The organism is Marivita cryptomonadis, assembly GCF_002115725.1.
Lineage (GTDB): Bacteria > Pseudomonadota > Alphaproteobacteria > Rhodobacterales > Rhodobacteraceae > Marivita > Marivita cryptomonadis.
Map to the genome: position 1 here is coordinate 53191 of NZ_JFKD01000015.1, position 55664 is coordinate 108854.

Sequence of the window (55664 nt, forward strand, 5' to 3'; positions counted from 1 at the left end):
GCAATTCCCGCCTATGCGGCTGCATTCAGACCGTGGCAAACCAATCGCTGTCTGGGTCGGATCAGCGCAAGGCATCGCAGTTCTTTTCCGATCCCCAGCGCGCGCATGACACCTGGATGTCGCAATCGCGTGCGGATGACGCGTTTTGGGAACGTTACAAAGCGTTTGCCGCGCGGTCCGAACAATCCTGCCGCGGCTACTGATCCCGGTCCAGAAACGCCCGCACCGACGCTTCGAACTCGCGCGGTTTTTCGGCGTGCAGCCAGTGACCTGCGCCGGGAATTTTGGCGAACTGGGCCATTGGGAACAGCTGTTTTATCACCGGGCGCGCGTCTCGTGTCACGTAATCCGACAATGCGCCGGATAGGAACAGCGTTGGTTTCTCGAATGCGCCGTCTACCTTTGGAAAGCCAAGGATGTTCGGCATCTCGGCAGCCAGCGCATCAAGGTTAAGCTTCCATCGCTTGGCCTTTACATCCAGCGACTGAGTAAAGAACGCCTGAAGTGTTGGATCGTCCACATGGGCGGCCAGCTGTTCGGACGCATCCGACCGCTTTTCCACCTTTGACAGATCGACCGCCCGCATCGCCTTGATGAACTGCATCTGGGAATGACCATAGGCAACCGGAGCAATATCGGCCACGATCAGCCGTTCCACCAGATCGGGCCGCGTCAGCGCCAGCACCATCGCCGCCTTGCCGCCCATCGAATGGCCGACCACATCCACAGGGCGACCTTGGGCCGCGATCACCTCGGCCAGATCGGCAGCCATATCATGATAGGAATGGCTGTCTGACCAGAAACTGTCCCCGTGATTGCGTTGGTCCACGGCGATCACTGGCCCCCGATCTGACAGGCGTTTTGCGACCACGCCCCAGTTGCGCCCCGACCCGTAAAGCCCGTGAACGATAAGAACCGGACGCGCGATACCGGTCGATTCTGTAAACAGTGTGTTCAGCATTTGGGCTGCATACTGTGCCGTATCTGTATTGAGCAAGAGGGCGCGGAGGCTTATGTTAATTCAATGGAACACTCAGAGATGATCAAATCCAACGCAGATGCGCTGCGGACCCTGATGGCCAAACGGCTTGGTCTGAAACGCGGGTCGCTGTCGCGACGGGTTGCCAAAGCGGGGCGACAACTGCCCTCGGGCGTACGCAATGATATCGCCATCGTCGCCGAGGCAGAGCAGATGGCGCGTAATCCTAAGCTGGCGATGCGCCTTGATCCGAATGCGACCAAAAGCGCGTATGACCGCGCTGCAACGCATCTCAAGGCGATCGACGTTGTCGACCGGCGCAAGGGGATCGCGCTATCGGTGCTGGGCAGCATGGCGTTCAACTTTCTCGCGGCCATTACGCTTTTCATTGTTGTCCTTCGTTGGCGCGGGTTGATCTGACGCCGTTGACCGTCTGATCCGTCACCCTAGCTGGGCGGTTCATGGAAACAGCACTTATCATCGGATCAAGCGGCGGCATCGGTACGGCGCTTTCAAACACACTGACCGCCCGCGGCGTTGCCGTGACAGGCTTGTCGCGCAGCCGCGATGGCCTCGACGTCACGGACGAAGCCAGCGTTGAGGCGGCGCTCGGCGCGCTGAAGGGCCCATTCGATCTTGTCTTCGTCGCGACCGGGGCACTGGAAATCAACAAGGCCAAGCCGGAAAAGACTCTGCGCCATGTCACGGCCGACGCCATGATTGACCAATTCAAGCTCAACACCGTTGGCCCCTCGCTTGTTCTGAAACACGCAATGCGTTTGCTCCCACGAAAGGGGCGGTCGGTCTTTGCCGCCCTATCGGCGCGCGTCGGCTCCATCGGGGACAACCGGTTGGGCGGTTGGTACAGCTACCGTACATCCAAGGCAGCGCTGAACCAGATGATCCACAGCAGCGCTATCGAACTCGCCCGGACCCACAAAGACCTGATCTGTGTGGCGTTGCATCCCGGTACGGTCGAAACGCCGTTCACTGAAAAATATGTTGGCCACAATCCGTCCGTTCCAGCGTCAGACGCGGCAGCAAACCTGCTTTCCGTTCTCGACGATCTCAACCCGGACGACACCGGCAAATTCTTTGACTGGCAAGGAAAAGAGGTGCCGTGGTGACCCGGCTTGTTCTGGTGCTGGGCGACCAGTTGTCCGAAAGCCTGTCTGCCCTGAAAGAGGCCGACAAATCGGCGGATATTGTGGTGATGGCCGAGGTCGCCGAAGAAGCGACCTATGTTCAGCATCATCCCAAGAAGATCGCCTTTATCTTCGCGGCCATGCGCAAATTCGCCGCCCGCCTGCGCGAGGGCGGCTGGGATGTGAGCTACACGCAACTCGACGACACTGAAAACGCAGGTTCGATCCCCGGCGAATTGCTCCGCCGCGCCGAAGACACCGGCGCGTCTGAGGTCATCGCCACCCAGCCCGGCGAATGGCGCTTGATCCAGACGCTCGAAGACATGCCGCTCAAGCTGACGATGAAACCGGACACCCGGTTCGTCAGCTCGCAGGATGAATTCGACACTTGGGCCGAGGGCCGCAAGGCGCTGAGGATGGAGTATTTCTACCGCGACATGCGCCGCAAGACCGGCCTGTTGATGGATGGCGACGCCCCCGAAGGTGGCAAGTGGAACTACGATTCCGAGAACCGTAAACCTGCCCCCGACGACATCGCGTTTTCTGGCCCTATGCAATTCACTCCGGACGACACGGTCGAAGAAGTGCTCGATCTCGTCGAGTCGCGCTTCGGCAACTCTTTCGGCACGCTGCGCCCCTTCTGGTTCGCCACCGATCAGACACAGGCCCGCCGCGCGCTGACGCATTTCATCACCTACGCCCTGCCGCGCTTTGGCGATTTTCAGGACGCGATGATGAACGACAATCGCTTCCTCTACCACGCGCTGATTTCGCCGTATCTGAATGTCGGGCTGCTTGACCCAATCGAGGTCTGCCAAGCTGCGGAAGACGCGTACAAAGACGGCCATGCGCCGTTGAATGCGGTCGAAGGGTTTATCCGGCAGATCATCGGTTGGCGCGAATATGTGCGCGGCATCTATTTCCGCGAAGGCCCGGACTATCCCCGCCGTAACGCGCTCAACCACCAGCGCAAACTGCCGGACTTCTACTGGACCGGCGACACGGACATGAATTGCATGTCCAAGGCAATTACCCAAACGGCGGACGAGGCCTACGCTCACCACATCCAGCGGCTGATGGTGACCGGCAATTTCGCATTGCTTGCAGGCATCAACCCGCACGAGGTGCATGAGTGGTATCTGCGGGTCTATATCGACGCCTTCGAATGGGTCGAAGCGCCCAACGTTGTGGGGATGAGCCAGTTTGCCGATGGCGGCATCATCGCGTCAAAGCCTTATGTGTCGTCTGGTGCGTATATCAACCGCATGTCGGATTACTGCAAATCCTGCCGTTACAAGGTGAATGACAAGACGGGCAAAGATGCGTGCCCGTTCAATACGCTTTACTGGCATTTCCTTGACCGGCACTCCGAGAACTTCGCCAAGAACCAGCGGATGAGCACGATCTACGCCAATTGGAAACGAATGGATGAGGACCGCAAACAAACGATCCTCTCCGAGGCCGAGGCGTTTCTAGACGGGCTGAGCTAGGGTTTTAGGTCGACCCGTCGCATCTTCATCCGTACTGCGCAACCGGTGTGCCTGCGATCGCTGCCATGTTGAGCAAGCCGCGCGCAGTGATGCCTTGCGTGACCACATGCGCCCGGTTGCCCATGCCCATCAGGATCGGCCCCACTTCAAGCCCACCCGCGCGCATCTTGAGGATGTTACGCACCGCAGACGCCGCATCGGCGTGGCCAAAGATCAACACGTTTGCCACACCCTGCATCCGGTTGCCCGGCAACAGACGCTCCCGCAATTCAGGATCAAGCGCGGCATCAACGTTCATCTCACCCTCGTAGCAGAAATCGCGCGGCTCTGAATCCAGCATCGCAATGGCCTCGCGCAGCCGCTGGCCGGACCCTTCGTCCTGATTGCCGAATTGCGATTGCGAACAGAAGGCGATGTTCGGCGCAAGACCGAACCGCCGCACATGCCGCGCTGCACCAATGGCAGTCTGCGCCAGCTCCGCCGCCGTCGGCAGCGACCGCACATGGGTGTCTGCAATGAACAGCGGCCCGTCTTCGAGGATCATCATGCTCAGCGCGCCATGCGGCGAATGCTTTTCCGATCCCAGAACCTGCGTCACATAATTCAAGTGCCAGCGGAATTCACCGAACGTGCCGCAGATCAGGCTGTCGGCCTCCTCGCGATGCACCATGACCGCGCCGATGGCAGTGGTGTTGGTGCGCATGATTGCCCGCGCCAGATCGGGCGTCACACCGCGCCGCGCCATGATCTTGTGATAGGTTTCCCAATAATCGCGGTAGCGCGGATCGTTCTCTGGGTTCACCAGTGTGAAATCCCGTTCTGGCCGGATCTCCAAACCCAACCGTTCACAGCGCGACGCAATCACATCGGGACGACCGATCAGGATCGGGGTTTCGGTGGTTTCCTCCAGAATCGCCTGCGCCGCCCGCAGCACCCGTTCATCTTCGCCCTCGGCGAACACGATCCGGCGTGCGCCGGTGGCCGCAGCATCGAACACCGGACGCATAAGCAACGCCGATTTGTAGACGCTTGCGTCAAGCTTGGCCTTGTATGCCTTGAGGTCGTCGAGCGGACGCAAGGCCACGCCTGTTTCCATCGCAGCCTGTGCCACGGCGGTCGACACCACGCCAGACAGGCGCGGGTCAAACGGTTTCGGGATCAAATAATCCGCCCCAAAGGTCAGCTGTTCACCACGATAGGCCGCAGCCGCTTCGGCGCTGGTGGTGGCGCGCGCCAGCTTGGCGATCCCTTCGACACACGCGATCTGCATCGCGTCGTTGATCTCGGTCGCGCCGACATCCAGCGCACCCCGGAAAATGAAGGGAAAGCACAAGACGTTATTGACCTGATTGGGAAAGTCGCTGCGCCCTGTTGCCATGATCGCGCCCGGTGCAACCTCGCGCACCTCGTCGGGCAGGATTTCGGGCGTCGGGTTGGCCAGTGCAAAGATGATCGGGCGATCCGCCATTTTAGCCACCATCTCGGGCTTCAAAACTCTCGGACCGCTGAGGCCCAAGAACAAATCCGCCCCGTCGATCACGTCATCCAACGTCCGCAGGTCGCTTTTTTGCGCAAACGCCGCCTTCTGCGGATTCATGTCCTCGGCACGACCTTCGTAGACCAGACCATGAATGTCACACAGCCAGATATTCTCGCGCTTCACACCCAGTTTGACGAGCATGTTCAGGCAGGCGATCCCGGCCGCACCGCCGCCGGTAGACACGATCTTGATGTCCTCGAACGCTTTGCCCGCAACGTGCAGCGCGTTTGTGGCGGCGGCTCCAACGACAATCGCAGTGCCATGCTGGTCGTCATGAAAGACGGGAATATTCATCCGCTCGCGGCAAAGCTTTTCCACAATGAAACAGTCGGGCGCCTTGATGTCTTCAAGGTTGATCGCGCCGAAGGTCGGCTCAAGCGCACAAACAATGTCAGCGAGCTTTTCCGGATCGCTCTCGTTCACCTCGATGTCGAAGCAATCGATATTGGCAAATTTCTTGAACAGAACCGCCTTGCCCTCCATCACCGGCTTGGAGGCCAATGCGCCAATGTTACCAAGACCCAAAACGGCGGTGCCGTTCGACACCACTGCCACAAGATTGCCCTTGGCCGTGTAACGCGCAGCATTCGTGGGATCGGCCTTGATCTCAAGGCAGGCTTCGGCAACGCCAGGGCTGTAGGCCCGCGCCAGGTCGCGCCCATTCGCAAGCGGCTTGGTCGCGCGGATTTCAAGCTTACCGGGCTTGGGGTATTCGTGGTAAAAAAGTGCTGCCTGACGCAGCGTTTCGTTGGTGTTGTCCGACATGACGTGACCCCGCTCAAATTTGGTTTAGGGGTAAACCTTTTGCGAGCGGAGGGAAAGGGCGGTCAGTTACCCCTGCGGCAAGAAGCTCATTCAAGGTATTCCTGAAGATGTGCGATCCGCCGCTCTGCCTGCCTGCGGGTCAGGCTTCCATCGAAAGGTTCATCCGCTTCGCTGGAAAGTTCGCGAAGTTTTATGGCCTGCTGTTCGGTCATCGCTTCTTCAGGATCGGGGCCAAGTCCAAGTGTTGGATCAAGGGCGATGCTGTTCTGGATTGGCATGGGAACCTCCTTCATTTACCACAAAACGCGAACGCTGCGTTCCCGGTTCCCGCGAGCCCTTGCAATCAGGCGCGTGGCCTCGCAATCATGTGAGCCTGACATCGAAGGGCAGGGGACCGATGGAACTGAAAAAGGCAGCGCTGGCTGTTCGGGCGAACGCATACGCGCCCTATTCGAATTTCAAGGTTGGTGCAGCCTTGCTGGCCGACGATGGCCGCGTCTATGTCGGGTGCAATGTCGAGAACGTGGCCTATCCCGAAGGCACCTGTGCCGAAGCTGGTGCAATTGCCGCGATGATCGCCTCCGGGGCGCACAAGATCGTCGAAGCCTTTGTGATTGCGGACAGTCCAGATCCGGTGCCCCCGTGTGGTGGCTGTCGCCAGAAGCTGTCGGAATTCGCCGCACGCGATGTTCCGGTGACGTTGGCCACCACCGAAGGGGCCGAATTCAAGACCACCGTGGGTGACTTGCTGCCGGGTGCGTTCGACGCCGGACATATGGACCGCACCTGATGGATGCGCGCGCGATCATCGCCACCCTGCGCAAAGGGGGTACACCTGACGCAGATGCGCTTGCTTGGTTTGCACAAGGGCTTGCCGATGGGTCTGTCAGCGATGCGCAGGCGGGCGCGTTCGCGATGGGTGTCTGCCTGAACGGTCTGACAGACACTGGCCGTGCCGCCCTGACCGCCGCCATGCGCGACAGTGGCAAGGTGCTGCGCTGGGACCTGGACGCGCCGGTTCTCGACAAACACTCGACTGGCGGGGTGGGGGATTGCGTGAGCCTGATCCTTGCCCCTGCGCTTGCAGCTTGCGGCGTTTATGTCCCGATGATCTCGGGCCGGGGGCTGGGTCACACCGGCGGCACGCTCGACAAGTTGGAATCGATCCCCGGTTTTCGCACGACACTGACCGAAGACCAGTTCCGTCAGGTTGTGTCCAAGGTCGGCTGTGCCATCGTCAGCGCCAGTGCAGATATCGCGCCAGCCGACAAGCGGCTTTACGCGATCCGCGACGTGACCGCGACGGTGGAAAGCCTTGATCTCATCACCGCGTCGATCCTGTCCAAGAAATTGGCGGCAGGGCTTGAGGGCCTCGTGCTCGACGTGAAGTGCGGCTCAGGCGCATTCATGAAATCGCAGGACGACGCCCGCGCTTTGGCTCGTGCTTTGGTCGATACGGCCAACGCAACAGGATGCCCGACGTCTGCGCTGATCACAGATATGTCCCAACCTTTGGCCCCCAGCCTTGGCAATGCGCTAGAAGTCATTGACGTGATGCGGGTTCTTACTGGGACCGCGTCGGGTCGGTTGTCGGAACTGACGGTTGCCTTGGGCGGGGCGCTGCTGGAACAGGCCGGCGTCGATGACGCTCATGCCAAAGTCAAAGCTTCCATCGCCAACGGCACAGCCGCTGAAAAGTTCGGAGCAATGGTCTACGCAATGGGCGGACCCGTGCATTTTGTCGAAGACTGGGTCCGTTTCCTGCCCGAAGCACCGGTGATCCGCGAAGTCACAGCCGCCACATCTGGCACCGTCACCGCCATCGATGGCGAAGCCTTGGGTTTGACCGTTGTGGCGCTGGGCGGCGGGCGTCAGGTGGAATCGGATGTGGTTAATCCGGCTGTTGGGCTCAGCGATGTGGTTTCGGTCGGGGACCGCGTCACCAAAGGCCAACCGCTCGCCCGCGTTCATGCCGCACGGGAAAGCCAGGCGGATGAGGCAGAGCAGGCCTTGCGCGCCGCGATCACCTTGACCGATGGTCCAGCCACTGCACCCCCGTTGGTGCTGGAGCACATCACATGAGCCGCGCGTTCCTCGTCGTGATGGATTCCGTTGGCATCGGCGGTGCGCCAGATGCGGACCGCTTCTTTAATGCCACCGTGCCGGACACTGGGGCAAACACGCTGCTCCACATCGCCCAAGCCTGCGCGGCAGGACAGGCCGAAGAGGGCAGAAGTGGTCCCTTGCACCTGCCCACGCTTGATGCATTGGGCCTTGGCCGCGCGGTCCAACTGGCCAGCGGAAAGGCTCCTCCGAACCTTACAGCCACCCCCACCGGGCGCTGGGCCGCCGCAACCGAGGTTTCACACGGCAAGGATACACCGTCGGGCCATTGGGAACTGGCAGGCCTGCCCGTGCCGTGGGACTGGACCTATCTGCCCGACACGGTGCCCTCTTTCCCTGACGACATCACCCAACGCATCTGCGAACTGGCGGGCACCGACGGTATCCTTGGCAATTGCCACAGCAACGGGGTGCGGGTGATCGAAACTTTTGGAGCAGAGCATCTACGGACGGGCCAACCCATCTGCTACACCTCTGCCGACAGCGTCCTTCAAATCGCCGCGCATGAAGAGGCGTTCGGCCTCGAACGACTGCTCAAGCTGTGCCAAGACCTCGCGCCCATGTGCCACGAACGCTGCATTGGTCGCGTGATCGCGCGGCCCTTCGTCGGGCAGGACGGCAGCTTTGAACGCACCACCAACCGCCGCGACTATGCCATCGCACCGCCCGAACCGGTCCTTACAAACTGGGTGCAGGACGCTGGGCAAGCGGTGATCGGCATTGGCAAAATTGGGGACATCTTCTCGATAGCGGGGATCGACACCGTTCACAAGGGCTCGGATGCGCAGCTGATGGGCCACCTTGCGCATCAGATCGACACAGCGCCCGATGGCGCTCTGATCTTTGCGAATTTTGTGGAATTCGACAGCAAATACGGTCACCGCCGCGATGTGTCGGGTTATGCCCGCGCGCTGGAATGGTTCGACGCTGAACTCTCCAAGCTGTTGCGCAGGCTCAAACCCGATGACCTGTTGCTCATCACGGCGGATCATGGCAACGACCCCACATGGACCGGCACGGACCACACCCGCGAACGCGTCCCGGTTCTGATGGCTGGGGCTGGCACGGGTGAAATCGGGCATGTCGGGTTCGTTGATGTCGCCGCAAGCGTCGCCAAGCATCTTGGCGTCGCGGCAAGAGGATCGGGGCGGAGTTTCCTGTGATGGATGAAGAAGAACGGCGCGACCGACTGAGCCGTCCGATCGACGAAGAAGAGCTTGATCGCATCATGCGTCTGCGCAAGGTCGAATTGCACCTGCACCACGAAGGCGCGGCGCCGCCGTCGTTCATCAAAGGGCTGGCCAAGGAAAAATCCGTCAATCTTAACGGCGTGTTCAAATCGGATGGCAGCTACGCTTTCCGCGATTTCGTACATTTCCTAAGCGTCTATGAGGCCGCCACAAGCGTGCTCAAAACCCCCGAGGATTACGCCCGCCTGACCAAAGCCGTGCTTGAAGAAAGTGCCGCAAATGACGTGATCTATTCCGAAACCTTTCTGTCCCCCGATTTCTGCGGCGGCAGCGACGTGGGCGCATGGCGCGAATACCTGCACGCGATCAAAGATGCCGCTGACGAGGCTGAACGCGATCACGGCATCATCCTGCGCGGCATCGTCACCTGCATCCGCCATTTTGGCCCGGAAAAGGCCAAGGCCTCGGCGCTCTGTGCGGCTGAAACTGCAGGTGACTGGATCGTCGGCTTCGGCATCGCGGGCGACGAAATGGAGGGCAAACCCAAGGACTTTGCCTACAGCTTTGACATGGCACGCGAAGCCGGGCTGCGCCTGACCGCCCATGCGGGCGAATGGGGCGGCGCGCAATCAGTGCGCGATGCGGTGGACGATCTCAAGGTCGAACGCATCGGCCACGGCGTCCACGCGATCAACGATCTCGCCCTTGTGGACAAACTTGTGGAGAACGAGATTACCCTCGAAGTTTGCCCGGGTTCCAATGTGAGCCTCGAAGTTTACCCAAGCCTTGCCGACCATCCCATTGAAAAGCTGCGCCAACGCGGTGTGAAGGTCACGGTGTCCACCGACGACCCGCCGTTCTTTCATACAACGATGCGCGACGAATATATCAACCTTGCCCGCACCTTCCGCTGGGACGAGGATGTGTTTGCCGAACTCAACGACACCGCCGCCCGCGCGGCCTTCTGCGACGAGGACACCCGCACCCGTGTCCTGAAACGACTGGAGCGCACATGACCCAACACCTGACCATCGTTGACCACCCGCTTGTTCAGCACAAATTGAGCCTGATGCGCGAGAAAGACACCTCGACCAAATCATTCCGCCAATTGCTGCGCGAAATCAGCCACTTGCTGGCCTATGAGGTGACGCGCAACCTGCCGCTCACCACCAAGAAAATCGAAACCCCGCTCTGCGAGATGGACGCGCCGGTGATCGACGGCAAGAAGCTTGCCCTGATCTCGATCCTGCGCGCCGGCAACGGGTTGCTCGACGGCATCCTTGAGCTGATCCCGGCGGCACGGGTCGGCTTTGTCGGTCTCTACCGCGACGAAGAAACGCTCAAGCCAGTGCAGTATTACTTCAAGGTCCCCTCGCAACTCGAAGACCGCATTACGATTGTCGTCGATCCCATGCTCGCCACAGGCAACAGCTCTGCCGCGGCCATCGACCTCGTCAAGGACGCGGGTGCCAAGAACATCATCTTCCTCTGCCTGCTCGCCGCGCCCGAAGGCGTTGCCCGCATGAAAGAGGCGCACCCCGACGTGCCCATCGTCACCGCCTCGCTGGATTCGCACCTCAACGAGCTGGGATATATCGTGCCCGGTCTGGGCGATGCCGGGGATCGGATGTTCGGGACGAAATAGCCCTTTACACCCAAACACCTGACAGGCAGTCTTCCCGGACATCTGTGGGGACAGACAAATGACTGTGTATCGTATCAAAGCCGCGGTTGCCTTGGCAGCGCTGCTGGTGTCAACCGTATCTGTGTCAGCTCAAGGCTTGCAGGTCACGCCGCCTTCCGAAGTGCCTCCCGCCAGCTATGACAGTCGGCAATATGTCGACAGCCGGGGCTGCGTCTATGTGCGCGCAGGGGTCGATGGTGCCGTCAACTGGGTGCCCCGCGTTGGTCGCGACCGTCAGCCGGTCTGTGGTCAGGCCCCCAGCCTTGTGCGCTCTGCCGCGCCGATTGTCGTGGCAGAGGCCGCTCCCGTCATCATCACACCGAAGCGCATAGTGCCTTCTGTCCCCAACCGCACGGTTCGGGTGCAGAAGTACAGCCAGCCGCAACCGCGCGTCTACGAAGAGCGGATCGTGCCCAAACATGTCTATGACGCGCAGGGCAACACGCTTCCTGCTGTTCCCAAGGGCTACAAACCGGCTTGGGAAGATGACCGCCTGAACCCGCACCGCGCCCACATGACCCGTCAGGGCCACCGCGCCACCCAGCAAATCTGGAGCAACACGGTGCCACGCGAGCTGCTGACGAAGGATCAGAAGATCAAAGAACCGATCATTGTAGGACGGGGCAAAGGCCTCGGGCACTGATCACTCGCCGCAGATCCCTTGCAAGCGCAACCAGTCCGCATCGCTTAACACAGGACGGACGTCTTTGCCTGTCATGGGATCGGCTTCGATCAGAGGCAGGGTCGATTCCCCGGTGATGTCGACAGAATAAGCGTAGGGCGTGGTGCGCAGTTCCGCCATTTCGAAACCTGCGATGATCACGTCATTGGACAGCTTGGTGGGCGTCCGCGCCAATAGATATTCGCTGTAGCGATCAAGGTCCGTATCGACCATCTCGCCGGTGGTCAGCAGGCGCAGGCTCGACCACAGCCCTGTCTCGATCAGCATTTCCTCAAGCGGGTCCTGCGTCAGCGCGCGCAACCGTTCGGTCAGCACATAGCCCGCAGTCACATCCGGCTCTTCGGGGTCCTCAATCAGCGACCGGTTCAGCAGAATGCGGCCACCCGGTAGATGTGCAGTCTCGGCCACACCACCCGGCAGCACCACCAAGGCACCGCGCTGCGCCGGACCCAGAACCCGTGAGGCCAGCCGTCGCAGCGGTTCGCGGGCATCGCGGGTCATGCAGGCTTGGCCAGAAATCCGCGTGATCCGCGCCAGCAGCGCATCCCCGATCTCGACCCGCTTCACCGCAGGCACCACCTGCACCGTGTGCCGCAGCAGCGCGTCGGGCAGCCAAAAGACGATCCCGCCAATCACCGAAGCCGCAATCAGTCCAGTGATCCAAAAGCGCAGCTTGCCAGGTTTTGGGCGCGTCCTGTCGATGGCCGAGCGAATGCGCTCGATCGCCTCGATCATTTGCGCACTGTCTTCTCCGAATTCGAGGGTTTCCCCCGGATCGCCGTCAGGGTGGTAGATCGCTGGCATCTGCCCTTTGTTCGACCGCGCCACGGCCGCGACCGACCAATGCGCCAGCACGTTTTCCCGCAGATCAAGGATCGTCAGAGAGGCATCGCCCAAAGACACGATCACGTCCTTGCGCTGGTCGGCGGGCGTGGCACGCCAGACACCTTCGGCCTCCAGCCGTTGAAATTCCTTCAGCGCGGTCATGCGGGCTGCTCTGCCTCGTTGATTATAGTCTAGGGTACACCCGCGCGGACATTCGCGCAATGCGGCAAGGGGAGCGGCGTGCTTTTGCACTGGGCATCCTATCATTGACAGGGTGCGCCCCTTGTCGGGGCGCGATTTGGTGGTCAAAGTGGACATCATCCGTCGCCATATTGATGTGCCCGGTCAGAGTTTCGTCTTTCGGGACTCCAGACACGCTTCTATGCTGGTGCTGTGGATAGATGGCATCAATTGGTTCACAGTGATCCAACCTGAACAGAGGTTCCGCCATGAAAAAATTCACCACATTCCTGTTGCTTTCGCTTGTCGCGCCCACCGCTGTTTTGGCTGATCCGGCCACGGAATGCGGCGGCAGCAGTCAGGTCGAGATCGGCAATTGCGTGGCTGATACCCTCTCTCGGGTGGATGCAACCATCGACATCTATCTTGGTTTCGCGAGGTCCGCCGCGGAAGAGCTGGATGGAATAACCGGTCGGCCCGTGACGATCCCCGCGCTCGAGGCCGCACAGGCGGCGTGGTCAGCCTACCGCGATGCGCATTGCGACTATGTCGGGGCAACATTCGGCGGCGGGTCCGGTACGGGTATCGCGATCAATGCTTGCAAGGTCGACCTTGGCCGCGCACGGGCGGCCGAGTTAATGCGTCATCTCCAGTAAAAACAGACGTTCGGTTCAAAGCGCCTTGGCACGCTCGCGCAGCTGGAACTTCTGGATCTTCCCGGTCGACGTTTTTGGCAACTCCTCGAACACCACCTTCTTCGGGGTCTTGAACCCGGCGAGTTTCGTCCGCGCAAAGGCGATCAGCTCTTCCTCGGTGGCGCTGTGGTTGCCCTTGAGCTCGACAAAGGCGCAGGGCACTTCGCCCCATTTGTCGTCGGGCTTGGCCACCACAGCACACAGCAGCACCGCGTCATGCGCCATCAGGCAGCCTTCGACCTCGACGGATGAGATATTTTCGCCGCCCGAGATGATAATGTCCTTGGCGCGGTCCGCGATCTGGCAGTAATTGTCGGGGTGCATCACCGCGATGTCGCCGGAATGGAAATATCCGCCTTCGAAGGACTCCTCCGTCGCTTTGGGGTTCTTGAGATATCCCTTCATCACCGAATTGCCGCGAATGACGATCTCGCCTTGCGTTTTGCCATCGCGCGGCACCGGGGTGCCTGTGTCGTCCAGCACGTCGATTTTTTCCATCATCGGAAAGGCCACACCCTGCCGCGCTTTGATCGCGGATTGCGCGTCTTGCGCCAGCCCGTCCCACGCGTCGCCATTCCAAACGCATTCGGTGACATGGCCATAGGTTTCGGTCAGCCCGTAAACCTGCATTACGTGGAATCCCAGATCGCCGATCTTGGCAAGCGTCGCCGGGGCAGGGGGTGCACCTGCGGTATAGACTTTTACCAAATGGTCAAATTCGCGACGATCCGCAGGGTCCGAATTGACGATCATGTTCAGAACGATGGGCGCACCGCCGAAATGCGTCACACCCTCATCAGCAATCGCATTGTAAATCGCCTTGGCGCTGATGTCGCGGCAGCACACAACTGTGCCGCCAAGCATCGGCATCATCCAAGTGTGGTTCCAGCCGTTGCAATGGAACAGCGGAACGATGGTCAGGTATTTGGGTCGCAGCGCCATTTCCCAACTGATCGCCGTTCCCATCGTCATCAGATATGCGCCACGGTGGTGATAGACGACGCCCTTGGGCCGCCCGGTGGTGCCAGAGGTGTAGTTGAGCGCAAGGCTCTCCCATTCGTCCTCGGGCATCAGCCATTGAAAATCGGGGTCTCCCCCGGCCAACACGTCCTCGTATTCGGGATAGTCGCTCGACGCATTCACACCTTCATGCGGATCGGCCACTTCTATCACCTTGGGGGCTGGGCCCTCCATCTGCTCAATCGCGTCAGCCAGCACGGGCATGAACTGCGGATCGCACAGAACCACCTTCGCCTCGCCGTGGTCGAGGATGTAGGCAATGGTGTCCACATCCAGTCGCGTGTTGATGGTGTTCAGAACCGCACCGCAAGCGGGTACGCCAAAATGCGCCTCGGCCTGTGCGGGGATATTCGGAAGGATCGTCGCCACGACATCGCCCGGCTGCACACCCATATCCACAAGCGCCGAGGCCAAGCGCGTCACGCGCTCGTGGTAGTCGCGATAGGTCTTGCGGTGCGGGCCGTGCACAACGGCTATGGTGTCGGGAAACACCTCTGCCGCGCGTTGCAAGTGTGACAAGGGCGTCAGCGGCACGTAATTCGCTGTACGCTTTTCCAGACCGGCTTCATCCCGCATCCAACCCATATCGTCCCCTCCCTGCGACATTCTGTACAGGGTGACATAGCGCAGGGATCGAAGTCTGGAAAAGCACAAACTTGCGTGGACCTGTCCAAACTGGCACCTCTGGCGCATGATTATCTCGCCCGCCCGCAAATTCATCTTTGTTCACATCCCCAAAACAGGAGGCACGTCGCTTGCGTTGGCGTTGGAGGCGCGCGCGCATCGAGACGACATTCTGATTGGCGATACCCCCAAGGCGATCAAGCGCAAGGGGCGGGTAAAGACGCTGGCGGCCAAGGGACGGTTGTGGAAACACAGCACGCTGGCCGATCTTGATGGGGCGGTTTCGCCGTCCGAACTGGATGCGATGTTCATCTTCACCTTAGTGCGCAATCCATGGGACCGGATGGTCAGTTATTACCACTGGCTGCGGGGGCAGAGTTTCGATCACCCCGCCGTCGCACTCGCCAAGTCAGAGCCGTTCGACGGCTTCATCCTGCACCCTGAGACAGACGCCAGCCTGCGCGCCTTTCCCGCGGCACGCTATGTCAGCGATGCATCCGGGGTCGAACGGTGTTCAGCCTATGTGCGGTTGGAACATCTGAGGCAAGACCTTGCCCCGGTCGAGGATCATATCGGCGTCCCGCTGACCATGCCCCACGCCAATCCGTCGGAGCGGCCAAGTGACTACCGCGCGGCCTATACGGATCAGACTGCCGATGCCGTAGCGGCCATGTGCGCGGATGATATTGCCCGGTTCGGCTATCAGTTCGACGCCTGATTGTTGTGCGTGACAGCAGGTTTTGCCTGCTGTGTGAGCATTTGGCCTTCATATGCTGCATTGCAGCATCGCTGCTTAACTGGAAAGTAAGGGTGTCGCGTTAGTCTGACATCACCACCCGTCAGAGGTGGGTATCGCAAACGGGAGGACACTTGAAAAAGGAGTTTTCCCATGTGTCTGACAGCCGAAGCCTTCGCCCTTTTCCTCAACATGATCATGGTGCCCGAGATCACATCAGAACCGGGCCGCATCATTGTCCACGCCGAAACCCGCGACGCGCATTGGGTCGCAGTCGAAGATGAATGGTGCACCATGGCCCCTCAGATCGACCGGATGGAGCGGTTTGCGGCGCTACGGTCGGAGTAAGTCCAAACGCGAAAGGCCGGGCTGAAGCCCGGCCTAAGCTATATCAAAACGCATTGGCGTAGGCCGGGCCTTTGCCCGGCACTGTTCTCAGGCCGCCGACTTTTCCGGTGCAAACCGACCGTAGAAGCTCTGGCTCTTTGCCGCCATCTCGCGCAGCAGGTCAGGGCAGGCGAACCGGTCACCATAAGCCTCGACCAGTTGGTCACAGCGTTCTGCCGCGTATTCAGCGCCCAACATGTCGAACCACGACAGCGGGCCACCTGACCACGGCGCAAAGCCCCAACCAAGGATCGCGCCCACGTCACCCTCGCGGATGTCCATCAGCACTCCATCTTCCAGCGCACGCACCGCTTCGAGCGATTGCACGAACAGAAGACGATGTTGCACGTCGATCAGATCGGGCTGGTCGTCGGACTCGGGGTACTGCGCCTTGACCACCTCGGACAGCCCTTGGCGTTTGCCCTTGTCGTCATAGTCATAAAAGCCCGCCTTCGACTTGCGGCCCAGACGCCCTTGCTCTTCCATCCAGAAGATCACTTCGTCGACCGCGCCATCGGGATACGCGTCACCCATCGCCGCACGTGTGGCACGGGCGATCTTGGCCCCCAGATCGATCGAGGTCTCATCGACCAGTTGCAGCGGACCCAGCGGCATACCGACCATCTTGGCTGCGTTTTCGATCAGGGCAGGGGACACGCCTTCCTTCACCATCCGAATGCCTTCGTTTATATACGGAATGATGCAGCGGTTGGCGTAGAAGAACCGCGCATCGTTGACCACGATCGGGGTCTTGCGGATCTGACGCACAAAGTCCAACGCCTTGGCAACGGCACGGTCCCCGGTTTCCTTGCCCTTGATGATCTCGACCAGCATCATCTTCTCGACCGGGCTGAAGAAGTGAATGCCGATATATTGCTCAGGCCGTTTGCTGGCCTTGGCCAGTTCGCTGATCGGTAGGGTCGAGGTGTTGGTGGCAAAGATGCAATCCTCACCAATCACAGCTTCGACTTTTGCGGTCACCTCTGCCTTGATCTTGGGGTCTTCGAACACCGCTTCGACAATCAGGTCACAGCCCGCCAGATCGGTGTAATCCGTGGTCGCGGTGATCCGAGCCAGCATCGCATCTGCCTTGTCCTGCGTGATTTTCTTCCGGCTCACACCTTTAGCGGTGTAGTCCGCAACATAGGCTTTGCCCTTGTCCGCCGCCGCCTGATCACGGTCGAGCAAGACAACCTCGATACCCGCCTGCGCCGACACCAGCGCAATACCCTCGCCCATCATGCCCGCGCCCAACACGCCAACTTTCTTGACCCGCTGATCGTCCACATTTGCCGGGCGCACAGCACCTTTTTCCAACGCGCTTTTGTTGATGAAAAGCGACCGGATCATCGCCGACGACGACGGGTTCATGATCACGGAGGTGAACCACCGCGCCTCGATTTTGAGAGCCGTGTCGAAATCCACCATCGCGCCTTCGTAGACGGCCGAGAGCAACGCCTTGGCTGCGGGGTAGACGCCCTTGGTCTTGCCGTTGACCATCGCAGAAGCGCCCACAAACGTCATGAAGCCCGCAGGGTGGTACGGTGCGCCGCCGGGCATCTTGTAGCCCTTCGCATCCCACGGCTTGAGGATGTCCGCATCACCCGCGCTGAGCACCCAAGCGCGCGCATCGGCCATCGGATCGGCGGACACTTCGTCAATCAGACCGGCCGCCTTGGCTTTGACCGGGTCCGACAGCTTGCCTTCCAACAGGAACGGCGAGGCCGCCATCGCACCCATCTTGCGCGCCACACGGGTCGTGCCACCGGCACCGGGGAAGATGCCGACCATGATTTCTGGCAGACCGATCTTGGCCTTGGGGTTTTCGGCGGCAAACACGCGGTGGCAGGCCAGTGGAATTTCCAGCCCAATGCCCAAAGCGGTGCCCGGCAGTACCGCTGCAACAGGCTTGCCGCCTTTGTTGGTCTTGGCATCCATGCCCGCGCGCTCGATCTTGCGCAGAACACCATGCATTTTCATGATCCCGTCGAACACCGCCTCCGCGCCCGCTTCCTTGAGCGTGGCCAAGACGTTCAGGTCCATCCCAGCGGCGAAATCGGCCTTGCCGCTGGTGATGATGATGCCCTTCACCGCCTCGTCTGCCAGCGCGTCGTCCACAAGATCGTTGAGCGTCTGCAAGCCTTCAAAGCTCAGCACATTCATCGACTTTTCAGGCACGTCCCAGGTGATCGTCGCGACGCCCTCGGCGTCCTTGCTCATTGTGAAATCGGTCATTTATGTTTTCCCTTCATTGGGTTTGTCCAAGCGCCGCATCAGCGGCGAAGTGTGTTCAGCATCCGGCGGGCTTCTGCCTGCGCCGCTGCGATATCGGGGCTGAGGATCTGTAATTCGGTATTGTCCATGATCGCTTGCAGCCAAATGCCCTTCCATTGGCCGTCGATCCGCATCAGCACCATGTGATTGAGATATTCCGCAACCGCGACGCCATCTTCCCCGGTCGTTGCGGTCTTGTGACGACCAGCAATCATATCGTCCCGTCCGGCGACAAAAGCGGCTTCGATACATGTCCGCTCGTAAGTCTCGACGCCGCGCGCCAAAAGTTGGTTTCGAAAGTCCGACATGACAATGTCGAGCTCCTCGGGCGAGGACATCACGATCTCGGTGTCTTTGGTCGACATCATGTTGGGTACGGCGATGTGGCGCATCATCAGTGGCAAATCGCAATCCATCAGCGCCCGTGACACCACATCGAGGTTGTCCTGATAAATGAGGACGGCTTCTGATGCTGTCATCACAGAGCCTCCTGCTTTTTGAGACAGGACAGACTGCGCACCGTGCTGCATGGCGCTGCAATCTCAGTAAGACCAGTCATCATCCTGCCCTCCCTTTGAGCGTTTCAGGCTTTCGGAAGGAAATGCGTCCGGCATCAAAGCCGTGGGCAGCCCCTTGGTCGTCAACGGCACACAGTAATTGGCCGTGGCGATGCGCCACTCCGGGCCACATCGCAGCAGTGTAGACTGTACCGCGTAGGGCTCGGCCACTCTCTGGCCTCGAGAAAAGATATGCGACTCAGCTGTTGCCTCTATCTTGAACGGTGTCACGAATTCTGCCGACACAAGCGGCCTGACGATATCGTCCACCTCCAATTGGCTGAACTGAGCCTTCATCCGCTCGAACAGCACCAACAAGTCGTCCTCGGTTTCCAGAACTGCCCAGCCCTGCAGCGTCACATGTTCATGCGGCAGCATGAATGCACTCACGAAAAGCGCAAAATCGTCCTCGAAATAAGCACGCTTTGTTTTCTCCAAAAGCGTGTAGCCAATCTCGTAGGCGGTCACATGGACGCTGGTGGGCATTGTCAGACCCGCTCGATGATGGTCGCGGCCCCCATTCCTGATGCGATGCAGAGCGTGGCCAGCCCCGTGCCTTTGCCGGTGCGCTCCAACTCATCCAGCAGCGTACCGATGATGATTGCGCCGGTGGCCCCCAATGGGTGACCCATTGCGATGGAGCCGCCATTGACGTTCACTTTGTCCGCATCCACGTTGAATGCCTGCATGAAGCGCAGCACGACCGATGCAAAGGCCTCGTTCACCTCGAAAAGGTCAATGTCGCTGATGCTCATGCCGCTGTCTGCAAGGATCTTTTCGGTCACCGGAACCGGGCCTGTCAGCATGATGGTCGGATCGGTGCCGATCTTGGCCGTTGCCTTGATCCGCGCACGGGGTTTGAGGCCCCATTTCTCACCGAATTCCTTGTTGCCGATCAACACACCAGCGGCCCCGTCGACGATGCCCGATGAATTGCCGGCATGGTGGATGTGGTTGATCCGCTCCAGATGCGGGTACTTCATCAGCGCGATGGCATCAAAACCGGGCATCATTTCGCCCATCTGCTGGAACGCAGGGTTGAGCGCTCCAAGGCTCTGCATGTCGGTGCCGGGACGCATGTATTCGTCGTGATCCAGAATGCTCAGACCGTTCTGATCGCGCACGGTGATGATCGACTTGGCGAATCGCTTGTCATCCCAGGCCGCTTTCGCGCGCTTTTGACTCTCCACGGCCAGTTGGTCCGCGTCATCGCGGCTGAACCCGTATTCGGTCGCGATGATGTCTGCCGAAATGCCCTGTGGTACGAAATAGCTTTCCATCGCGACCGATGGATCAACGGCAATCGCCGCCCCATCGCTGCCCATGGCAACACGGCCCATCATTTCGACACCACCCGCGATATAGGCATGTCCCGCGCCACCACGCACCTGGTTTGCCGCCAGGTTCACCGCTTCCATGCCCGAGGCACAGAACCGGTTGATCGCCAGACCCGGGATCGACTGATCAAGGCCCGAGGCCAGAACAGCGGTCCGCGCAAGACAGCCGCCCTGTTCACCCACCTGAGTGACATTGCCCCAGATCACGTCTTCGACGGCATGTCCTTCAAGCCCGTTGCGATCCTTTACGGCGTCCAGCACTTGGGCGCTCAGGCGGACGCTGGTCACTTCGTGCAGGCTGCCGTCTTTGCGGCCTTTGCCACGCGGCGTGCGCACAGCGTCATAGATATAGGCTTCAGTCATTCTGCTCTCCGTCTCAGGCACAGTTTCAAGCGCGGTCCGCAGGGGATCCGGGCATCAAATCGTATGGGTGTTTCCAACCGGGCAGTCCTTGGATGTTGGACAGCCAGCGGTCGATATTCGGCCAGTCCGCGCGGTCGAAACCGAACGGTTCGGGGTAAAAAAGATAGCCGCAGCACGTCAGGTCCGCATTGGTGACAGCGTCGCCGACAATCCAGTCGCGCCCCTCCAGATGTGCGTCGAGGACGCCGTAAGCTGCTTTCATCCGCCCCTGCATGAACGCGATGACCTCGGCCGGGCGTTTGTCTTCGGGCAGGAAATTCATCAGGAACCGCAGAGGCCCCGACGTGCCGCTGAATTTCTGGTTATCCCAGATGATCCAGCGCAGGATTTCCAGCTTCTCCATGGCGTCTTTGCCGCCAAACTTACCGTAAGTGTCCGACAGGTAGGTCTGGATGACGCCTGACTGCGTGAGCTTCACGTCGCCATCCACCAGCACTGGCGCTTCACCCATCTCGTTTACGTTTGCACGGTAGTCTGGGCTGCGCGTCTCACCGTTGAAAAAATCAACCTTTACCGGTGCCCAATCCAGCCCAGCCAGTTCAAGCGCCAAAGCCGCCTTGTAGGAATGCCCGCTTTCGCCGAAGCAATAAAGTTGAATGGTCATCTGGTCTGATCCTCAAACGTCAGGGGTGGGCGGAAAGGCCGGGAGCCTCCGGCGGGAGTTTATCTGGCAAGATGAAGCAGGGGGGCTCTCTTCTTCACCGGCCGTTAAGGTTAACCGCCGCATAATGCTCTGGCATGGCAGACTGGAGAGTTGAGCCATGTGCAAGGTGAAGCCCCGCCGACTGTGCCTGACACCGCGTGGTAAAGAGGCCGACCGGCGGGGTGGAGCTCGCCGCGCTCGTTCATCTTGCCAGATAAACTCCCGCCGGAGGCATCCCGCAGGTGCCATATTCGCTGGTGCCGGGCGCATCATAGCGCCCTCGCAATCAGTTCTTTCATGATCTCGTTGGTGCCGCCGTAAATGCGCTGAACGCGGGCATCTGCCCACATCTCGGCCACGGCGTATTCTTGCATGTAGCCATAGCCGCCATGCAGTTGCACGCATTCGTCGAGCACTTCGCCTTGCGTGTCCGACAGCCAGTATTTCGCCATCGCGGCCTTCTCGACGGTCAGTTCCCCGCGCAAGTGCTCTTCCATGCAATTGTCCAGAAATGCGCGCGCGACGGTGGTCTTGGTCTGGCACTCCGCAAGTTTGAACCGGGTGTTCTGGAACTGGGTCAGCGGTCCGCCAAACGCCTCGCGCTCTTTGCAATAGGCGATGGTGCGGGCAACAGCCCCTTCCATGGCACCCACCGCGCCGCAGCCGATGATCAGGCGTTCCTGTGGCAGCTGCTTCATCATCTGGTAAAAGCCTTGGCCTTCTTCGCCGCCCAACAGGTTTTCCGGCGCGATCTCGACATTGTCGAAGAAAAGCTCGGACGTGTCCGCGGCATGGCAGCCGATCTTTTCCAGATTGCGCCCGCGTTGGAAGCCTTCGGCGCCGTCGGTTTCCACAACGACCAAAGACGTTCCTTTTGATCCAAGCGACGGGTCGGTCTTGGCCGCAACAATGATCAGGTTGGCATGCTGACCGTTGGTGATGAACGTCTTTTGCCCCGACAGCCGGTACGCGTTGCCGTCCTTGACCGCGCGGGTTTTGATGCCCTGCACATCCGATCCGCCGGACGGTTCGGTCATCGCCAGTGCACCGACCAACTCGCCAGTGACCATCTTGGGCAGCCAGCGTTTTTTCTGCTCTTCGGTGCCATAGGCCAGCACATAATGTGCGACGATGCCAGAATGAATGCCGTGGCCCCAGCTTGCCAGATTGGCGCGGCCGGCTTCCATCAGGATCACCGCTTCGTGGCCGAAATCGCCACCAACGCCGCCATATTCTTCTGGAACAGAGGGGCAGAGCAGGCCCAATTCACCCGCCTGCTGCCACGTCTCGCGGTCCATCTGGCCCTGTTTGCGCCACTTGTCGTAAAGTGGCTGCCATTCGGTTTCGATGAACTTGGCTGTCATCTCGGCAAGCATCTCGTGCTCGTCGGTCATCCAGTTTGATCGCATGGCTCCCCCCATCCCGCGTTATCTCTTGCGCGCTTCAAGCTCTGCATTGAAGAGCCTGAGCCGATGTCCCAGCGCCTCAGAATCCGTGACGCTGTCGAAGTTTTCGAACAGAAAGGACAGCGCCTCGCCTTCGTCCAGCCCCGCCTCTTCGGCAAACCGCTTGAGGCGGCGATAGCCGTCCTCTGTCATGGCGGCTGGAAAGCGGCGGGTCAGGCGAAAGCGTTTTGGCATCTGTCCTCCCGGACCTTAGAAGTTGGCTGCCTCCAGCGCCATCACCGGCTCGGCTCCGGTCTCGATGCGCGCAAGGTGCATCTTGGTGGCGGGCAGTTGGCGTGCCATGTAGTAGCGCCCCGTGGCCAGTTTTGTCTCGTAGAACGCCACGTCGGACGCACCGTCCTTCAAAGCCTTCGAGGCTGCAAGCCCCATCCGCGCCCACATGTAGCCAAGGCACACATGACCGAACATGTGCATGAAGTCATAGGACCCGGCCAAAGCATTGTTCGGGTTCTTCATACCGTTCTGCATGAAATACATCGCTGCTGCCTGCAAATCCTTCGACGCCGCCTTGAGCGGATCAAGGAAATCACGGTCGAACGCTTCGTCCTGACCTTTGGTTTCCGACGCGAAGGTCTTGATCATGTCGAAGAATGCCATGACATGCTTGCCGCCGTCTTGCGCGAGCTTGCGGCCCACCAGATCAAGCGCCTGAATGCCATTGGCGCCTTCGTAGATCATGGCGATGCGGGCGTCGCGGGCGAATTGGGACATGCCCCATTCTTCGATATAGCCATGCCCGCCGTAAACCTGCTGGGCGTTGACCGCCATCTCGAAGCCCTTGTCGGTCTGAAAGCCCTTGATGATCGGGGTCAGCAGGGAAATCAGGCCATCGGCGGTTTTATCGTCGTTCTTGTGCGCCCGGTCGATCAGGTAAGATCCCCAATAGGTGAACGCGCGGGCCCCTTCGACAAAGCTTTTCTGATCCATGAGGTTACGGCGGATGTCGGGGTGCACGATGATCGGGTCCGCCGATTTTTCAGGTGCTTTGGCTCCGGTCACATCGCGGCCCTGCAGCCGGTCATTCGCGTAGGCCACCGCGTTCTGATAAGCCACTTCCGCCTGCGCATATCCTTGAAGGCCAACACCGACGCGGGCTTCGTTCATCATGGTGAACATCGCGCGCATGCCCTTGTGCATCTCGCCCACCAGATAGCCAGTCGCCTCGTCGTAGTTCATCACACAAGTCGAATTGCCGTGGATGCCCATTTTCTCTTCGATCTTGCCAACGGACACGCCGTTACGATCGCCAAGGCTGCCGTCTTCGTTCACGATGAATTTCGGCACGATAAACAGCGACACGCCTTTGATGCCATCAGGCCCGCCGGGGATTTTCGCCAGAACGAGGTGAATGATGTTCTCGGCCATGTCGTGATCACCGGCCGAGATGAAAATCTTCTGGCCGGTCACCTTGTAACTGCCATCATCCTGCGGCACGGCCTTGGTGCGCATCATGCCCAGATCGGTTCCGCAATGCGGCTCGGTCAGGTTCATGGTGCCCGTCCATTCGCAGGTGGTCATCTTGGGCAGATAGGTCTGCTTTTGCGCGTCTGACCCGTGAATGTAGATTGCCGAATAGGCACCATGGGTCAGGCCCTGATACATCTGGAAGGCCATATTGGCCGACACAAACGGTTCCTGAGCTGCGGTCTGCATGATGTAGGGCAGGCCCTGACCGCCATATTCCGGGTCGCAGTCAAGTGCTGTCCAGCCGCCATCGCGCATCTGGTCAAACGCTTCCTTGAAGCCGGTCGGGGTGCGCACAACGCCGTTTTCCAGCACGCAGCCTTCGGTGTCGCCAACCGCGTTCAGCGGCATCAATACTTCAGAGGCCAGCTTGCCTGCTTCCTCGATCACCGCTCCGGTGAAGTCGCGGTCGAGCTCCTCATATCCGGGGATATCCTGTTCCGAGGCGTTCAGAACGTCGTGCAGAATGAACTGCATGTCTTTCAGAGGTGCGGTATAGCTTGGCATTGCGGTCTCCCTAAAGCGGTGCGGCTTATTCGGCCGCGCGTTTGCTTTGATCCATCGAGGCAAGCATCTTTTCGCCCCAACGCATCTGTTCCTTGAGTTCGTCGATGGCCTGATTAAGCTCGTCACGTTGCGCTTCCATGTCGGACAGGCGCTGTTGTGCGATCTCGTACGTGCGGGCCAATTGTGTCTGCTGCTGGTCGCCCATGTCATAGAGGTCCAGAAGCTGACGGATTTCTTCGAGGCTGAAGCCAAAGCGCTTGCCGCGCAGGATCAGCTTGAGGCGCGCGCGGTCGCGCTTGGTGAACAGCCGTTTCTGGCCTTCACGGATCGGAAACAGCAGTTCCTTGGCTTCATAGAACCGCAGGGTACGCGGCGTGACGTCGTAGGCGTCACACATCTCCCTTATGGTCATGATACGGTCGTCGGTCATTTCATCATCCTTTTCGGTGCCGGTCATGGCATCGAAATGCGAAGGCTGACGCCTTCTTACAATGGGAATTTACGTTGACGTAACTCAGACGCCACGTCACTTTTGCGTTGACGTAAGATCAGGCAACGTCACCTGCATTCTGTGGAAATATTCTTTCAAACCGCTTTGAGTCCACCAAGAGCGGCAGGTCAGGAATACCTGACCTCAAGTCGACAAAGCACAGCCTGCGACTCGGCCAGCGATGTGTACGGGTGTGGGGCCGGGGTCAGGCGTCGAGTTTCGCTGCTGTGTCGTCGCGCAGCTTTTGCAACTCGTCGATTGCATCATCCAGCTGTTTGCGCTGCTCGGCCAATTCGCCCAATTGCCGGTCGGCAAGGTCGATCCACGCGCGATTCTGCGCCTCGGTACCGTCCTTTTCATAGATCAGAAGCCATTGCCGGATGTCTTCCAATTGAAACCCGAACTTGCGACCGCGCAGGATCAGGGTCATGCGCGCCACCTCTTTCGGGCCATACCAACGCGACCGTCCCTCGCGGTCGGGCTGCAACAGTTCGATATATTCGTAGTACCTGAGCGTGCGAGGCGTCACATCGAACTTGGCGCACATCTCCTTGAAACTCAGACGCTGGTCAGTCATTCCAAATCCCTCTTCCTGCGTGACCATAAAAGCGTGCAGCCGGTAGGGCAACCGCGTCATCACACGGCTGGTTTCCCGGAGCGAAGGGGCGTAAACCGACCAGAACAGCCAAGGACAGAGTATGACCGCCGACAAAGCCAGGATCGCGAGGCAATTCATCGAGACCATTCCGCATTCCAAGGCGCTGGGAATGGAAATCACTGCGCTGGGTGACGGTATGGCCGAAATCACCATGCCCTATGATGAACGCTTCATCGGCGATCCCAAGTCGGGCGTCATTCACGGTGGCGCGGTGTCGGCTTTGATGGACACCTGCGGTGGTGCTGCTGTCATGAGCCACCCTGACGCGCCTGCGGGCACCGCCACCATCGACCTGCGCATCGACTACATGCGCGCGGCCACACCAGGCCAATCGATCACAGCACGGGCCGAAGTGTATCACATCACGCGTTCGGTCGCCTTTGTCCGCGCCACCGCGTGTGATGACGACACCGATCGCCCCGTGGCCACCGCCACCGGTGCCTTTACCGTGGAGGGCCGCTGACATGGCACGCAAAGCACCAGAGCCGGTTCAGGTCGTCAAACAACGTCGCGATGCCGCGTTGAATGCGTTGGTTGGAGGTGTGCCCTATATCAATTTCATGGGCATCAGCTTTGATCGGCGCGGGGATGAATTGACCGGTGTGCTGTCCTTTGATGAAAAGCTGATCGGTAACCCGATCCTACCCGCCATTCATGGCGGCGTCACAGCGGCCTTTCTCGAAGTCACCGCCGTGATCTCGCTCAGCTGGGCCTATATCTGGGAAGACTTCGAAAGCGGTGCCTTGGATGTCGAGGCATTGGCCGCAGGCAACCTGCCGCGCCTGCCCAAGACCATCGACTTCACCGTGGACTACCTGCGCTCGGGTCTGCCGCGCGACGCCTATGCCCGCGCCACGATCACCCGTGCCGGGCGGCGCTATGCCTCGGTGCAGGCCACGGCGTGGCAGGACAACAAGGACCGTCCCTTCGCACAGGCGACGGCGCATTTCCTGATGCCGAGACCCGATCTCTCGAATGACTGACACGGCCCTTGCGCCGCGTGACATCACCAACCGGCGCGTTCTCAAGATCGCGCTGCCGATTGTCCTGTCGAATGTGACCATCCCCCTTCTGGGCGCGGTGGACACTGGTGTGGTGGGCCAGATGGGCGAGGCCGCGCCGATCGGTGCGGTCGGCATCGGGGCTGTGGTGCTGTCGGCGATTTATTGGATCTTCGGCTTTCTGCGCATGGGCACCACGGGATTGGCAGCACAAGCGCTGGGGCAGGGCAACCGCGCCGAGGTGGCAGCGCTCCTTACGCGGGTGTTAATGATTGGCTTTGCCGGTGGCGCGCTGATCATCGCGCTGCAAATGCCGATCCTGTGGGCTGCGTTCCGCCTGTCACCGGCCAGCCCCGAGGTCGAAACCTTGGCAAGCGGATATATGCAGATCCGCATCTGGTCCGCCCCCGCCGCAATCGCCGTGTTCGGCATCACCGGTTGGCTGATCGCGCAAGAGCGCACCCGTGCGGTGCTGGTACTGCAGGTCTGGATGAACGGCATCAACGTGGTGCTGAATTTCTGGTTCGTGCTGGGTCTGGGCTGGGGGGTGAATGGGGTGGCCTTTGCCACCTTCCTTGCCGAATGGAGCGGGCTTGCGATGGGGCTCTACCTCTGTCGTGCGGCTTTCAAAGTGCCCGACTGGCGGAATTGGGCGCGGGTGTTCGACCGGGTCAAGTTGGTGCGGATGGCGCAGGTTAATTCGGACATCCTGATCCGGTCGCTGCTTTTGCAGGTGATTTTCCTGTCCTTCCTGTTTGTAGCGGCGGACTTTGGCGATGTGACGCTCGCTGCCAATCAGGTGTTGTTGCAGTTTCTAAGCATCACCTCCTACGCGCTGGACGGCTTTGCATTTTCCGCCGAAGCACTGGTGGGGCAGGCGGTCGGTGCGCGGGCGGTGCCGGTTTTGCGCCGTGCGTTGACGGTGGCAAGCCTCTGGGGGCTGGGCGCGGCTGTGCTGCTGACCTTGGGGTTCGGGGGCTTCGGCAACGATATCGTGGCACTGATGGCCAAGAATGCCGAGGTGCAAGAGGCCGCAGCGGCGTATCTGCCGTGGATGATTTGCGCGCCGGTTCTGGCACTTGCGTCCTTCATGTTGGACGGAGTGTTCATCGGGGCCACCCGGACCGCCGACATGCGCAATATGATGGCGCTGTCGACGCTGGTCTACGGGGTGGCCGCGTTTGCGCTTGTGCCACACTTTGGCAATCACGGGCTGTGGATGGCTCTGCTGATCTCATTTGTGGCGCGCGGGGTGACACTGGCGGCGCGCTATCCGGCGTTGGAACGGTCGGTCGCGGAATAGCCAATCACAAGGCGCTTACCCTTGCTCATCCCGTTGCACCCCGCTACCTGTGTCCCGTTCGATAAAAGAGGCGCGCCATGAACGATCTATTCAACAGCTTCATGACCGGTCCCGACGAAAAGGGCCGGTTCGGAATTTTCGGCGGCAGGTTTGTCTCTGAAACCCTGATGCCACTGATCCTCGAGCTGGAAGAGCAGTACGAGCGCGCCAAAACAGATGACAGTTTCTGGTCTGAAATGGACTTCCTCTGGAAGCACTATGTCGGCCGTCCGTCGCCGCTCTATCACGCCGAACGTCTGACCGAGCATTTGGGCGGCGCGAAAGTCTACATGAAGCGCGATGAGCTGAACCACACCGGTGCGCACAAGATCAACAACGTGCTGGGCCAGATCATCCTCGCCCGCCGTATGGGCAAAACCCGCATCATCGCCGAAACCGGCGCGGGTCAGCACGGCGTGGCAACTGCCACTGTCTGCGCCAAGTTCGGTCTGAAATGCGTCGTCTACATGGGCGCGCATGACGTCGAGCGTCAGGCGCCTAACGTGTTCCGCATGAAGCTTCTGGGCGCCGAAGTGATCCCGGTGACGTCCGGTCGTGGCACGCTCAAAGACGCTATGAATGATGCACTGCGCGACTGGGTGACCAATGTGCGCGACACGTTCTACTGCATCGGCACCGTGGCAGGTCCGCACCCGTACCCGGCGATGGTCCGCGATTTTCAGGCGATCATCGGCAAAGAAGCCAAGGAGCAGATGCACGAAGCCGAAGGCCGTCTGCCCGACACCATCATTGCTGCCATCGGCGGTGGCTCGAACGCGATGGGCCTTTTCTACCCGTTCCTTGACGACAAAGAGGTCAACATCATCGGTGTCGAAGCGGGCGGTAAAGGCGTGAACGAGAAGATGGAGCATTGCGCCTCCCTCACCGGCGGGCGTCCCGGCGTGCTGCATGGCAACCGCACCTATCTGTTGCAGGACGAAGACGGGCAGATCCTTGAAGGGTTCAGCATCTCGGCGGGCCTGGACTATCCGGGTATCGGGCCGGAACACGCCTGGCTGCACGACATCGGCCGCGCGCAATACGTGTCGATCACCGACAAAGAGGCGCTTGGCGCGTTCCAGCTGTGCTGTGAGCTTGAAGGCATCATTCCGGCGTTAGAGCCCAGCCACGCGCTGGCGCATGTTATGAAGATCGCGCCCGAGCTTCCGAAGGACCACATCATCTGCATGAACATGTGCGGACGCGGCGACAAAGACATCTTTACCGTCGCCAAACACCTGGGATTCGACATGGGCTGACCGCCCGTCGCATAAACCTGAGGTCCATACGGACTTCCAGACCCCTCGTGCCCAAGGCGCGGGGGTTTTTCTTTGCCGCAAAACGCCCAAGGGTCCCCATAAACCTTGGTTTAGGCGCATGGGGCGTGGGTTTATGGATCGGTATCTAAACCTGGTGCCAATATCTTTCAGCGACGGCGGCGGTCAGGTTCGACCCATCTGCTTCACCGCAGGCAAAGGGACATGAAAGGACTTAACCCGTGAAAAAGACATTGATTTCCGCCGTCATCGCAACCTTCGCAGGGACCATGACATTTGCGCAATCCGCAACAGACCAGATTATCAACGACCTCACCAACCAAGGATTTCAGCGCATCGAAATCGACAATGGTATCGGCCAGATCAAAGTCGAAGCGATCCGTGGCACACAAAAGCTCGAAGTGGTCTATGACCGCGCCACAGGCAACATCCTCAAGCAGGAAGTCGAACGGGTGCGCGCCGGAGAGGACACCCGCCCCGGCGTCGAGATCCGCAACCGCGACCGCAACTTTGTGGATGCCGGTCGTGTGTCGGACGACAGTCGTACAACAACCAGTTCCTCAGCGGCTCTTGTCAGCACCGGCAGCACCTCCACGGACCAGCTCGTAAGTGATCTTCAGGCTCAGGGCTTTACCCGCATCGAAGTCAAGAACGGCGTCACCCAAACCAAGGTCGAGGCAATCCGAGGCACCGAAAAGGTTGAAACCGTCTTTGACCGCGCCACAGGCGATGTGATCAAGCAAGAGGTCGAAACCGTCCGCGCTGGTGAAGACACCCGCCCGGGTGTCGAGATCGACAATCGCAACCGCGACTTTGTCGGGGGTGTTCGGTCTGACGATGATGACGACGATAGCCGCAGTGGCCGTGACGATGACGACCGCGACGATGATCGGAACGACGACCGCGATGACGACAGGAACGACGAACGCGATGATGATCGTGACGACGATCGTGACGACGACCGCGATGATGATCGTGGTCGGGACGATGATTCCCGCGACGACAACGACGATGATGACGACGACGATAACGACCGTGATGATGATCGCGACGATGACCGTGATGATCGGGACGACGATGATGACGACAATGACGATGATGATGACGACGATTGAAACGTCTGATAGCTGAAGGTCAGAGGCTCCCGTCCCACCGACGGGAGCCTCTTGGAGGTTGGGAATGAAACGAAGACAGCTATTGGCAGGACTTCTGGCTGGTGTTGCGTTGCCGGGAACCGTTCTCGCGCAGACCGCCGAGGATCAGGTCGTCAATCAACTCAAGCGTCAGGGCTATAGAAGGATCAGCATCGCGCGAACGCTTCTTGGCCGGACGCGGATCGTCGCGACAGGGCCGCGCGGACGCCGCGAGATCATTCTCAATCCTTCGACCGGGGCGATCCTGCGGGACTATGTGGACCGCTCGGATGATGACGGGCGCAGCGGCACAGAGTCATCCGGCAGTAACAGGGACGATGACCGCGATGACGACCGCGACGATGATCGCGACGACGACCGGGACGACGACCGCGATGATGACAGGGACGATGACCGCGATGATGATCGGGACGACGACCGGGATGATGATCGCGACGATAACAGCGGAAGCGGCAGCAGCAACAGTGGCCGTGATGACGACGATGATGATGACAACGACAGCGGCGGCGGCGGTGGGGATGACGACGACGATGACGATTGATCCGCCAGTGACCGGAGCTTCGATGTATCTGTGAAAGTCTGGGTTGTCCTGTTTCCGCTGTTGGCGCTGCAGCTTGGCAGCGGCCTTTTCCTGTTGTGGGATATTCTGGGAAGCATCCTTGGCATCAAATCCTCCCCGATTGCATGGGTCTATTACGAATTGGCCCAGATCGGCGCGGTGATCGGTCTGATCTTGGGCGTGGTCGTAAGCGCCACCCTGTTGTTGCGGTCGATCCGCAAACAACGTGCGGCAGAAGAAAGCCTGCGTCTGGCCTCGGGCGCGTTTATGGAAGTGTTGCACGAACGGTTCGCCGAATGGCAACTAACCCCGGCGGAAAGAGACGTGGCGCTGTTTTCGATCAAGGGGCTGAGCACCGCCGACATCGCAGCCTTGCGTAACACCTCCGAAGGCACGGTCAAAGCTCAGACCAATGCGATTTACCGCAAGGCCGGGGTGTCTGGCCGACCCCAATTGCTCAGCCTGTTTATCGACGAATTGATGAGCGACACCATCGGCGGTGGTACAGCGCAACTGGAACCAGAAGTGGTCGAAAAGGCATCGTGATCCGGGTCAGGCCTCGAACGCGTCGATGTCGTGCTGTTCCAGTACCCGCATCGGGACAATGTCCAATGCACGTTTGTGGGTCGCGGCCAGATTGACCTTTGGGGCGCAGCCCTCGTCATGAGCCTGAAGGAATCGCGACGCGCAAAGGCACCAGTGATCGCCGGGTTTGAGCCCGGGAAAGCGGAACTGCGGGACAGGTGTGCTCAGATCGTTGCCCACATACTTCGAGTAGGCCAAAAATTCCGCCGTCATTACGGCGCACACCGTGTGACTGCCATTGTCGGCAGCGCAGGTGTTGCAATGGCCATCGCGGAAGAACCCGGTCAGAGGTTCGGTTGAGCACCCTTCAAGCGGGCCGCCCAACACGTTGATTGCGTCGTCTGGTTCCATCGGGGCCTCCTGCGTTGCGTTTGACACCAACCTAGGTGGGATCGTCGGTCCAATCCACCCAGCGGCCGTGAAAATCTGCACGGCCCAGTGCGATGTGATGATCCCCCGGCCAAAGACGCGCGGTGACCGCCGCCCCCCGTGCCGCGCCATCCGCTTCCATCCGCAGCCAAGCCAAAGGCGTCTTGGATGTCGCCTGTGCGCCTGCCGCTTCGATCAGGGCTGTGCCGGTGGCTTGCCGTTCGGGCGGGAAATACTGCCAAGCGACCGTGTGATAGATCAGGTGCATCAGGCCTTGTGGCGCACCGGCCAGCCGTCCTTCAAGCCAGTCGACAGCGTCGCTTCGGTCCACTTGGGCATTGTTCACCCGGATCGCAGCGTCGGTCAGCGCCACGCGATGTGCTTGATCGGCCCAAAGGTAGGCGCGCAATCGCAGCGCATGGTCCGTGTTGTGAGGGTCAAGCGGGTTGAGATCGACACCCCGTCGATCGGTCACGGTGAAGGGCGCGGTGACCGGGGCAGGGCCAGACCAATCGGGTGCCAGTGTCAGTGCGGCGTTCTCTCGCCCCAACCGGGTGTCGCCTGCGGTCAAAGCGTATTGGTCGAACATCAGGTTCAACCCGGCGCTGGCGCCCAATTCGGACAGATGGACCTGCGTGGCACCAGTGCGTTTCACCAACGCATGCGCCCCCGCGATCAGCACCGCAGAACGGCGCACTTCGTTGGTTTGCGGTGGCGAGGTGATCCACTGGATCAGGAAGGCTTCGTGTTGGGACAGCGCAGATGTCAGGACTGTTTTCAGCACCTCGTCGGACACGTCGTTCGGCGGATAGGCGGCGATCATACCTGCATCCTGCCCTGTCAGCACCAGCGCATGAAGGCCGGAGGCCAATCGCAAGGGCAGGGAATGCCCACTCGGGCCGAGATCGCCCTCAAAAGCCTGTACTGCTGCATCGAGTGCCGACCCGGCAGGCCAGACCTTGGCCAGAAGCGGCAGCATGCGCCCCATGAAGGGCGAGCCCAACGCGGTACAAGCCTCTGCCTGCTGCGCCAAGGCGCCTGACAGGGTCACCGGAACCGATCCACCAGCTTTTGCAACGGGTTGCGGGTGTCTGGTTCCGGCGCGGCTTCGGATTTCGGCTCTGGTTTCGGGACATCGGTCTTTTCCGCCTTGGCGGGCGATGTGGACGACCGCGGCGGGGCCACGCGCAGCGCCACCGCGTTCATGAACTTGCCTGTGTCGCCGTCCGCCAGTTGCGCCGCACCATCCGAGATTCCGCGCATCAGATCATCCAGCCAGTTCTCGTCCGCCTTGGGGAAATCGTGCAGCACATAACCCGCGACCGCATCCTTGTGGCCGGGATGCCCGATGCCCAGCCGCACCCGCCCATAGGCCTCGCCAATATGCCCGTGGATCGACCGCAAGCCATTGTGCCCCGCATGCCCGCCGCCCTGCTTGACGCGACATTTGCCGGGGGCAAGATCAAGCTCGTCATGAAACACCACGACGTCCGCAGGCTCCAGTTTGTAGAACTGCATCGCCGCCTGCACTGACTGGCCCGAGCGGTTCATGAACGTGCCGGGCTTCAAGAGCAGCACCTTATCGCTGCCCAGCCGTCCTTCGGTGACTTCGCCCTGAAACTTGGATTTCCACGGGGCAAAGCCATGGTCCTCCGCGATCCGATCCATCGCCATAAAGCCGATATTGTGCCGGTTGCGGGCATAGCCCGACCCCGGATTGCCCAGTCCCACAAAGAGTTTCATCGCTGCCCGTGCCTCCATGTGCAAAGCGGTTGCCTCTCTCTAGGCGAAACCAAAGCCAAGGGCAAAAGCCCAAGCGTCAGATCTGCGCCAACACCAAGGCCGCCGCTGCGGAAATGCCCAAGACCCAGCCAATCGCCAGATGCACGCGCAATAGAAGTACCGCCGAGAGTGCGATCAGCGCGATGGCGGACCAGTTGAGCGTCGCCACATCCGGCAGCCAAAGCTTCAACACGCCAGCTTCAGTCTTGGTCACCGTCCCGAACAGCACATGCAGCGCAAACCAGAGCGACAGGTTCAGGATCACGCCGACCACCGCTGCCGTAATCGCACGCAACGCAGCGTTCAGGCGCGGCTGCGCGGAAATCCAGTCGATGTAAGGCGCACCGACAAAGATCCACAGAAAACACGGCACAAAGGTCACCCAGAGGGTCATCAGACCCCCCGCAATCGCCAGCGCATAGCCGCCTTCCCGGAACGCCGCCAAGGTGCCGACAAACTGCGTGACAAGGATCAGCGGGCCGGGCGTGGTTTCCGCCAATCCCAACCCGTCCATCATCTCGGTCGGGGTCAACCAGCCGTAGTGCACCACAACGTCCTGCGCCATGTAGGCCAGTACTGCGTAAGCGCCGCCAAAGGTCACAACCGCAAGTTTCGAGAAGAAGAGCGCGATCTCGGTCAGGATCGTTCCGCCAAAGAGCAGGTCCACCGCCAGAACGGGCAATCCCCAAACCGCAAGGCCGATCAAGATTGTGATCAGGGTTCTGCTTGCGGATACGGTGACAGGCAGGGCCGGGGTCGCGTCAGCATGTGTGACCACCAATGCGCCGTAGAACCCAGCCGCCAGAACGATCACCGGGAATGGCATTGCGAAGAAGAAGATCGCGACAAAGGCCAGCCCCGCCAGCACCCAATGCGCGACCCCATGCAGCGCGCGTTTCGACACTTTGAGCAGTGCCTCGACCACGATCACCACCGCCACGGCCTGCACGCCCAGAAACAGTGTCCCCACCAGAGGCACGTCGCCATACGTCACGTAGAGCAGCGCCAGCGCAAAGATCACCGCCGCCCCCGGTAAGACAAACAGCAGCCCTGCGATCAACCCGCCCAGAAGGCCGTGCAACCGCCAGCCCGCATAGGTGGCCAGCTGCATCGCCTCCGGTCCGGGCAAGAGCATGCAAAAGCTGAGCGCGTTGAGAAACTGCTTTTCCGTCAGCCAATCGCGCTCGTCCACCAGCATCCGGTGCATCAGCGCGATCTGTGCCGCCGGACCACCAAAGGACAGCAGGCCGATTTTCAAAAACACGGCAAAGATCTGGGCAAGGGTCGGCGTCATTGGCGCTGTGTCTCTGAACTGCGTGTCAGTTCGATGACACGTGGCACTTCAATGCCAGATCAGTCGCAGGATGTCGCGTTGCGCCGGGCGGTTTCGAAAATCCAGTCGGGCTTGTAGCCGAAATGCGCCGTCAGGTTGCTGTGATGCGTCCAGCCGTCGAATTCGCCATCATCATCCACATCGACTTCGATCAGCGTGTCGGTGGATTCGCCGACCCGCGCTGCATTGGCGAAGTCGATTTTAGGGGGCAGTCGGGACGCTTTGCCTGCCTTGCATTCGGTCTTATTGGCCACGTCCGAGGAAGATGATCCCTTGTCGCGCCGCACCACCGCATCGCCATCACAGGCGAACCGGCGTGTGGCGAAGATATCAAAGGTGCGGCCTTCGTCGACGATATAGCTCTCGCCATCACGCCAGAGCCCGACGTCGACATCCTGAAACATGTTCTGCACGTTGGTATCAAGCGGGAGACCGCGCCGACAGCCAGAGCCTGTGCTGCCGAACCATTCCCGGTCGACTTGGTTCTGGAACAGGTGCCAGTTACCCGAGCGGTGAAATTCGCTGGTGCGGGAAAAGGCGCGTGAGGCCGAGATCCAAGAGTATTCGATCAGCCCGGCTTGCCGCAGGATTTGATGCGCATGTCCACTGCCATAAGCCCCGGTCCGGTAGCCCGCCGCATCCATCCGCGCTTTGATCACGCGGAAATAGCGGGTCATAAGATCGATGGTCTCACGGTCCTGATCGGTGAAGTTGAAATCCACACCGAAATAGATCGCCGTCCCGCGCGGTTGCCCCAAGGCCTGTGCCTGCGAGATAGCCGCCTGCACGTCCAACTCCGCTTCCTCTTCCACGCTGCGGCCAACCCCGGTCCAATTGCAATTGGCATCCGGCAGCGCTTTGCCGTCGCGGTTCTGGCCGCGAAACTTGTTCGGAGTGTTGCTGTAGTATTGGTAGACCGACAGCACAGCGAAGCCCTTTGCGAACATCTGCGCGATTTCGCTGTTCGGGTCGCTAGGCCGCCCCTGATTGATCAACCGCTTTTCCGTCAGGCCATATTCCGGCTGATCGCAACGCGCATAGTACCGCCCAATCACTGTCACGCCGCGCTCTTTCAGCCGGTCGAGATAAGGGCGGGTGTCAAAGGCGGTGTCGATGATCGCCACGCGGGTTTCGGCATAGGCGCCTGATGTCAAAAACAACAGCGTGGCGGTGGCGATTGCACTGAAGACGCATCTCAACTTGGGTAACCTCAGCTTTTTTGAGACCTGACCTATGCGGTGTCGTGTCCGACCCTTGGTCCCAGATCATGTCACGTCGATGCTCAGGTTGATCCGGATGTTCGTCCGGCCCTGAATAACGTAGGTGGTGCTGTCCTGACCGGTTTTGCGCCCCGCCACGTAGTAAACCAACAGCACGCTGAACCGTTTGCCTTTGCAGGCACCGTTCTGCGGCGTGAATTTCCGTTGCACGGTTCGGAACTTACCAAGCGAGGGGGCATCTTCGATGACGAGTTTCGGGTATCCGCGGTCGGTGCAGGTGCGCTCATCATAGTTGAGCCATTGAAATTCGATCTGCTTTCCCGCTTCGACGCTCCGGTTCAGATAGCGCAGACTTTGGGCCTGCGCGGAGCTGGTTTCGGTCAGTAGTAACACGGCGGCGACGATCAGCGTCAGGATCGCTGTAAAAAGACTCCTGTCTCGTTTCATAATGATGTCCCCCTTGAAATCGGTCTTTGAAATAATTGGGCCGGCGCGATGGCAGTCGACTCTGCGGCGTTATTCTTGCTAGGCTCAGTGCCTGTAGGCGATGTGTCAACGTATTTTTGGACTGGGGCCATGATCGGTTCTGCTGTTTTAAGGGCGACAATTTCTGCGGTCGCTATTGTTTTTGCGTTATTATTGGCCGCGACCCCGGCTGTCGCTGGGCGCGTGGCGCTTGTCTTGGGCAATGCGAATTACGAACACACCGTCCCGCTTGCCAATCCGCGCAATGACGCCGAAGCCATCGCGGATGCATTGGCCGAACTGGGATTCGAGGTTTATGACGGGTTCGATCTGGGGCGGGCCGCGACCGAGGATCTGATCCGGGACTTTTCCCGCGCTGCCAGTGGCGCAACCACGGCAGTGCTGTTCTATGCAGGGCATGGTCTCGAAGTGGGCGGGGTCAATTATTTGGTGCCCGTTGATGCGCAGATCCGCGATGAGGCGGATCTCAAGTTCGAAACGATCAACCTTACCGATATTCTGGGATTGATGGAGCGCGAGAACCGCACCAATCTGATCTTCCTGGATGCCTGCCGCGACAATCCGATGGCCGGCAACCTGGCGCGCAGTATGGGCACGAGGTCGGCATTCATCGGGCGCGGATTGGCGCGGGTGGATACCGGCGTGGGCACGATGATCGCCTATGCCACTCAGCCCGGTAACGTGGCGCTTGATGGCGTTGGGCGGCACAGTCCTTTCACAAGCGCGCTTCTGGAACATATCGCGACCCCAGCGCTCGATGTCGAAATCATGATGCGGCACGTGCGACGCGATGTGATGGAGCAGACAGCAGGTCAGCAAGTGCCGTGGAGCAGCTCTTCTCTTACCGGCAGTTTTGCGTTCAAACTGCAAGAGGTGCCACAGGTGATGCCGGATGCGCCGCAAATCGCAGCACTTGTGAGTCCTGACCCCGACGTGACGTCGCGCAGCGATTTAGCCGCGACAGTGCAAGACCCGCCATCCCCTGAACCCACGCCATTGCCGCTGGCTGTTCCGTCGCCTGTTGGGGACGATCTGCCAGTGTTGGCGGCTCCGCTGTCCGCCAAAGAGATCGCACAACGGTCTCAGGCAGAGTTGAACCGGCTCGGCTGTGATGCCGGGGTCGAGGACGGTATTTGGGGCCGCAAAAGCCAAGGCGCGCTTGAACGCCTTTTGGAACACGCGCCGGAGATCGCGCAGGTCGCGTTGGACCCGAGCGAAGGTCTGTTGCAGCGCATGGAGCAGATGGAGGGGCGTATCTGCCCGCTGGTCTGCGCTGTGACCGAGAACCTTGTGGGGGACGCTTGTGTGCGAAAGACCTGTCCCACCGGCCAGAGACTGTCTTCAAGAGGGGTGTGTTACACGCCGCAGACCACGACAAGCCGAAGCAGTTCGAATCCGGCGCGCAGCCAGTCAAGCTGTTTCCAGTTCAACGGGCAGACCTTCTGCAATTAATCGGCTGTTTTTTGTTGCTGGCAGGTGGGGATTGCTTTGGGCCATGCCAACCAAGGCGGCAAACGAAAACGGCCCCGCCCGAAGGCGAGGCCGTTCAAACCTTGAAGGGCCGACGCGATTATTCTTCGCTAGGCGCTTCTGCAACCTCTTCGGCGTCATCTTCGTTGTCTGCCGAACGCAGGCCCGACGGAGCCGAAATGTTGGCGATCACGAAGTCACGGTCGATGGTCGGCTTGGTGCCTTCCGGCAGCGTGATGTCGGAAATCGTCACGGTGTCACCGATGTTCAGGCCCGTCAGATCGACGGTCAGCTTCTCGGGGATATCACCAGCGGTCACGACCAGTTCGACTTCAGGGCGAACGGCCGTCAGAACGCCGCCCTTCTTGAGGCCGGGTGCTGCTCCTTCGTTGATGAACTCAACGGGGATGAACAGGTTGATTTTGGTGGTGCGGCGCAGACGCATCAGGTCGACGTGGGTCGGCAGGTCTTTGACGACATCGCGCTGAACGTCGCGGCAGATCACGCGGACGTCGTCGTGGCCTTCAACCTTGAGGTTGAACAGCGTTGACTTGAAGCGGCCCTTGCGCAGGCGCTGCAACAGCTTGTTGAAGGGAAGGTTGATTGCGAGCGGCTCTTTGTCGCCACCGAATACAACGCCCGGAACCATGCCATCGCGGCGTGCCTGACGAGCGGCGCCCTTGCCTGTCCCCGTCCGTTCCAGAGCTTCGAGATCAGGAATCTCTCCAGCCATGATATATCTCCAATATGTAAGGGCAGGGTGCCTCCAAGGCTGTCACCCCGCATGAAGCCCGCGCGATAGACCGGATTCCCGCGTAGGGCAAGAGCGAAGGTTGCAGATTCCGCCCATCCTGTGCCGTTTGTGGGCTGGACCGTTGCGATGCGGCGTGGCACTGGCGGCAGCATGAACCTTTTGCGTGATCTCTATATCAGCCGCGGACCCGCCGCTGGATTCGCCGCTGTCGGTGTGTTCTGGGGCAGTTTCGCCGCCCTCGTGCCGGTGATCAAGCCGCAGGTGGGGCTGTCGGACGGGCAGTTCGGACTGGCGCTGCTCATCACCTCGATTGGGGCGGTGATGGCGATGTGGCTGGCACCTTTGGCCGAGCGCGGGCTCGGCGCGCGGGCGCTGGGCGTGCTGACTGCGCTTTTGGCTGTGGCCACATTGCTGCCGGGTCACACGACCAATGGGGTGATGTTCACGCTTGCCATGCTGGGTGTCACGATGACCTCGGGCACGCTCGATGTGGCGATGAACGCCCGCGTCAGCGCGCTTGAGGCGCAGGTCGGGCGCAGCCTGATGAACCTGAACCACGCCGTGTTTTCGGTGGCATACGCGTTTTGCGCGTTGGCTACGGGGCTGGCGCGTGAGCTTGGGCTGGGTCCGGCTGCGATCCTAACCGGGGGTGGTCTTTTGATCGGCGTGCTGATGCTGCAAGCCTTTGCCGCCCCTGTGCCCGATGCCGAACACGAAGCTGACGGTGTCGAGGTGGCACCGTTGCCGTGGGCGCTGCTTTTGCCCGGCGGGATGATCATCCTGATCGCCTTTATGTCGGAGCAGGCCACAGAAGGCTGGTCGGCGCTGCATCTCGAACGCAACCTTGGGGCGGGTGCTGCGCAGGGTGCATTGGGCCCTGCACTGCTTGGCATTACTATGGCAGTTGGTCGTCTGACCGGGCAGGTCGTGGCCAACCGGGTGTCCGAACGAATGGTAATCCGCTGGGCGTCGGTGACGGCGGGGATCGGCGCTTGCATTGCGGCCACCGCGCCGTCGCTGGGTGTGGCCTATCTGGGCTTTTCCATCCTTGGGTTGGGCGTGTCGGTGATGGCCCCGATGGCCTATGCGTGGATCGGGCGGATGGTGCCCAACCGCTACCGAAGCCACGCGATCTCGCGGATTTCGGTGGTCGGATATGCCGGGTTCTTTGTTGGCCCGCCGCTGATGGGGTTTCTGTCCGAGGGCTTTGGGCTGGCTGTGTCATTCCTGGCAATCGGCGGTATTCTGTTCGCTGTGCCACTGCTGCTGGTCCCGGTATTGTCACGACGGACCGCGCCCTAGCGCCGTCCGAAGAACAGCGCGATCTGGCGCGCTTGCCGCTGGAACAGGCGCGGGCCTTTTGGCGTCTCGCCCTGCGCTTCGACCGCGTCAATCGTGCGCCGCACCAGCACGATGGACAAAACGCCGAAAAACACTCCGCCCGCCGCCTGCCCAATCAACACGCCCGGCGCGCCGAACAGGATCGACCCCAACCAGACCAGCGGGATAGTCCCCAATGTGTGGCGTCCCCAATTGAGCCATGTCGAATAGAACGGGCGGCCCAGATTGTTGAAACAGGCGTTCGACACAAACAGCATCCCGTTGAAAAAGAACGCCAGCGCCAGTGGCCCGCAGAACAGGAAGATAAGCGACAACGACACACCCTCGGCATTGAACAATGCCGCGATGTGGCCACGCAGAAAAAACAGGATCACCGTTGCAACCACCACGACGATCCCCGTGAACAACAGCGCATCATAGAGTGCGCGGCGGACGCGGTTAAAATCCCGCGCGCCGTAATTCTGACCGATGATCGGACCAACCGCCCCCGACAGCGCAAAGATGGTGCCAAAGGCAATCGGCGTCAGGCGGCCAATGATGGCCATGCCCGCGACGGCCTCTTCGCCGTATTCCGCCATGGATCGCGTGACCCAAGCCTGTCCAATCGGGGTTGCAAGCTGAGTCAGGATCGCGGGCAGGGAAATGGCAAGGATCGGGGCGAGGTCTTTGAAAAACCCACTCAGGCGGGGTGTGCTCAGCCCACCGTGATGCTGAAAGATGGGAACAAGGGCCAATCCCGCAATGGTGATCCGGGCCAGCACAGACCCGAGTGCTGCACCGGTCAGTTCCAACCCGAAGGTGAAAATCAGGATCGGGGCCACAGCGGCATTCACCAATCCGCCGGCCACTGTGGCGGTCATCGCCCGTCGCGCATCGCCGTGGGCGCGCAGGATCGCACCACCCGCCATACCGATCAGGAGAACCGGCAGGGAAGGTACGATGATTTGCAGGTAGTGAACCGCAAGGTCTGCCGTCTCTCCCGTAGCCCCCAGCAGTCCAACCAGCACACCAAGGTTTTGCCAGACCAGCACGGCAAAGAGCGCGGCAAAGACGACGCCCGCCACAAGCGCGTTGGACGCCCGTTGCCGCGCCAGTTCTTCGTCCCCCGCGCCCAAAGCCTGCGCCACCAATGCGCCTGCTGCAATGGCAATGCCGATGTTGAAGGAGGTGGTAAAGAACAGGATCGCGCCCGCATAGCCCACGGCTGCGGCCAGCTCCTCTTTGCCCAGCATGGAGATGAAGATCATGTCGACGAAATCGACCGCGAACACCGCCATCAGTCCCACCGAGGCGGTCAGCGACATCACCGAGATGTGGCGGAAGAGATTGCCTTTGAGGAACACGGCCTGATCGGACATAGACCAACCCTGTCATGGAACGTGGGTCGCGGGAAGCCTGATCGGGGGTGCGCATTTTCGAAAATGCGCACCAGAGCCTTCGAAGGCTCTGCGTCAGCGCATTAGACTCCGCAAGATACACGGTTTCGAAACCGTGTTGGCGGTCTTTCGAAAGACCGTCCACCGTACGCTGGATTTCCGAACTCTTAATGACCCGTTATTTATACCCCCGCCCACGATGCGCATCGAGCGGGCAGGGTCACTCCCAAGCCGCGACACTTGAACTGACTGCTCTCAGACGCCCGCAAGGGCCGACCCTGAGAAACCGGTTTCAGAAGGCCCCATCGGGGCACAGGTCACGGGGGCAGCCCCGGCAGAATGAGAGAACGGTCAGGCCACAGAGCGGCGCCGCTTCTTCTTCATGATACGTTATCCTTGGACTGTTTTCCGAGGACCACATGCCAGTCAGCGTCTCGGGTCTAGCCCGAGGATGCCGGCCCTGCTTGCCACACAGCTTCCTTGGGCACACCCGAGGCAGCCGATCATCCGTGTCTCACTGGGCCCAGTCGCCCGAGAATCCCTTGGGGACCATCAGGATATCGCGGTCCAGATTGTTCACATCCGTGCGCCCACACAGCCCCATCGACACCTCCAGTTCCTTGTGGATCACATTCAGTGCGTCGGTCACACCCTGTTGCCCGTTGGCCCCCAGACCGTAAACATATGCGCGGCCGATATAGGTGCCCTTGGCCCCCATCGCGAGCGCCTTGAGCACGTCCTGACCAGAGCGGATGCCGCTGTCGAGATGCACTTCGATCTTGTCGCCCACCACGTCCATGATCGGCTCTAGCGCGCGAATGGACGACAGCGCGCCGTCCAATTGCCGCCCACCGTGGTTCGACACGATGATCGCATCCGCACCGACATTCAGCGCTTCCAGCGCATCGCGCGGATCCATGATACCCTTGATGATCAGCGGGCCGTCCCACATCTTGCGGAATTCACGGATGCGATCCCAGTTCAAGGCCTGATCAAACGCCTGTGCGGTCCATGACGACAGCGACGATGGATCTTTCACACCCTTCGCATGCCCCACGATATTGCCGAAAAACCGCCGCTTGGTTTGGAGCATGCCCAGACCCCACTGCACCTTGGTCATCATGTTTGCGACCGAGGCGGGCGTCAATTTGGGCGGCGCGCTGAGGCCGTTCTTTACATCCTTGTGGCGCTGGCCCAGCAGTTGCAGGTCGACCGTGATGATCGCCGCCGAACACTTGGCGGCCTTGGCGCGGTCGAACAGGCGCTGCATGAAATCATCGTCCTTGAGCGTGTAGACCTGCATCCAGAACGGCTTTGATGTATTCTCGGCCACATCTTCGATCGAACAGATCGACATGGTGCTGAGCGAGTAAGGCACGCCAAACTTTTCCGCTGCTTTGGCGGCTTTGATCTCGCCATCGAAATGCTGCATGCCGGTCAATCCAACCGGGGCAAGTGCGACGGGCATGGACACGTCCTGACCGATCATCTTGCTGGCGGTCTTGCGGCCTTCCATATCGATGGCCACGCGTTGGCGCAGGTAGATCTTGTCGAAATCAGAAGAGTTCTCGCGGAAGGTCTGTTCGGTCCAGCTGCCCGATTCCGTGTAGTCGAAGAACATCTTGGGGACGCGGCGTTTGTAGATACGGCGGAGGTCTTCGATTTCGGTGATCACGGGCATGGCGTGGCCTTTCGGATGTATTGGTTAGTTTTCTTTACCAATGTTGGTCAATTCGCGCAACGCGGCATTTTTGCCCTGATGACATTTTCACTTTGAGATTGACTGGTTCGATATCGTACTAAATGGTGCGATATCGAACCAAAGGAGAATCCCATGCCCTATTCCCGCCGAAAAACACTTGGCCTGATCGGGGGCGGCACTGTCGTTGCTGCCGCCTCTGGCCTGGGCCTGTTCGCCGCCACCCGCACCCCCACCAAAGCTTTGGCCCCGTGGGACAAGGCGGGCCAGTATCCCGATCCACGTCTGCGCGCGATGTCCTATGCGCTGCTGGCGCCAAACCCGCATAACCGTCAGCCGTGGGAGGCCGAATTGGTGGGTGATGACAGCGTCCATATCTGGCGCGACCCGGCCCGTGATCTGCCTGTGACCGACCCGTTTGCGCGACAATTGACCATCGGCATGGGGTGCTTTCTGGACCTGATGCGCATGGCCGCCGCCGAAGAAGGCTACGGCATCGAGCAGACCTTGTTCCCCGACGGCGAAACCGGCCCCGTTGCGGTGTGTCGGTTTGTGGCAGGTGCCGCGCAACCCGATCCGCTGTTTGCGCATGTCCTAGAGCGGCGGTCGCATAAAGAGGTGTTCGCGGATCGTCCGCTTGACACCTCGGCGGTGGACGCAATCACACCCCGCGTCGATTTGCTGGCACAAGGGGATGAGGCCGAAGCCCTGCGCGCGCTGGCGACCGAGGCATGGCTGATCGAGGCCGCTACATATGATGCGTGGAAAGAAAGCATCGACCTTGTTCGGATCGGCAAGGCAGAGATCAACAAGCAGCCTGATGGCATCGACCTTGGTGGCTCGATGTTCGACCTGCTGGGCAAGGCCGGGCTACTGACCCGCGAGGCGTCGCTTGATCCGACCACGATGGCGGCACAGGGCGCTATTCAGGGCACCGTGGACGCCATTGCTTCGGCTGCCGGATTGGTGGTGCTGACCAGTGGGGGCAACACACGCGCCGATCAGATCGTATCCGGGGCGCGGTGGTTGCAGCTTAATCTTGCTGCGACTGGCGCCGGGCTGGGCGTTCGGCCAGTCAGTCAGGCGCTGCAGGAATACCCGGAAATGGCCGCACCTTATGCGGCGATCCATGATGCCTATGCGCCTGCAGGCGGCACTGTTCAAATGCTTGGACTTCTGGGCTACGCTTCAGCAACGCCGCGCACACCGCGCTGGCCGCTGGAAACCCGGATGAGGCCAACATCGAACAATGCCTGAAACAAATGCTGCGCCAGAGCTGAACGGTCTCTATTTCCAACTGCTCAACGAGATCGGTATCATCAACCAACTGAGCCGCGCCGCTTTCGAGGCGCGGCTGCCGGATGGGATGGTGTTGCCGCAATTCGCTGTGATCAACCACCTGATCCGCGTGCAGGACGGGCGCACGCCTCTACAACTGGCCCGCGCGTTTCAGGTGCCCAAGACCAGCATGACCCACACGCTGGCCGGGTTGGAAAAGCGCGGGTTTGTTGAAATGCGCGCCAATCCGGACGATGCGCGCAGCAAACAGGTTTGGCTGACAGAGGCCGGGCGAACGTTCCGGCAGACCGCCATTGCCAGCCTTGCGCCGGATGTCGCCGCGTTCTCCGACACGCTGGACCGCGACGAACTGGTCGAGGTGATCGCCACTCTGGCGCGGTTGCGCAAACGTATGGATGCGGCACGAGACTGACGTCACGCAGGTTAAACATGCAGGATCGCACGCCGACAGGACATGCCTCTTGCCGGGTGTTCAAACTGCCTGGTCTTGTTCAGGCGCGGTGCGCGCCGTCTGCAAGGGATTTGACGAAGGCCAGAACCTCGGTCACAGGCTTGCCGCTGGCCAGTTCCGCCACGATGGCCGAGCCCACAACGCAGCCATCGGCCACGCTGGCAATCGCCTGCGACGCGTCGGGGGTCTTGATGCCGAAGCCCACAATCACGGGCAGGTCGGTCTGTGACTTGATCCGCGCCACTTCGGGGCCGACGTCGGTGGCCTGCGCTTCGGCGGCACCCGTGATGCCGGTGATCGACACGTAGTAGACAAAGCCAGACGTGTTCTGCAGCACCTTTGGCAGGCGCTTGTCATCGGTGGTTGGCGTTGCAAGACGGATAAAGTTCAACCCCGCCGCCTGCGCCGGAATGCACAGCTCGTCGTCTTCTTCGGGCGGCAGGTCGACGATGATCAGCCCGTCGATGCCCGCCTCTTTGGCTTGCACCAAAAACGTATCAACGCCGCGCGAATAGATCGGGTTGTAGTAGCCCATCATCACAATGGGGGTCGTTTCGTCGTCCTGCCGGAAGGTCCGGGCCAGTTCCAATGTGCGGTCCAGCGTCATGCCACCTTCAAGCGCGCGCTGACCGGCCAACTGGATCGTGCTGCCGTCGGCCATCGGGTCGGTGAAGGGCAGGCCCAGTTCGATGATGTCGACACCGGCGGCAGGCAGTCCTTTGACCAATTCCAGCGAGGTGTCGAAGTCGGGATCGCCCGCCATCACGTAGGACACAAAGGCCTTTTTTCCGGCTTTCCGCAGTTCTGCGAATTTGGCGTCGATACGGGTCATGGTGGTCTCCTGAACTGGTCGAACCCGATTGCCGGAGTTACGCGGGAAAATCAATGGGGCTGGGCGTTCTGTTTTTGATGCGTGTCAAAGAGACCTTTTTACGTTCCTGTTACGATGCGCCGGACGATCACATTCAGCACCCGGAGATTTGCATGCCTTCATCCCCCGCCATCGCAGCCGACGAGTCGACGACCCCGCAACCGACCGGCGCGCTTAAAGAGGTTCAAGTCACACCCAAGAAGGCGGTCACGGCTGATGATGTGCGCCGCGCCTTCGAGTCCGGGAAATATCCCTATCGAAGCCGCCTGTCTCGCAACGCCTACGAGGCCGAGAAAGCCGCGCTTCAGGCGGAATTGCTGAAAGTGCAGCTTTGGGCACAAGACACCGGGCAAAAGTTCGTCATGATCTTCGAAGGCCGGGACGCTGCGGGCAAAGGCGGGACGATCAAGCGCTTTACCGAACACCTCAATCCTCGCACCGCGCGCGTGGTCGCTTTGAACAAGCCTACCGATGTGGAGCGCGGACAGTGGTACTACCAGCGCTATATCGAACATCTGCCGACGGCGGGTGAAATCGTGCTCTATGACCGGTCGTGGTATAACCGCGCCGGGGTCGAGCGGGTGATGGGGTTCTGCGAACCCGGCGAATACCTAGAATTCATGCGCCAGACCCCGGATTTCGAACGGATGCTGACGCGGTCGGGCATACGGCTTTACAAATACTGGTTCTCGGTCACGCAGGCCGAACAGAAACGCCGCTTTGCAAGCCGCGAGACTGATCCGCTCAAACAGTGGAAGCTGTCGCCCATCGACAAGGCCAGTCTGAACAAGTGGGACGATTACACCGAAGCGAAAGAGGCGATGTTCTTTTACACCGACACCGCTGATGCGCCGTGGGCTATCGTCAAATCTGATGACAAGAAACGCGCGCGCCTGAATTGCATGAAGCATTTTCTGTCGACGCTGGATTATCCGGGCAAGGATCTCTCGGTTGCCACACCGCCCGATCCGTTGATCGTGGGTGGGGCCGGGCACGTGATCCATCGGTCCGATCACATTCTCGGCGCAGCGCTGCATCCGGACACGCGCAAAACCCGCGCCTGACGATTGCGCAATTCTCTGCCGCCCGGCGGTGGATGACCTTGCTTTAGGGGGCCGGGGGGCTTACCTCCGGTTCTTATGAAACACGCTCTTTGCGCCTTTGCACTTGGTCTGGTCGCCGCGCCGCTTGGCGCGCATCCGCACATCTTTGTCGAGACCGCGCTGCGGTTCGAAATCAATGACCAGCGCGAGGTGACAGGGGTCACGGTCACGTGGACCTATGACGACTTTTTCACGCTGCTCATTCTCGAAGACATGGGCCTAGATGCCGATGGCGATGGGGAATTGACCGAGGCGGAACTGGACACACTGTTCGGGTTTGACCTGATCGAATGGCCAGAAGGGTTCGAAGGCGATCTTTACGTTTATTCCGCCGGCGAAAAGATCGAAATGCCGCGCCCGCGTCCCATTGGGATCGCGGTGGAGGGCGGGTTCATCACCGCGACCCATTTCCGCGAGATCCCCCCGGTTGCTGTCGAGGCAATCGAAGTGCTGCAATACGATCCGACCTATTATGTCTCCTATGACGTATCACAAGGCGTATCCCTGACCGATCCCGGTTGCGCTGCCACCGTCACTGATCCCGATCAAGCCGCCGCACAGGCTGCCGTCGATAAGGAATTGGACGGCGGGTCGATGGAAGACATCTTCAACGAGATGCGCGTCGGTATTCACTTTTCTGACTCGATCACGATGTCATGCGCACCGCCCTCCAACTAGCCGCAGTTGCTGTCGTCGCGCTTGCAGTCTGGCTCTGGGGCTTTGACGGCGCGCAGATGCTCGAACGCTGGGCCGCCGAGGGCCAACGCACCGCGCAAAGCGGTATGGCGCAGGGATTGCGGGCGCTACGGGCCAACGAGTCGGGCGCTTTGATGACGCTGATGGGGGTGTGTTTCGGCTACGGCTTCTTCCACGCGGTCGGGCCGGGCCATGGCAAGATCCTGATTGCGGGGTACGGCGTTGCAGAGCGCGTGGCTCTGACCCGACTGTCGGTGCTTGCGGTACTGTCGAGCCTTGCGCAGGCGGGGATGGCCATCGTCGTGGTCTATACCGGCGTCTGGCTGTTGGGCCTTGGCCGCGAAGAGATGGTCGACGCCGCCGAGGACTGGTTCGCCCCCTTCAGCTATGCCGCGATCTGCGCCATCGGCGCATGGCTTGCACTGCGCGGCGCGGTCCGGCTTTGGTCGAACTGGAGGACGGCAGAGCACCACCACCATGATCACGATCACCACCATCACTCCGGGGAAGACGGCGTTTGCGGCACATGTGGCCATGCCCATGCGCCGACGCCGGAACAGGCGAAAAACGTCCATTCGTTGCGCGATGCGCTGGTGCTGATCGGGGCGATTGCCATTCGCCCCTGCACCGGGGCGCTGTTCCTGCTGATCCTTTCGGTCAGCATGGGAATCGAACTGGCGGGCATCCTTGGCACCTTTGCAATGGGTTTGGGGACGGCCAGCGTGACCCTTGCCGCCGCGGCCGGAGCGGTGACCTTCCGCGAAGGCGCATTGGCCCGGTTCGCCAACGGTCCACACACAGCCCGGATCGCCGGGGTGATCGAAACCGGCGCTGGGCTGATCATTGCCATTCTTGCCGCACAGTTCCTGATCCGCGCAATCTGACCCGACAAAACACTTGCCCCAATCTAAGGGCGGGTCTAACCGACCGGCATGCACGCAAAACAGATGTCATATCCGGCCCATGTCAGGGCCACCCTCGTTTTGGGGTTGCCACTGGTGGGTGGGCACATGGCGCAGATGGCCATTGGCCTGACCGACACCATCATGGTGGGCTGGTACGGGGCCGCAGCATTGGCGACGGTGACGTTGGCCAATACGCTGTTCTTCACGCTGTTCCTGTTCGGTTGTGGCTTTGCTTGGGCGGTGATGCCCATGGTGGCCACCTACGCCGCTGAAAACGACGACCAGAAAGTGCGCCGTGCCACCCGCATGGGGTTATGGCTGTCGGCGCTTTTTTGCGTCGTGATGTTTCCGCTTCTGTGGTGGTCTGAGGCTTTGCTGCGGCTGTTGGGCCAGACACCCGTGATCGCGTCCGAGGCACAGGTTTATCTGCGGGTGTTGGCTTTTGGGCTATTGCCCGCGCTGGTGACGATGACGCTCAAAAGCTATTTGGCGGCGCTTGAGAAAACCAAGGTGGTGTTCTGGGTCACGATTGTGGCTGTGCCCTACAACGCACTTGCGAACTTTGCGCTGATCTTCGGCAATTTTGGCTTTCCCGAACTGGGGCTTCAGGGCGCGGCGATCGCTTCGCTTAGCACACATGTGTTCTCGGTGCTGGTGATCGTGGTCTATATCCGCCGTTTCGTACCTGAACACAGCTTGTTCCAGCGGCTTTGGAAGCCGGACAATGAAATGTTCGCACAGGTGTTCAAACTGGGGGTGCCCATCGGTCTGACTTCGCTGTCGGAAACTATGCTGTTCGCGGCATCTGCCATTATGATGGGCTGGCTCGGGACAATTCCGCTGGCCGCGCATGGGATCGCGCTGCAACTGGCGTCGATGACCTTTATGTTGCATCTGGGACTTTCGAACGCCGCAACCGTCCGCGCGGGCAACGCGTTTGGCCGCAAAGACTGGCCACATATGGCGCGGGGCGGGATTGTCGCGCTGGCGCTGTCGGCCTTTATCGCGGCGCTGACCATTGTGCTGTTCGTCGCTCTGCCCGAACCGCTGATCGCCGCCTTCCTTGACCCGGACGACCCCGCACGGGCTGACATCATCACGATGGGCATCACGTTGCTGATCTTGGCGGCGATTTTCCAATTGGTCGATGGTGCTCAGGTTGTGGCGCTTGGCCTGTTGCGCGGCGTGCAAGATGCGGGCATGCCAATGATCCTTGCTGCCGTATCCTATTTTGGGATCGGCCTCCCTGCTGCCTTGGTTCTGGGCTTTGTTGCGAACTGGGGCGCGACGGGCATCTGGATCGGGCTGGTTCTTGGCCTTACGGTTGCGGCGGTGCTTTTGAACAACCGCTTCTGGTTCCAAATGATCCCCAATCTCAGCCGCCTTGCAGCGCCCGCGGCCAACGCATAGAAGCGGCGCAAATCTGCAAGATCAGGAGAGATCGACATGGGCTTCAAGGTGGGAATCGTGGGTTTGCCGAACGTGGGCAAATCGACCCTCTTCAACGCGCTCACCAAGACCGCAGCGGCGCAGGCGGCGAATTTCCCGTTCTGCACGATCGAGCCCAATGTCGGTGACGTGGCTGTCCCCGATGCGCGGCTGGATCGACTGGCCGATATCGCCAAATCCAAGCAGATCATCCCGACGCGCATCACTTTCGTCGACATTGCCGGTCTCGTCAAAGGTGCCTCCAAGGGGGAAGGTTTGGGCAACCAGTTCCTGGCCAACATCCGCGAGACCGACGCCATCGCCCATGTGCTGCGCTGCTTCGAGGATGGCGATGTGGTGCATGTGGACGGCCGTGTCGATCCGGTCGCTGATGCCGAAACCATCGAGACCGAGCTGATGCTGGCCGATATCGAAAGCCTTGAAAAGCGGCTGCAGAACATCGTCCGCAAGGTGCGCGGCGGTGACAAGGAGGCCGTTCAACAGGAGCGCCTGATGCGCGCCGCTCTGGCCGCGCTTGAAGAGGGCAAACCCGCCCGTACCGTTCCCGTCGATGACGAGGACCGCAAGTCGTGGGACATGCTGCAACTGCTGACCACCAAGCCGGTGCTTTATGTCTGCAACGTCTCCGAGGCGGATGCCGCCGACGGCAACGCGCTGTCCAACGCGGTGGGCGAAATGGCGGCGGCACAGGGCAACAGCCATGTGGTCATCTCGGCCCAGATCGAAGAAGAGATCAGCCAGCTGGACGAAGACGAAGCACAGGAATTCCTTTCCGAAATGGGCCTCGAGGAACCCGGCCTCGACCGTGTGATCCGCGCAGGCTACCAGCTCTTGCAACTTGAGACCTACTTCACCGTCGGCCCGAAAGAGGCCCGCGCGTGGACCATCACCAAAGGCACCGCTGCCCCGCAGGCCGCCGGTGTGATCCATGGTGATTTTGAAAAAGGGTTCATTCGCGCCGAAACCATCGCCTATGACGATTACGTCTCGCTTGGTGGGGAAAATCCGGCCAAGGAAGCGGGTAAGATGCGCGCCGAAGGCAAGTCCTACGTCGTCAAGGATGGCGACGTGCTGCACTTCCTCTTCAACACATAAGGCATTCGGGTTCTGCGCCGCGTCAGAATCCGAAAACCATGACCGCGATCGGCACGGGGGACACGGCAATCGCAATGGCGATGAAGGTCTGGACTGGGGCGAAGATGCCACTCATCCCGGCCATCATCATGATGCCGCCGCCACCGCCGATCACTGCATTGCCGGGCGTGTTCACGAGCAGCGCCAAAGCAATGTACCGGTGACGCAAGGCAAGATGGACGAGCTTGGGCGGCGATCCGTCCATCAAGAGGTCCAACCGGTCTTTTGGGGGCAGAGCGGCAGCGCGCCTGATCAGATCAGCCGCCTTGCGCATTCGCAGAATAGACAGGATCCACACCAGCGTCGTGCCCGGTAAGAGACGTCCCAGAAGGAATGACACCATCATGGCAAGCACAGTTGCTGCGTAAACCAGAGGTGCGATGGCCGCGCCGAAGACGGTCAGCATCGCGAGCCCGATCTCGGCCCCCGGCACAAATGGCAGCGCCAGCAAGCCGATATAGGCGAGAGAGCCAAGCATCAGCAGGCGGTGCAGCTGCTTTTCGTTGTTGGGCATGATGGTGAGGTTCAGCGCCTCTTTCAAAAGATGTGCGCCCCACGTTGCCAAAATGACAATGACCAAAAGCCCTGCCACGCGCAGCGCAATGCCTCTGGTGGTCAGCCCAACCGGCGTCGTTTTTGGGGGCTTCACCCGGAGACAGAGTCTTCGGTGGCTGGCAAGCGCGATCCTTGAGCCACGCCGTTGATCTGATGCGTCCAGTACCAACGCCGCGTTGTCCAACTCATCTGGACAGTGATGTCACCGTCGGTGATTTGCCCATGCCATACCACCCGGTGCGGTGCGGTTGGGCAGGTGGCGACGGTGGTAAAATGGATCACGTCGCCATCGACCCATGTCTGGTAGTCGGAAAACCCGAAGTCGCAGTATTCTTGGCAATCCATCGACATGAACGCACCGTCCTTGAAGACAAGTGTGTCGGTTTCCCCTTCCGCGCCATTGTCGAGCACTGCCTTGACGAAAAAAGACGCGCCATCCAGTTCTTGCCCCGGTGCCCACGCTAGCTCGGGTACGGTCATGTCCGGAATATCCTCGTTCATGACAGACACAGCGGCAGCCCCGGTTCCCAGGGTGATACAGGCAATGGCAGCAGCTTGGGTGATTGGGGTCACAACGATCACTCCCACGTCGGCTAGACGATAACTGAGGACACGGTAGCGCGGTTGTCGCCACATGCAAAGCATACACGCGTCTGAATTGCCGAATGCGTCAGGGTACGCACGCTTTTTACGCGGAATTTGTCATCCAAAACGTGTGATTTGGCCTTGTCCCCGCCTGCACGCTTCCTTAAACGGGTCGACGGAGACGTGGCCGAGTGGTCGAAGGCGCTCCCCTGCTAAGGGAGTAGGCCCGGAAGGGTCTCGAGGGTTCGAATCCCTTCGTCTCCGCCACTTCTCAGATGGCCGTGACCTAAAAATAATAACTCATATCAGTGGTTTAGTGGCGACTCCGAGCCGCAGATTTGTCCTCACCCTCTTGAAATCACCAGATTCTGCTACACATCTTGCTACACGGGGGCGGATGTGGAGGGGCGTGATGCAGCTGATGATGCGGGGCAAGACCTGGCACTTGCGGCGGCGTGTGCCCGCGCGGTTCGCCTCGGTGGAGCCGCGGCGTGAGGTCTGGGTGTCGCTCAAGACCGACTCGTGCAAGCAGGCGGCGAAGAAAGCGCCTGCGGTCTGGGACAGCCTTGTCGCGGGCTGGGAGGCGCAGCTGGCGGGCCGGTCTGAGGATGGGGTCGCCCGGCTCGAGGTGGCGAAGGCCATCGCCGCCAGCCATGGGCTGAGCTACAAGCCCGCCCGTGACCTCGAGGATCTGCCGCTGGAAGAGCTGCTCGCGCGGGTGGAGGTGCTGCAGCGCCGGGACGGCACGGTGAACGCGGTTGCGGCGCCTGCGGTGCTGGGGACGGTGGAGGTGCCCTCGATGACCGTGTTCGAGGCGCTGGCCGAGTACTGGGCGCTGACGCCCGACCGGATCCGGGGCAAGAGCGCCGACCAGACGCGGCGTTGGGGGAACCCGAGGAAAAAGTCCATCCGGAACTTTATCGACGTGGTCGGCGACCGCCCCATCGCGGCGCTCACGCGGGCCGATTTCCTCGACTTCCGGTCCTGGTGGCTGGAACGGATCGCGGAGGAGAACCTGACGCCCAACAGCGCCAACAAGGACCTGATCCACCTTGCCGATGTTCTTCGGACCGTGGACGAGCTGAAGGGGCTTGATCTCGACCTGCCCCTGCACAAGCTGACCCTGAAAGAGGGCGACAAGGCGGAGCGGATTCCCTTTTCGGATAGCTGGATCCGGGAGAAGCTGCTGGCCGATGGGGCGCTTGCCGGCATGAATGACGAGGCCCGCGCGATCCTGGTCGGGATGATCAACACGGGCTACCGCCCCTCCGAGGCGGCCGGTCTGACCGCGGACCGCATCCGGCTCGACCACGAGGTGCCGCACCTGGTGATCGCGGCGGACGAGACGCGCCAGATCAAGAACAAGACCTCACGGCGCGAGATCCCGCTGACCGGGGTGAGCCTCGAGGTTTTCCGGGCCTTTCCGTCCGGCTTCCCGCGCTATCGCGAAAAGCCCGCCTCCCTGTCCGGGACGTAGAACAGCTATCTCCGTGAGAACGGGCTGATGGAGAGCGACCAGCACGTCATGTACAGCCTCCGTCACAGCTTCGAGGACCGGATGCTGCGGGGCCGGATCGACGAGCGCATCAGGCGCGAGTTGATGGGCCATTCCCTCGGTCGCCAGAAATACGGCCAGGGTGGCGGCCTCGCCTTCAAGGCCGGGGAGCTCGCCCGGATTGCGATCGAGGGGGCGTTTCCTTGAGGAGCGCGCGGGCGCGGTCGAGAGCGGCGTGACGGAGTTTGAGCTTGTCGCGTTCAGCCTCGAGGCGGAGGAAGATGGGCAGGTAGGCTTCGTTGTCCTCGAGCAGTTCGGCCACAATGCGCAGGGCATTCTCGATGCGCGCCTCGAGGGATCTCTGCCTATGCTGCTGGGGACTTCTCGACCCGTCTGGTTGCGTGGCTGCGGTGGAGGTGAATCGGTGCGTGGTTCCGTTCCGATCGGCGGTTCCGGGCGGACTGTCACACGACGCCGCAGGCGTGCAGCCGCGCCGTCCTGTGTTGATATGCCTGTCGCGGTCGCGCGCCATGGGCCGCGGTCTCCCCTGCGGTGCCGAAGCTCCGGCACCGTACTCAGATGTGATCAACCTCTTGCGGGGCTTCACGCCTCGCGTCTCTGAAGGTGATGTAGACTCGGATTTGACGTTTGGGGCGAACTTGGCCGTGTCTTTTGCCGACCCCTGTCGGGTTTATGTGGATAACTTCGCTCGCGGCCTGTGACGCCTTGGCCTGAAAAGCCTCTGGCGATCCGGTCTTGTCGCCCATCGCGGCTGGGTCTCTGGGGTCCAGGAGATCAGATCCTTGCTGAGGATGTCTCGTTCCGGATCGGTGTGTCCTGATCGGGTCCGCCCGCGCGTCGGCGCGGGCGGGGTGCCTGCGGCGCTGTATTTGGTTTTTTTGGTGGTTGAGTGGGGTGGGGTATTGAGATGTGAGGTTTCTGGATCCTTCATATGGATCAAGAGCTCGCGCCCGGGGCGCGAGGGAGCGCCCCGCGACCTTGCGCGGGTCGGGGGCCTGCGGCGCTTTTGTCTGGTTTTTGTGGTCTGGATCGATGGATGGCTGAAAGTGACCGCGGAGATTCCCCGGCCTTCGCCTCAGCGCGGATCACCGCCGCCCGCCTGCATGGGGACCACAGGCGGATGGGTCTGGACCGGCTCAGGCGGTGCGATCGAGGGGCCGGTAGAGCGTGGACCAATCCGCATTCCGGTTGTCCGGCCGTTTGTCGTCGGGCCCGGACGGGTCCACCTCCCCCGGGATTTGCTGCACGGCTTCGTCTTGCGTGGGCAGTGCCGTCTCTGCTATTGCACGGCGCATTCTGCGCCTGGCTTGGAAAATAGGTCATATGGAGGCCTTGCGCCACTGCGCCGGAGCCCGCCGCGCCCGCAACATGTGGATAGCGTACTCGGGACGGTACTTGACGCCCCACCACATCCGACCAAACTGCCTCGGCTTTGACCTCGGCGCTCAGGTCGGCACTGACATCAGC

At 60.6% G+C, this 55664-nt stretch carries 58 protein-coding genes and 1 tRNA gene (1 of these 59 running past the window's edge); 32 read left to right on the plus strand and 27 right to left on the minus strand.

The window, feature by feature from the left end; all coding sequences use genetic code 11:
• Positions 1–203, plus strand: the 3' portion of a protein-coding gene (locus MCRY_RS16170) for a hypothetical protein (RefSeq protein WP_085631775.1). The gene continues 148 nt to the left of window position 1, outside the view; only the last 203 of its 351 coding nucleotides appear in the window; its start codon lies beyond the left edge, outside the window; its stop codon occupies positions 201–203.
• Here the strand turns inward: MCRY_RS16170 and MCRY_RS16175 are convergent.
• On the minus strand, positions 197–961 hold the full coding sequence (locus MCRY_RS16175; protein ID WP_085631777.1) for an alpha/beta fold hydrolase: 765 nt from the start codon (positions 959–961) through the stop codon (positions 197–199). The two genes, MCRY_RS16170 and MCRY_RS16175, sit on opposite strands and share 7 nt — an antisense overlap.
• Before the next feature lie 63 nt (positions 962–1024).
• Between MCRY_RS16175 and MCRY_RS16180 the strand changes: the two genes are divergently transcribed.
• From MCRY_RS16180 to MCRY_RS16190, 3 genes are read left to right on the plus strand one after another with little or no spacing between them, the layout of a single operon-like run.
• Entirely contained in the window at positions 1025–1399 is a 375-nt protein-coding gene (locus MCRY_RS16180) for a hypothetical protein (protein ID WP_085631779.1), read from the plus strand.
• A 41-nt stretch (positions 1400–1440) separates the two neighbouring features.
• A complete protein-coding gene (locus tag MCRY_RS16185) occupies positions 1441–2106 on the plus strand; it encodes an SDR family NAD(P)-dependent oxidoreductase (protein ID WP_085631781.1) in 666 nt (221 codons plus the stop codon).
• Positions 2100–3614 (plus strand): cryptochrome/photolyase family protein, encoded by a 1515-nt coding sequence (locus MCRY_RS16190; RefSeq protein ID WP_085631783.1) that lies wholly within the window; start codon positions 2100–2102, stop codon positions 3612–3614. Before MCRY_RS16185 ends, MCRY_RS16190 begins: the two co-directional genes overlap by 7 nt.
• Positions 3615–3639: 25 nt before the next feature.
• On the opposite strand, the gene MCRY_RS16195 is transcribed toward MCRY_RS16190, so the two are convergent.
• Complete coding sequence (locus MCRY_RS16195; RefSeq protein ID WP_085631784.1) at positions 3640–5919, minus strand: NADP-dependent malic enzyme; 2280 nt, start codon at positions 5917–5919, stop codon at positions 3640–3642.
• 86 nt (positions 5920–6005) lie between these two features.
• A complete protein-coding gene (locus tag MCRY_RS16200) occupies positions 6006–6197 on the minus strand; it encodes a DUF3072 domain-containing protein (protein ID WP_171046193.1) in 192 nt (63 codons plus the stop codon).
• Positions 6198–6316: 119 nt separating this feature from the next.
• Between MCRY_RS16200 and MCRY_RS16205 the strand changes: the two genes are divergently transcribed.
• The 6 genes from MCRY_RS16205 (at position 6317) to MCRY_RS16230 (ending at position 11560) form a co-directional block, all read left to right on the plus strand.
• Positions 6317–6709, plus strand: a complete 393-nt coding sequence (locus MCRY_RS16205) for a cytidine deaminase (protein WP_085631788.1) — start codon at positions 6317–6319, stop codon at positions 6707–6709.
• Complete coding sequence (locus MCRY_RS16210; protein ID WP_171046192.1) at positions 6709–8001, plus strand: thymidine phosphorylase; 1293 nt, start codon at positions 6709–6711, stop codon at positions 7999–8001. Before MCRY_RS16205 ends, MCRY_RS16210 begins: the two co-directional genes overlap by 1 nt.
• Positions 7998–9206: a phosphopentomutase gene (locus MCRY_RS16215; RefSeq protein WP_085631792.1), complete on the plus strand. Its 1209-nt coding sequence runs from the start codon at positions 7998–8000 to the stop codon at positions 9204–9206. The genes MCRY_RS16210 and MCRY_RS16215 overlap by 4 nt, the downstream gene beginning before the upstream one ends.
• A gap of 65 nt (positions 9207–9271) precedes the next feature.
• Positions 9272–10249 (plus strand): adenosine deaminase, encoded by a 978-nt coding sequence (locus MCRY_RS16220; protein ID WP_085631902.1) that lies wholly within the window; start codon positions 9272–9274, stop codon positions 10247–10249.
• Positions 10246–10878, plus strand: a complete 633-nt coding sequence (gene upp, locus MCRY_RS16225; protein ID WP_085631794.1) for a uracil phosphoribosyltransferase — start codon at positions 10246–10248, stop codon at positions 10876–10878. Before MCRY_RS16220 ends, upp begins: the two co-directional genes overlap by 4 nt.
• Positions 10879–10936: 58 nt before the next feature.
• Positions 10937–11560 carry a hypothetical protein gene (locus MCRY_RS16230; protein ID WP_085631796.1) on the plus strand — a complete coding sequence of 208 codons (624 nt, stop codon included), beginning with the start codon at positions 10937–10939 and terminating at the stop codon, positions 11558–11560.
• Here the strand turns inward: MCRY_RS16230 and MCRY_RS16235 are convergent, their stop codons facing one another.
• Entirely contained in the window at positions 11561–12586 is a 1026-nt protein-coding gene (locus tag MCRY_RS16235; RefSeq protein WP_085631798.1) for a hypothetical protein, read from the minus strand.
• Between the two features lie 287 nt (positions 12587–12873).
• Here MCRY_RS16235 and MCRY_RS16240 point away from each other — a divergent pair, with 287 nt between their 5' ends.
• On the plus strand, positions 12874–13260 hold the full coding sequence (locus MCRY_RS16240) for a lysozyme inhibitor LprI family protein (protein ID WP_085631800.1): 387 nt from the start codon (positions 12874–12876) through the stop codon (positions 13258–13260).
• Between the two features lie 15 nt (positions 13261–13275).
• On the opposite strand, the gene MCRY_RS16245 is transcribed toward MCRY_RS16240, so the two are convergent.
• On the minus strand, positions 13276–14904 hold the full coding sequence (locus tag MCRY_RS16245; protein WP_085631802.1) for an AMP-binding protein: 1629 nt from the start codon (positions 14902–14904) through the stop codon (positions 13276–13278).
• Positions 14905–15010: 106 nt separating this feature from the next.
• Here MCRY_RS16245 and MCRY_RS16250 point away from each other — a divergent pair, with 106 nt between their 5' ends.
• Both MCRY_RS16250 and MCRY_RS16255 read left to right on the plus strand, forming a co-directional pair.
• Positions 15011–15661 carry a sulfotransferase family 2 domain-containing protein gene (locus tag MCRY_RS16250; RefSeq protein WP_085631804.1) on the plus strand — a complete coding sequence of 217 codons (651 nt, stop codon included), beginning with the start codon at positions 15011–15013 and terminating at the stop codon, positions 15659–15661.
• A 171-nt stretch (positions 15662–15832) separates the two neighbouring features.
• A complete protein-coding gene (locus MCRY_RS16255) occupies positions 15833–16027 on the plus strand; it encodes a hypothetical protein (RefSeq protein WP_085631806.1) in 195 nt (64 codons plus the stop codon).
• An 87-nt stretch (positions 16028–16114) separates the two neighbouring features.
• Here the strand turns inward: MCRY_RS16255 and MCRY_RS16260 are convergent, their stop codons facing one another.
• From MCRY_RS16260 to MCRY_RS16305, 10 genes are all read right to left on the minus strand, one after another.
• Positions 16115–18301 carry a 3-hydroxyacyl-CoA dehydrogenase NAD-binding domain-containing protein gene (locus tag MCRY_RS16260; RefSeq protein ID WP_085631808.1) on the minus strand — a complete coding sequence of 729 codons (2187 nt, stop codon included), beginning with the start codon at positions 18299–18301 and terminating at the stop codon, positions 16115–16117.
• A gap of 38 nt (positions 18302–18339) precedes the next feature.
• Positions 18340–18819 carry a hypothetical protein gene (locus MCRY_RS16265; RefSeq protein ID WP_085631810.1) on the minus strand — a complete coding sequence of 160 codons (480 nt, stop codon included), beginning with the start codon at positions 18817–18819 and terminating at the stop codon, positions 18340–18342.
• Positions 18820–18882: 63 nt separating this feature from the next.
• Positions 18883–19383, minus strand: coding sequence for a hypothetical protein (locus MCRY_RS16270; protein WP_085631812.1), 501 nt, complete (start codon positions 19381–19383; stop codon positions 18883–18885).
• 2 nt (positions 19384–19385) lie between these two features.
• Positions 19386–20597, minus strand: coding sequence for an acetyl-CoA C-acetyltransferase (locus tag MCRY_RS16275; RefSeq protein ID WP_085631814.1), 1212 nt, complete (start codon positions 20595–20597; stop codon positions 19386–19388).
• A 25-nt stretch (positions 20598–20622) separates the two neighbouring features.
• Positions 20623–21261: a glutathione S-transferase family protein gene (locus MCRY_RS16280; RefSeq protein ID WP_085631816.1), complete on the minus strand. Its 639-nt coding sequence runs from the start codon at positions 21259–21261 to the stop codon at positions 20623–20625.
• Between the two features lie 308 nt (positions 21262–21569).
• Positions 21570–22709 carry an acyl-CoA dehydrogenase family protein gene (locus tag MCRY_RS16285; RefSeq protein ID WP_138488205.1) on the minus strand — a complete coding sequence of 380 codons (1140 nt, stop codon included), beginning with the start codon at positions 22707–22709 and terminating at the stop codon, positions 21570–21572.
• An 18-nt stretch (positions 22710–22727) separates the two neighbouring features.
• Positions 22728–22940, minus strand: coding sequence for a hypothetical protein (locus MCRY_RS16290; protein WP_085631820.1), 213 nt, complete (start codon positions 22938–22940; stop codon positions 22728–22730).
• Positions 22941–22955: 15 nt separating this feature from the next.
• Positions 22956–24737, minus strand: a complete 1782-nt coding sequence (locus tag MCRY_RS16295) for an acyl-CoA dehydrogenase C-terminal domain-containing protein (protein WP_085631822.1) — start codon at positions 24735–24737, stop codon at positions 22956–22958.
• A 25-nt stretch (positions 24738–24762) separates the two neighbouring features.
• On the minus strand, positions 24763–25167 hold the full coding sequence (locus tag MCRY_RS16300) for a MerR family transcriptional regulator (protein WP_085631904.1): 405 nt from the start codon (positions 25165–25167) through the stop codon (positions 24763–24765).
• 265 nt (positions 25168–25432) lie between these two features.
• Positions 25433–25804: a MerR family transcriptional regulator gene (locus MCRY_RS16305; RefSeq protein WP_085631906.1), complete on the minus strand. Its 372-nt coding sequence runs from the start codon at positions 25802–25804 to the stop codon at positions 25433–25435.
• 121 nt (positions 25805–25925) lie between these two features.
• Here MCRY_RS16305 and MCRY_RS16310 point away from each other — a divergent pair, with 121 nt between their 5' ends.
• From MCRY_RS16310 to MCRY_RS16340, 7 genes are all read left to right on the plus strand, one after another.
• Complete coding sequence (locus MCRY_RS16310; RefSeq protein ID WP_085631824.1) at positions 25926–26348, plus strand: PaaI family thioesterase; 423 nt, start codon at positions 25926–25928, stop codon at positions 26346–26348.
• A gap of 1 nt (position 26349) precedes the next feature.
• Entirely contained in the window at positions 26350–26868 is a 519-nt protein-coding gene (locus MCRY_RS16315) for a PaaI family thioesterase (RefSeq protein WP_085631826.1), read from the plus strand.
• Positions 26861–28189, plus strand: coding sequence for an MATE family efflux transporter (locus tag MCRY_RS16320; protein ID WP_085631828.1), 1329 nt, complete (start codon positions 26861–26863; stop codon positions 28187–28189). The genes MCRY_RS16315 and MCRY_RS16320 overlap by 8 nt, the downstream gene beginning before the upstream one ends.
• A 77-nt stretch (positions 28190–28266) precedes the next feature.
• A complete protein-coding gene (gene trpB, locus MCRY_RS16325; RefSeq protein WP_085631830.1) occupies positions 28267–29487 on the plus strand; it encodes a tryptophan synthase subunit beta in 1221 nt (406 codons plus the stop codon).
• Between the two features lie 239 nt (positions 29488–29726).
• Positions 29727–30620: a hypothetical protein gene (locus tag MCRY_RS22960; RefSeq protein ID WP_171046191.1), complete on the plus strand. Its 894-nt coding sequence runs from the start codon at positions 29727–29729 to the stop codon at positions 30618–30620.
• Between the two features lie 64 nt (positions 30621–30684).
• Positions 30685–31200, plus strand: a complete 516-nt coding sequence (locus tag MCRY_RS22965; protein ID WP_085631832.1) for a hypothetical protein — start codon at positions 30685–30687, stop codon at positions 31198–31200.
• A gap of 30 nt (positions 31201–31230) precedes the next feature.
• Positions 31231–31764, plus strand: coding sequence for a helix-turn-helix transcriptional regulator (locus MCRY_RS16340; protein WP_085631834.1), 534 nt, complete (start codon positions 31231–31233; stop codon positions 31762–31764).
• Positions 31765–31770: 6 nt separating this feature from the next.
• On the opposite strand, the gene MCRY_RS16345 is transcribed toward MCRY_RS16340, so the two are convergent.
• The 6 genes from MCRY_RS16345 to MCRY_RS16370 form a co-directional block, all read right to left on the minus strand.
• Positions 31771–32154: a DUF2237 family protein gene (locus tag MCRY_RS16345; protein WP_085631836.1), complete on the minus strand. Its 384-nt coding sequence runs from the start codon at positions 32152–32154 to the stop codon at positions 31771–31773.
• A gap of 31 nt (positions 32155–32185) precedes the next feature.
• Positions 32186–33223, minus strand: a complete 1038-nt coding sequence (locus MCRY_RS16350) for a DUF2332 domain-containing protein (RefSeq protein ID WP_085631838.1) — start codon at positions 33221–33223, stop codon at positions 32186–32188.
• The gene (pth, locus tag MCRY_RS16355) at positions 33220–33915 is read right to left on the minus strand and encodes an aminoacyl-tRNA hydrolase (protein WP_085631908.1); all 696 of its coding nucleotides are present in this window, start codon (positions 33913–33915) and stop codon (positions 33220–33222) included. Before pth ends, MCRY_RS16350 begins: the two co-directional genes overlap by 4 nt.
• A 76-nt stretch (positions 33916–33991) precedes the next feature.
• Positions 33992–35248: a chromate efflux transporter gene (gene chrA / locus MCRY_RS16360; protein ID WP_085631840.1), complete on the minus strand. Its 1257-nt coding sequence runs from the start codon at positions 35246–35248 to the stop codon at positions 33992–33994.
• Positions 35249–35307: 59 nt separating this feature from the next.
• Entirely contained in the window at positions 35308–36486 is a 1179-nt protein-coding gene (locus MCRY_RS16365) for a glycoside hydrolase domain-containing protein (protein WP_176234516.1), read from the minus strand.
• Positions 36487–36552: 66 nt separating this feature from the next.
• A complete protein-coding gene (locus tag MCRY_RS16370) occupies positions 36553–36954 on the minus strand; it encodes a hypothetical protein (protein ID WP_085631844.1) in 402 nt (133 codons plus the stop codon).
• 129 nt (positions 36955–37083) lie between these two features.
• Between MCRY_RS16370 and MCRY_RS16375 the strand changes: the two genes are divergently transcribed.
• Positions 37084–38445, plus strand: coding sequence for a caspase family protein (locus MCRY_RS16375; RefSeq protein WP_085631846.1), 1362 nt, complete (start codon positions 37084–37086; stop codon positions 38443–38445).
• Positions 38446–38563: 118 nt separating this feature from the next.
• Here the strand turns inward: MCRY_RS16375 and MCRY_RS16380 are convergent, their stop codons facing one another.
• Positions 38564–39196 (minus strand): 50S ribosomal protein L25/general stress protein Ctc, encoded by a 633-nt coding sequence (locus MCRY_RS16380; protein ID WP_085631848.1) that lies wholly within the window; start codon positions 39194–39196, stop codon positions 38564–38566.
• A gap of 147 nt (positions 39197–39343) precedes the next feature.
• On the opposite strand from MCRY_RS16380, the gene MCRY_RS16385 reads away from it, so the two are divergent.
• Positions 39344–40519: an MFS transporter gene (locus MCRY_RS16385; protein ID WP_238939518.1), complete on the plus strand. Its 1176-nt coding sequence runs from the start codon at positions 39344–39346 to the stop codon at positions 40517–40519.
• Here the strand turns inward: MCRY_RS16385 and MCRY_RS16390 are convergent.
• A complete protein-coding gene (locus MCRY_RS16390) occupies positions 40516–41916 on the minus strand; it encodes an MATE family efflux transporter (RefSeq protein WP_085631850.1) in 1401 nt (466 codons plus the stop codon). The two genes, MCRY_RS16385 and MCRY_RS16390, sit on opposite strands and share 4 nt — an antisense overlap.
• A gap of 532 nt (positions 41917–42448) precedes the next feature.
• Positions 42449–43615: an alpha-hydroxy acid oxidase gene (locus tag MCRY_RS16395; protein ID WP_085631852.1), complete on the minus strand. Its 1167-nt coding sequence runs from the start codon at positions 43613–43615 to the stop codon at positions 42449–42451.
• A gap of 153 nt (positions 43616–43768) precedes the next feature.
• On the opposite strand from MCRY_RS16395, the gene MCRY_RS16400 reads away from it, so the two are divergent.
• Positions 43769–44890, plus strand: a complete 1122-nt coding sequence (locus tag MCRY_RS16400; protein WP_085631854.1) for an Acg family FMN-binding oxidoreductase — start codon at positions 43769–43771, stop codon at positions 44888–44890.
• Positions 44883–45344, plus strand: a complete 462-nt coding sequence (locus tag MCRY_RS16405; RefSeq protein ID WP_085631856.1) for a MarR family winged helix-turn-helix transcriptional regulator — start codon at positions 44883–44885, stop codon at positions 45342–45344. Before MCRY_RS16400 ends, MCRY_RS16405 begins: the two co-directional genes overlap by 8 nt.
• Positions 45345–45423: 79 nt before the next feature.
• Here MCRY_RS16405 and trpA read toward each other — a convergent pair whose 3' ends face one another.
• Positions 45424–46215: a tryptophan synthase subunit alpha gene (gene trpA, locus MCRY_RS16410; RefSeq protein ID WP_085631858.1), complete on the minus strand. Its 792-nt coding sequence runs from the start codon at positions 46213–46215 to the stop codon at positions 45424–45426.
• Between the two features lie 152 nt (positions 46216–46367).
• Here trpA and ppk2 point away from each other — a divergent pair, with 152 nt between their 5' ends.
• The 5 genes from ppk2 (at position 46368) to ychF (ending at position 51502) form a co-directional block, all read left to right on the plus strand.
• Positions 46368–47318 (plus strand): polyphosphate kinase 2, encoded by a 951-nt coding sequence (gene ppk2 / locus MCRY_RS16415; protein WP_085631913.1) that lies wholly within the window; start codon positions 46368–46370, stop codon positions 47316–47318.
• Between the two features lie 75 nt (positions 47319–47393).
• Entirely contained in the window at positions 47394–48035 is a 642-nt protein-coding gene (locus MCRY_RS16420; RefSeq protein ID WP_085631860.1) for a DUF1007 family protein, read from the plus strand.
• A complete protein-coding gene (locus MCRY_RS16425; protein WP_085631862.1) occupies positions 48014–48937 on the plus strand; it encodes a nickel/cobalt transporter in 924 nt (307 codons plus the stop codon). Before MCRY_RS16420 ends, MCRY_RS16425 begins: the two co-directional genes overlap by 22 nt.
• Before the next feature lie 63 nt (positions 48938–49000).
• A complete protein-coding gene (locus tag MCRY_RS16430; protein WP_085631915.1) occupies positions 49001–50368 on the plus strand; it encodes an MATE family efflux transporter in 1368 nt (455 codons plus the stop codon).
• Positions 50369–50404: 36 nt separating this feature from the next.
• The gene (ychF, locus tag MCRY_RS16435) at positions 50405–51502 is read left to right on the plus strand and encodes a redox-regulated ATPase YchF (protein WP_085631864.1); all 1098 of its coding nucleotides are present in this window, start codon (positions 50405–50407) and stop codon (positions 51500–51502) included.
• Positions 51503–51524: 22 nt separating this feature from the next.
• Here the strand turns inward: ychF and MCRY_RS16440 are convergent, their stop codons facing one another.
• Both MCRY_RS16440 and MCRY_RS16445 read right to left on the minus strand, forming a co-directional pair.
• Positions 51525–52190: a hypothetical protein gene (locus MCRY_RS16440; protein ID WP_244897924.1), complete on the minus strand. Its 666-nt coding sequence runs from the start codon at positions 52188–52190 to the stop codon at positions 51525–51527.
• Positions 52187–52669 carry a hypothetical protein gene (locus MCRY_RS16445; protein ID WP_085631919.1) on the minus strand — a complete coding sequence of 161 codons (483 nt, stop codon included), beginning with the start codon at positions 52667–52669 and terminating at the stop codon, positions 52187–52189. Before MCRY_RS16445 ends, MCRY_RS16440 begins: the two co-directional genes overlap by 4 nt.
• A 189-nt stretch (positions 52670–52858) precedes the next feature.
• Here MCRY_RS16445 and MCRY_RS16450 point away from each other — a divergent pair.
• The 3 genes from MCRY_RS16450 (at position 52859) to MCRY_RS23565 (ending at position 54383) form a co-directional block, all read left to right on the plus strand.
• Positions 52859–52948, plus strand: a tRNA-Ser gene (locus MCRY_RS16450).
• Positions 52949–53093: 145 nt separating this feature from the next.
• On the plus strand, positions 53094–54158 hold the full coding sequence (locus MCRY_RS16455; RefSeq protein WP_342351694.1) for a DUF6538 domain-containing protein: 1065 nt from the start codon (positions 53094–53096) through the stop codon (positions 54156–54158).
• 27 nt (positions 54159–54185) lie between these two features.
• Positions 54186–54383: a hypothetical protein gene (locus MCRY_RS23565; RefSeq protein WP_342351695.1), complete on the plus strand. Its 198-nt coding sequence runs from the start codon at positions 54186–54188 to the stop codon at positions 54381–54383.
• The last annotated feature ends 1281 nt before the right edge of the window (positions 54384–55664 follow it).

Excerpts from the sequence above, each read along its gene's own strand:
- MCRY_RS16370 (WP_085631844.1), bottom strand. The coding sequence starts at position 36,954 with ATGAAACGAGACAGGAGTCTTTTTACAGCGATCCTGACGCTGATCGTC.
- MCRY_RS16255 (WP_085631806.1), top strand. The coding sequence starts at position 15,833 with ATGTGTCTGACAGCCGAAGCCTTCGCCCTTTTCCTCAACATGATCATG.
- MCRY_RS16385 (WP_238939518.1), top strand. The coding sequence starts at position 39,344 with ATGCGGCGTGGCACTGGCGGCAGCATGAACCTTTTGCGTGATCTCTAT.
- MCRY_RS16230 (WP_085631796.1), top strand. The coding sequence starts at position 10,937 with ATGACTGTGTATCGTATCAAAGCCGCGGTTGCCTTGGCAGCGCTGCTG.
- MCRY_RS16215 (WP_085631792.1), top strand. The coding sequence starts at position 7,998 with ATGAGCCGCGCGTTCCTCGTCGTGATGGATTCCGTTGGCATCGGCGGT.
- MCRY_RS16205 (WP_085631788.1), top strand. The coding sequence starts at position 6,317 with ATGGAACTGAAAAAGGCAGCGCTGGCTGTTCGGGCGAACGCATACGCG.
- MCRY_RS16180 (WP_085631779.1), top strand. The coding sequence starts at position 1,025 with ATGGAACACTCAGAGATGATCAAATCCAACGCAGATGCGCTGCGGACC.
- MCRY_RS16420 (WP_085631860.1), top strand. The coding sequence starts at position 47,394 with ATGAAACACGCTCTTTGCGCCTTTGCACTTGGTCTGGTCGCCGCGCCG.
- MCRY_RS16275 (WP_085631814.1), bottom strand. The coding sequence starts at position 20,597 with ATGACTGAAGCCTATATCTATGACGCTGTGCGCACGCCGCGTGGCAAA.
- MCRY_RS16200 (WP_171046193.1), bottom strand. The coding sequence starts at position 6,197 with ATGCCAATCCAGAACAGCATCGCCCTTGATCCAACACTTGGACTTGGC.
- MCRY_RS16400 (WP_085631854.1), top strand. The coding sequence starts at position 43,769 with ATGCCCTATTCCCGCCGAAAAACACTTGGCCTGATCGGGGGCGGCACT.
- MCRY_RS16240 (WP_085631800.1), top strand. The coding sequence starts at position 12,874 with ATGAAAAAATTCACCACATTCCTGTTGCTTTCGCTTGTCGCGCCCACC.
- MCRY_RS16285 (WP_138488205.1), bottom strand. The coding sequence starts at position 22,709 with ATGCGATCAAACTGGATGACCGACGAGCACGAGATGCTTGCCGAGATG.
- MCRY_RS16220 (WP_085631902.1), top strand. The coding sequence starts at position 9,272 with ATGCGTCTGCGCAAGGTCGAATTGCACCTGCACCACGAAGGCGCGGCG.
- chrA (WP_085631840.1), bottom strand. The coding sequence starts at position 35,248 with ATGACGCCGACCCTTGCCCAGATCTTTGCCGTGTTTTTGAAAATCGGC.
- MCRY_RS16405 (WP_085631856.1), top strand. The coding sequence starts at position 44,883 with ATGCCTGAAACAAATGCTGCGCCAGAGCTGAACGGTCTCTATTTCCAA.
- trpA (WP_085631858.1), bottom strand. The coding sequence starts at position 46,215 with ATGACCCGTATCGACGCCAAATTCGCAGAACTGCGGAAAGCCGGAAAA.
- MCRY_RS16235 (WP_085631798.1), bottom strand. The coding sequence starts at position 12,586 with ATGACCGCGCTGAAGGAATTTCAACGGCTGGAGGCCGAAGGTGTCTGG.
- MCRY_RS16260 (WP_085631808.1), bottom strand. The coding sequence starts at position 18,301 with ATGACCGATTTCACAATGAGCAAGGACGCCGAGGGCGTCGCGACGATC.
- ppk2 (WP_085631913.1), top strand. The coding sequence starts at position 46,368 with ATGCCTTCATCCCCCGCCATCGCAGCCGACGAGTCGACGACCCCGCAA.
- MCRY_RS22965 (WP_085631832.1), top strand. The coding sequence starts at position 30,685 with ATGAAACGAAGACAGCTATTGGCAGGACTTCTGGCTGGTGTTGCGTTG.
- MCRY_RS16425 (WP_085631862.1), top strand. The coding sequence starts at position 48,014 with ATGCGCACCGCCCTCCAACTAGCCGCAGTTGCTGTCGTCGCGCTTGCA.
- MCRY_RS16430 (WP_085631915.1), top strand. The coding sequence starts at position 49,001 with ATGTCATATCCGGCCCATGTCAGGGCCACCCTCGTTTTGGGGTTGCCA.
- upp (WP_085631794.1), top strand. The coding sequence starts at position 10,246 with ATGACCCAACACCTGACCATCGTTGACCACCCGCTTGTTCAGCACAAA.
- MCRY_RS16375 (WP_085631846.1), top strand. The coding sequence starts at position 37,084 with ATGATCGGTTCTGCTGTTTTAAGGGCGACAATTTCTGCGGTCGCTATT.
- MCRY_RS16300 (WP_085631904.1), bottom strand. The coding sequence starts at position 25,167 with ATGACCGACGACCGTATCATGACCATAAGGGAGATGTGTGACGCCTAC.
- MCRY_RS16250 (WP_085631804.1), top strand. The coding sequence starts at position 15,011 with ATGATTATCTCGCCCGCCCGCAAATTCATCTTTGTTCACATCCCCAAA.
- MCRY_RS16395 (WP_085631852.1), bottom strand. The coding sequence starts at position 43,615 with ATGCCCGTGATCACCGAAATCGAAGACCTCCGCCGTATCTACAAACGC.
- MCRY_RS16265 (WP_085631810.1), bottom strand. The coding sequence starts at position 18,819 with ATGACAGCATCAGAAGCCGTCCTCATTTATCAGGACAACCTCGATGTG.
- MCRY_RS16345 (WP_085631836.1), bottom strand. The coding sequence starts at position 32,154 with ATGGAACCAGACGACGCAATCAACGTGTTGGGCGGCCCGCTTGAAGGG.
- MCRY_RS23565 (WP_342351695.1), top strand. The coding sequence starts at position 54,186 with ATGGAGAGCGACCAGCACGTCATGTACAGCCTCCGTCACAGCTTCGAG.
- MCRY_RS16195 (WP_085631784.1), bottom strand. The coding sequence starts at position 5,919 with ATGTCGGACAACACCAACGAAACGCTGCGTCAGGCAGCACTTTTTTAC.
- pth (WP_085631908.1), bottom strand. The coding sequence starts at position 33,915 with ATGAAACTCTTTGTGGGACTGGGCAATCCGGGGTCGGGCTATGCCCGC.
- MCRY_RS16185 (WP_085631781.1), top strand. The coding sequence starts at position 1,441 with ATGGAAACAGCACTTATCATCGGATCAAGCGGCGGCATCGGTACGGCG.
- MCRY_RS16280 (WP_085631816.1), bottom strand. The coding sequence starts at position 21,261 with ATGACCATTCAACTTTATTGCTTCGGCGAAAGCGGGCATTCCTACAAG.
- MCRY_RS16380 (WP_085631848.1), bottom strand. The coding sequence starts at position 39,196 with ATGGCTGGAGAGATTCCTGATCTCGAAGCTCTGGAACGGACGGGGACA.
- MCRY_RS16210 (WP_171046192.1), top strand. The coding sequence starts at position 6,709 with ATGGATGCGCGCGCGATCATCGCCACCCTGCGCAAAGGGGGTACACCT.
- MCRY_RS16310 (WP_085631824.1), top strand. The coding sequence starts at position 25,926 with ATGACCGCCGACAAAGCCAGGATCGCGAGGCAATTCATCGAGACCATT.
- MCRY_RS16305 (WP_085631906.1), bottom strand. The coding sequence starts at position 25,804 with ATGACTGACCAGCGTCTGAGTTTCAAGGAGATGTGCGCCAAGTTCGAT.
- MCRY_RS16295 (WP_085631822.1), bottom strand. The coding sequence starts at position 24,737 with ATGCCAAGCTATACCGCACCTCTGAAAGACATGCAGTTCATTCTGCAC.
- MCRY_RS16290 (WP_085631820.1), bottom strand. The coding sequence starts at position 22,940 with ATGCCAAAACGCTTTCGCCTGACCCGCCGCTTTCCAGCCGCCATGACA.
- MCRY_RS16390 (WP_085631850.1), bottom strand. The coding sequence starts at position 41,916 with ATGTCCGATCAGGCCGTGTTCCTCAAAGGCAATCTCTTCCGCCACATC.
- MCRY_RS16245 (WP_085631802.1), bottom strand. The coding sequence starts at position 14,904 with ATGGGTTGGATGCGGGATGAAGCCGGTCTGGAAAAGCGTACAGCGAAT.
- MCRY_RS16315 (WP_085631826.1), top strand. The coding sequence starts at position 26,350 with ATGGCACGCAAAGCACCAGAGCCGGTTCAGGTCGTCAAACAACGTCGC.
- trpB (WP_085631830.1), top strand. The coding sequence starts at position 28,267 with ATGAACGATCTATTCAACAGCTTCATGACCGGTCCCGACGAAAAGGGC.
- MCRY_RS16455 (WP_342351694.1), top strand. The coding sequence starts at position 53,094 with ATGCAGCTGATGATGCGGGGCAAGACCTGGCACTTGCGGCGGCGTGTG.
- MCRY_RS16175 (WP_085631777.1), bottom strand. The coding sequence starts at position 961 with ATGCTGAACACACTGTTTACAGAATCGACCGGTATCGCGCGTCCGGTT.
- MCRY_RS16270 (WP_085631812.1), bottom strand. The coding sequence starts at position 19,383 with ATGCCCACCAGCGTCCATGTGACCGCCTACGAGATTGGCTACACGCTT.
- ychF (WP_085631864.1), top strand. The coding sequence starts at position 50,405 with ATGGGCTTCAAGGTGGGAATCGTGGGTTTGCCGAACGTGGGCAAATCG.
- MCRY_RS16320 (WP_085631828.1), top strand. The coding sequence starts at position 26,861 with ATGACTGACACGGCCCTTGCGCCGCGTGACATCACCAACCGGCGCGTT.